The 56081-nt window shown below is 61.5% G+C and carries 56 protein-coding genes and 2 pseudogenes (2 of these 58 cut by a window edge); 22 read left to right on the top strand and 36 right to left on the bottom strand.

The genetic code is table 11. The annotated features are described in order from the left end of the window. Together U5A08_RS05380 and rlmF are read left to right on the top strand one after the other, a co-directional pair. Nucleotides 1–845: the 3' end of a valine--tRNA ligase gene (locus tag U5A08_RS05380; RefSeq protein WP_321850650.1), read on the top strand. 2002 nt of this gene lie to the left of the window's left edge; 845 of the gene's 2847 nt are visible here — the last part of the coding sequence; its start codon lies off the left edge, out of view; it ends in the stop codon at nucleotides 843–845. 218 nt (nucleotides 846–1063) lie between these two features. Next, nucleotides 1064–2086 (top strand): 23S rRNA (adenine(1618)-N(6))-methyltransferase RlmF, encoded by a 1023-nt coding sequence (gene rlmF, locus U5A08_RS05375; protein WP_321850649.1) that lies wholly within the window; start codon nucleotides 1064–1066, stop codon nucleotides 2084–2086. Nucleotides 2087–2153: 67 nt separating this feature from the next. On the opposite strand, the gene U5A08_RS05370 is transcribed toward rlmF, so the two are convergent. Next, the gene (locus U5A08_RS05370; protein WP_253393520.1) at nucleotides 2154–2435 is read right to left on the bottom strand and encodes an HU family DNA-binding protein; all 282 of its coding nucleotides are present in this window, start codon (nucleotides 2433–2435) and stop codon (nucleotides 2154–2156) included. 397 nt (nucleotides 2436–2832) lie between these two features. Here U5A08_RS05370 and yejK point away from each other — a divergent pair, with 397 nt between their 5' ends. Continuing rightward, nucleotides 2833–3837, top strand: a complete 1005-nt coding sequence (gene yejK, locus U5A08_RS05365; protein ID WP_321850648.1) for a nucleoid-associated protein YejK — start codon at nucleotides 2833–2835, stop codon at nucleotides 3835–3837. Further along, on the top strand, nucleotides 3837–4187 hold the full coding sequence (locus U5A08_RS05360; protein ID WP_321850647.1) for a glutaredoxin family protein: 351 nt from the start codon (nucleotides 3837–3839) through the stop codon (nucleotides 4185–4187). The genes yejK and U5A08_RS05360 overlap by 1 nt, the downstream gene beginning before the upstream one ends. On the opposite strand, the gene U5A08_RS05355 is transcribed toward U5A08_RS05360, so the two are convergent. The 6 genes from U5A08_RS05355 to U5A08_RS05330 form a co-directional block, all read right to left on the bottom strand. Continuing rightward, a complete protein-coding gene (locus U5A08_RS05355; RefSeq protein WP_321850646.1) occupies nucleotides 4188–5165 on the bottom strand; it encodes a FecR family protein in 978 nt (325 codons plus the stop codon). It lies immediately after the preceding gene. Further along, a complete protein-coding gene (locus U5A08_RS05350) occupies nucleotides 5162–5740 on the bottom strand; it encodes an RNA polymerase sigma factor (protein WP_253393517.1) in 579 nt (192 codons plus the stop codon). Before U5A08_RS05350 ends, U5A08_RS05355 begins: the two co-directional genes overlap by 4 nt. A gap of 7 nt (nucleotides 5741–5747) precedes the next feature. Continuing rightward, a complete protein-coding gene (locus U5A08_RS05345) occupies nucleotides 5748–6074 on the bottom strand; it encodes a DUF3325 domain-containing protein (RefSeq protein ID WP_321850642.1) in 327 nt (108 codons plus the stop codon). Continuing rightward, nucleotides 6075–7649 carry a PepSY domain-containing protein gene (locus U5A08_RS05340; RefSeq protein ID WP_321850640.1) on the bottom strand — a complete coding sequence of 525 codons (1575 nt, stop codon included), beginning with the start codon at nucleotides 7647–7649 and terminating at the stop codon, nucleotides 6075–6077. Then, entirely contained in the window at nucleotides 7646–7948 is a 303-nt protein-coding gene (locus tag U5A08_RS05335) for a DUF3649 domain-containing protein (RefSeq protein ID WP_321850639.1), read from the bottom strand. The genes U5A08_RS05340 and U5A08_RS05335 overlap by 4 nt, the downstream gene beginning before the upstream one ends. A 94-nt stretch (nucleotides 7949–8042) precedes the next feature. Next, nucleotides 8043–8954, bottom strand: a complete 912-nt coding sequence (locus U5A08_RS05330; RefSeq protein ID WP_253393513.1) for a LysR family transcriptional regulator — start codon at nucleotides 8952–8954, stop codon at nucleotides 8043–8045. Between the two features lie 106 nt (nucleotides 8955–9060). Between U5A08_RS05330 and U5A08_RS05325 the strand changes: the two genes are divergently transcribed. Beyond that, nucleotides 9061–10581 (top strand): MFS transporter, encoded by a 1521-nt coding sequence (locus tag U5A08_RS05325; RefSeq protein WP_321850638.1) that lies wholly within the window; start codon nucleotides 9061–9063, stop codon nucleotides 10579–10581. A gap of 54 nt (nucleotides 10582–10635) precedes the next feature. Here U5A08_RS05325 and U5A08_RS05320 read toward each other — a convergent pair whose 3' ends face one another. Further along, nucleotides 10636–11046: an HPF/RaiA family ribosome-associated protein gene (locus U5A08_RS05320; protein WP_247405840.1), complete on the bottom strand. Its 411-nt coding sequence runs from the start codon at nucleotides 11044–11046 to the stop codon at nucleotides 10636–10638. Between the two features lie 591 nt (nucleotides 11047–11637). Here U5A08_RS05320 and U5A08_RS05315 point away from each other — a divergent pair. Then, nucleotides 11638–11955 (top strand): DUF3509 domain-containing protein, encoded by a 318-nt coding sequence (locus tag U5A08_RS05315; protein WP_253393511.1) that lies wholly within the window; start codon nucleotides 11638–11640, stop codon nucleotides 11953–11955. Here U5A08_RS05315 and U5A08_RS05310 read toward each other — a convergent pair. Continuing rightward, nucleotides 11952–12437, bottom strand: a complete 486-nt coding sequence (locus U5A08_RS05310) for a phosphate-starvation-inducible protein PsiE (protein ID WP_253393510.1) — start codon at nucleotides 12435–12437, stop codon at nucleotides 11952–11954. The two genes, U5A08_RS05315 and U5A08_RS05310, sit on opposite strands and share 4 nt — an antisense overlap. A 248-nt stretch (nucleotides 12438–12685) precedes the next feature. Between U5A08_RS05310 and U5A08_RS05305 the strand changes: the two genes are divergently transcribed. Further along, the gene (locus U5A08_RS05305) at nucleotides 12686–12946 is read left to right on the top strand and encodes a YebG family protein (RefSeq protein WP_010564043.1); all 261 of its coding nucleotides are present in this window, start codon (nucleotides 12686–12688) and stop codon (nucleotides 12944–12946) included. A 464-nt stretch (nucleotides 12947–13410) separates the two neighbouring features. Here U5A08_RS05305 and U5A08_RS05300 read toward each other — a convergent pair. From U5A08_RS05300 to U5A08_RS05270, 7 genes and pseudogenes are all read right to left on the bottom strand, one after another. Further along, a pseudogene (locus U5A08_RS05300) lies at nucleotides 13411–13829 on the bottom strand (RHS repeat-associated core domain-containing protein); the annotation flags it as partial. 3 nt (nucleotides 13830–13832) lie between these two features. Next, nucleotides 13833–14492 (bottom strand): hypothetical protein, encoded by a 660-nt coding sequence (locus U5A08_RS05295; protein ID WP_321850633.1) that lies wholly within the window; start codon nucleotides 14490–14492, stop codon nucleotides 13833–13835. A gap of 127 nt (nucleotides 14493–14619) precedes the next feature. Beyond that, a complete protein-coding gene (locus U5A08_RS05290; RefSeq protein WP_321850632.1) occupies nucleotides 14620–15387 on the bottom strand; it encodes a pentapeptide repeat-containing protein in 768 nt (255 codons plus the stop codon). Further along, a pseudogene (locus tag U5A08_RS05285) lies at nucleotides 15384–17282 on the bottom strand (RHS repeat-associated core domain-containing protein); the annotation flags it as partial. The pseudogene U5A08_RS05285 and the gene U5A08_RS05290, both read right to left, overlap by 4 nt. Then, nucleotides 17279–17653 (bottom strand): hypothetical protein, encoded by a 375-nt coding sequence (locus tag U5A08_RS05280; RefSeq protein WP_321850630.1) that lies wholly within the window; start codon nucleotides 17651–17653, stop codon nucleotides 17279–17281. The gene U5A08_RS05280 and the pseudogene U5A08_RS05285, both read right to left, overlap by 4 nt. An 11-nt stretch (nucleotides 17654–17664) precedes the next feature. Continuing rightward, on the bottom strand, nucleotides 17665–22035 hold the full coding sequence (locus U5A08_RS05275; RefSeq protein WP_321850629.1) for an RHS repeat-associated core domain-containing protein: 4371 nt from the start codon (nucleotides 22033–22035) through the stop codon (nucleotides 17665–17667). A 160-nt stretch (nucleotides 22036–22195) separates the two neighbouring features. Next, entirely contained in the window at nucleotides 22196–23215 is a 1020-nt protein-coding gene (locus U5A08_RS05270) for a Glu/Leu/Phe/Val dehydrogenase family protein (protein ID WP_321850627.1), read from the bottom strand. A 185-nt stretch (nucleotides 23216–23400) separates the two neighbouring features. On the opposite strand from U5A08_RS05270, the gene U5A08_RS05265 reads away from it, so the two are divergent. Next, entirely contained in the window at nucleotides 23401–24204 is an 804-nt protein-coding gene (locus U5A08_RS05265) for a SirB1 family protein (protein WP_321850625.1), read from the top strand. Here the strand turns inward: U5A08_RS05265 and maiA are convergent. Genes maiA through hmgA form a run of 3 tightly spaced genes read right to left on the bottom strand, consistent with a single transcriptional unit; the run spans nucleotide 24201 to nucleotide 27431 of the window. Next, complete coding sequence (gene maiA, locus U5A08_RS05260; RefSeq protein WP_253393507.1) at nucleotides 24201–24845, bottom strand: maleylacetoacetate isomerase; 645 nt, start codon at nucleotides 24843–24845, stop codon at nucleotides 24201–24203. The two genes, U5A08_RS05265 and maiA, sit on opposite strands and share 4 nt — an antisense overlap. A 12-nt stretch (nucleotides 24846–24857) precedes the next feature. Further along, a complete protein-coding gene (gene fahA / locus U5A08_RS05255) occupies nucleotides 24858–26144 on the bottom strand; it encodes a fumarylacetoacetase (protein WP_321850622.1) in 1287 nt (428 codons plus the stop codon). A gap of 3 nt (nucleotides 26145–26147) precedes the next feature. Then, nucleotides 26148–27431 (bottom strand): homogentisate 1,2-dioxygenase, encoded by a 1284-nt coding sequence (gene hmgA / locus U5A08_RS05250; RefSeq protein WP_321850620.1) that lies wholly within the window; start codon nucleotides 27429–27431, stop codon nucleotides 26148–26150. 119 nt (nucleotides 27432–27550) lie between these two features. Between hmgA and U5A08_RS05245 the strand changes: the two genes are divergently transcribed. After that, entirely contained in the window at nucleotides 27551–28330 is a 780-nt protein-coding gene (locus tag U5A08_RS05245) for an IclR family transcriptional regulator (protein WP_321850618.1), read from the top strand. Between the two features lies 1 nt (nucleotide 28331). On the opposite strand, the gene dacB is transcribed toward U5A08_RS05245, so the two are convergent. From dacB to U5A08_RS05210, 7 genes are all read right to left on the bottom strand, one after another. Further along, nucleotides 28332–29789 carry a D-alanyl-D-alanine carboxypeptidase/D-alanyl-D-alanine endopeptidase gene (dacB, locus tag U5A08_RS05240; RefSeq protein ID WP_253393503.1) on the bottom strand — a complete coding sequence of 486 codons (1458 nt, stop codon included), beginning with the start codon at nucleotides 29787–29789 and terminating at the stop codon, nucleotides 28332–28334. A gap of 87 nt (nucleotides 29790–29876) precedes the next feature. Next, on the bottom strand, nucleotides 29877–32291 hold the full coding sequence (locus U5A08_RS05235) for a TonB-dependent siderophore receptor (RefSeq protein ID WP_321850617.1): 2415 nt from the start codon (nucleotides 32289–32291) through the stop codon (nucleotides 29877–29879). A gap of 110 nt (nucleotides 32292–32401) precedes the next feature. Continuing rightward, entirely contained in the window at nucleotides 32402–33337 is a 936-nt protein-coding gene (locus U5A08_RS05230; protein WP_321850616.1) for a glutathione S-transferase family protein, read from the bottom strand. A 76-nt stretch (nucleotides 33338–33413) separates the two neighbouring features. Next, nucleotides 33414–33689, bottom strand: a complete 276-nt coding sequence (locus tag U5A08_RS05225; protein WP_247407777.1) for a GIY-YIG nuclease family protein — start codon at nucleotides 33687–33689, stop codon at nucleotides 33414–33416. Nucleotides 33690–33725: 36 nt separating this feature from the next. Continuing rightward, nucleotides 33726–34196, bottom strand: a complete 471-nt coding sequence (locus U5A08_RS05220) for a nuclear transport factor 2 family protein (protein ID WP_253393500.1) — start codon at nucleotides 34194–34196, stop codon at nucleotides 33726–33728. Nucleotides 34197–34299: 103 nt separating this feature from the next. Continuing rightward, nucleotides 34300–34935: a response regulator gene (locus U5A08_RS05215; protein ID WP_253393499.1), complete on the bottom strand. Its 636-nt coding sequence runs from the start codon at nucleotides 34933–34935 to the stop codon at nucleotides 34300–34302. Nucleotides 34936–35116: 181 nt separating this feature from the next. Further along, nucleotides 35117–35944 (bottom strand): response regulator, encoded by an 828-nt coding sequence (locus U5A08_RS05210; protein WP_321850613.1) that lies wholly within the window; start codon nucleotides 35942–35944, stop codon nucleotides 35117–35119. Nucleotides 35945–36359: 415 nt separating this feature from the next. Between U5A08_RS05210 and U5A08_RS05205 the strand changes: the two genes are divergently transcribed. The 9 genes from U5A08_RS05205 to U5A08_RS05165 all read left to right on the top strand — a co-directional run bounded on the left by U5A08_RS05205 (nucleotide 36360) and on the right by U5A08_RS05165 (nucleotide 44866). Next, on the top strand, nucleotides 36360–36989 hold the full coding sequence (locus U5A08_RS05205; RefSeq protein WP_253393497.1) for a DUF1120 domain-containing protein: 630 nt from the start codon (nucleotides 36360–36362) through the stop codon (nucleotides 36987–36989). A 44-nt stretch (nucleotides 36990–37033) separates the two neighbouring features. Then, entirely contained in the window at nucleotides 37034–37654 is a 621-nt protein-coding gene (locus U5A08_RS05200) for a DUF1120 domain-containing protein (RefSeq protein WP_253393496.1), read from the top strand. A 47-nt stretch (nucleotides 37655–37701) separates the two neighbouring features. After that, complete coding sequence (locus U5A08_RS05195; RefSeq protein WP_321850611.1) at nucleotides 37702–38328, top strand: DUF1120 domain-containing protein; 627 nt, start codon at nucleotides 37702–37704, stop codon at nucleotides 38326–38328. Between the two features lie 82 nt (nucleotides 38329–38410). Then, entirely contained in the window at nucleotides 38411–39034 is a 624-nt protein-coding gene (locus U5A08_RS05190) for a DUF1120 domain-containing protein (RefSeq protein WP_253393494.1), read from the top strand. A 52-nt stretch (nucleotides 39035–39086) separates the two neighbouring features. After that, entirely contained in the window at nucleotides 39087–39713 is a 627-nt protein-coding gene (locus U5A08_RS05185) for a DUF1120 domain-containing protein (RefSeq protein WP_253393493.1), read from the top strand. A 109-nt stretch (nucleotides 39714–39822) separates the two neighbouring features. Next, complete coding sequence (locus U5A08_RS05180; RefSeq protein ID WP_253400345.1) at nucleotides 39823–40509, top strand: fimbria/pilus chaperone family protein; 687 nt, start codon at nucleotides 39823–39825, stop codon at nucleotides 40507–40509. A gap of 124 nt (nucleotides 40510–40633) precedes the next feature. Beyond that, complete coding sequence (locus tag U5A08_RS05175; RefSeq protein ID WP_321850610.1) at nucleotides 40634–43075, top strand: fimbria/pilus outer membrane usher protein; 2442 nt, start codon at nucleotides 40634–40636, stop codon at nucleotides 43073–43075. Nucleotides 43076–43085: 10 nt separating this feature from the next. Beyond that, nucleotides 43086–44210, top strand: a complete 1125-nt coding sequence (locus tag U5A08_RS05170) for a DUF1120 domain-containing protein (protein WP_321850608.1) — start codon at nucleotides 43086–43088, stop codon at nucleotides 44208–44210. A gap of 17 nt (nucleotides 44211–44227) precedes the next feature. Then, nucleotides 44228–44866 carry a DUF1120 domain-containing protein gene (locus U5A08_RS05165; RefSeq protein ID WP_321850607.1) on the top strand — a complete coding sequence of 213 codons (639 nt, stop codon included), beginning with the start codon at nucleotides 44228–44230 and terminating at the stop codon, nucleotides 44864–44866. On the opposite strand, the gene U5A08_RS05160 is transcribed toward U5A08_RS05165, so the two are convergent. After that, nucleotides 44863–46128, bottom strand: coding sequence for a CynX/NimT family MFS transporter (locus tag U5A08_RS05160; RefSeq protein WP_321850606.1), 1266 nt, complete (start codon nucleotides 46126–46128; stop codon nucleotides 44863–44865). The genes U5A08_RS05165 and U5A08_RS05160 overlap by 4 nt on opposite strands. Next, a complete protein-coding gene (locus tag U5A08_RS05155; protein ID WP_321850604.1) occupies nucleotides 46118–46777 on the bottom strand; it encodes a FadR/GntR family transcriptional regulator in 660 nt (219 codons plus the stop codon). The genes U5A08_RS05160 and U5A08_RS05155 overlap by 11 nt, the downstream gene beginning before the upstream one ends. Nucleotides 46778–46936: 159 nt before the next feature. On the opposite strand from U5A08_RS05155, the gene U5A08_RS05150 reads away from it, so the two are divergent. Both U5A08_RS05150 and U5A08_RS05145 read left to right on the top strand, forming a co-directional pair. After that, nucleotides 46937–47248, top strand: coding sequence for a type II toxin-antitoxin system MqsR family toxin (locus U5A08_RS05150; protein WP_321850602.1), 312 nt, complete (start codon nucleotides 46937–46939; stop codon nucleotides 47246–47248). After that, a complete protein-coding gene (locus U5A08_RS05145; RefSeq protein ID WP_321850600.1) occupies nucleotides 47245–47733 on the top strand; it encodes a type II toxin-antitoxin system MqsA family antitoxin in 489 nt (162 codons plus the stop codon). Before U5A08_RS05150 ends, U5A08_RS05145 begins: the two co-directional genes overlap by 4 nt. 64 nt (nucleotides 47734–47797) lie before the next feature. Here the strand turns inward: U5A08_RS05145 and U5A08_RS05140 are convergent, their stop codons facing one another. The 4 genes from U5A08_RS05140 to U5A08_RS05125 form a co-directional block, all read right to left on the bottom strand. After that, nucleotides 47798–48562 carry an amino acid ABC transporter ATP-binding protein gene (locus tag U5A08_RS05140; protein ID WP_003171943.1) on the bottom strand — a complete coding sequence of 255 codons (765 nt, stop codon included), beginning with the start codon at nucleotides 48560–48562 and terminating at the stop codon, nucleotides 47798–47800. Nucleotides 48563–48573: 11 nt separating this feature from the next. Further along, nucleotides 48574–49671, bottom strand: a complete 1098-nt coding sequence (locus U5A08_RS05135) for an amino acid ABC transporter permease (protein ID WP_321850598.1) — start codon at nucleotides 49669–49671, stop codon at nucleotides 48574–48576. A gap of 10 nt (nucleotides 49672–49681) precedes the next feature. Continuing rightward, nucleotides 49682–50863, bottom strand: a complete 1182-nt coding sequence (locus U5A08_RS05130) for an amino acid ABC transporter permease (protein WP_253393485.1) — start codon at nucleotides 50861–50863, stop codon at nucleotides 49682–49684. Nucleotides 50864–50935: 72 nt separating this feature from the next. Further along, on the bottom strand, nucleotides 50936–51967 hold the full coding sequence (locus U5A08_RS05125) for an amino acid ABC transporter substrate-binding protein (protein ID WP_253393484.1): 1032 nt from the start codon (nucleotides 51965–51967) through the stop codon (nucleotides 50936–50938). 345 nt (nucleotides 51968–52312) lie between these two features. Here U5A08_RS05125 and U5A08_RS05120 point away from each other — a divergent pair, with 345 nt between their 5' ends. Both U5A08_RS05120 and rhlB read left to right on the top strand, forming a co-directional pair. Then, nucleotides 52313–52969: an alpha/beta hydrolase gene (locus U5A08_RS05120; protein ID WP_321850594.1), complete on the top strand. Its 657-nt coding sequence runs from the start codon at nucleotides 52313–52315 to the stop codon at nucleotides 52967–52969. 96 nt (nucleotides 52970–53065) lie between these two features. Next, a complete protein-coding gene (gene rhlB, locus U5A08_RS05115) occupies nucleotides 53066–54535 on the top strand; it encodes an ATP-dependent RNA helicase RhlB (protein ID WP_253400344.1) in 1470 nt (489 codons plus the stop codon). A 130-nt stretch (nucleotides 54536–54665) separates the two neighbouring features. Here the strand turns inward: rhlB and moaE are convergent, their stop codons facing one another. The 4 genes from moaE to U5A08_RS05095 form a co-directional block, all read right to left on the bottom strand. After that, nucleotides 54666–55115, bottom strand: a complete 450-nt coding sequence (gene moaE, locus U5A08_RS05110; protein ID WP_253393482.1) for a molybdopterin synthase catalytic subunit MoaE — start codon at nucleotides 55113–55115, stop codon at nucleotides 54666–54668. Between the two features lie 2 nt (nucleotides 55116–55117). Further along, complete coding sequence (moaD, locus tag U5A08_RS05105; protein WP_321850593.1) at nucleotides 55118–55360, bottom strand: molybdopterin converting factor subunit 1; 243 nt, start codon at nucleotides 55358–55360, stop codon at nucleotides 55118–55120. After that, nucleotides 55357–55830: a cyclic pyranopterin monophosphate synthase MoaC gene (gene moaC / locus U5A08_RS05100; RefSeq protein WP_253393480.1), complete on the bottom strand. Its 474-nt coding sequence runs from the start codon at nucleotides 55828–55830 to the stop codon at nucleotides 55357–55359. Before moaC ends, moaD begins: the two co-directional genes overlap by 4 nt. 87 nt (nucleotides 55831–55917) lie before the next feature. After that, nucleotides 55918–56081 carry the 3' portion of a PhoH family protein gene (locus U5A08_RS05095; RefSeq protein ID WP_247399072.1) on the bottom strand. It continues 1231 nt past the right edge of the window, so only the last 164 of its 1395 coding nucleotides appear in the window; its start codon lies beyond the right edge, outside the window — the gene reads right to left on this strand; it ends in the stop codon at nucleotides 55918–55920.

Genomic DNA, 56081 nt, shown 5'->3' with positions numbered 1-56081 from the left:
CCGACCGCTGGATCATCTCGCAGTTGCAGCGCACCGAAGCCGAAGTGACCCGCCAACTCGATCAGTTCCGTTTCGACCTGGCCGCGCAGGTCTTGTACGAGTTCATCTGGAACCAGTATTGCGACTGGTACCTGGAACTGTCCAAGCCAGTGCTGTGGGACGAAAACGCGCCAGTCGAACGCCAGCGCGGCACCCGTCGCACCCTGGTGCGCGTGCTTGAAGTGGCGCTGCGCCTGGCGCACCCATTCATGCCGTTCATCACCGAAGAAATCTGGCAGCGCCTCGCGCCGCTGGCCGGTGTCCAAGGCAAGACCATCATGCTGCAACCTTGGCCGGTGGCCAACGAAACCCGCATCGATGAGGCTGCCGAAAGCGATATCGAATGGCTCAAGAGCCTGATGCTCGGCACGCGCAACATCCGCGCCGAGATGAACATCGGCCCGGGCAAGCCACTGGCGGTATTCGTGAAGAACGCCAGCGCCGAGGACCAGCGTCGCCTCACCGAGAACGATGCGCTGCTCAAGAAGCTGGCCAAACTGGAGTCGATCACCGTGTTGGCGGCTGGCGCCGAAGCGCCACTGTCGGCGACCGCGCTGGTCGGCGACATGGAAGTGCTGGTGCCGATGGCCGGCCTGATCGACAAGGACGCGGAACTGGCCCGTCTCGACAAGGAAATCCTGCGCCTGCAAGGCGAAGTGCAGCGGGTCGGCGGCAAGCTGTCCAACGCGGCATTCGTCGACAAGGCACCGGCTGAAGTGATCGACAAGGAACGCGCCAAACTGGCCGAGGCTGAACAGGCCCTGGGCAAGCTGGCGGAGCAACATGCGCGGATTTCCAGCCTGTAAGGGCTAGCCGTGTAAAAAAAAGAGACCTTCGGGTCTCTTTTTTTTACTTTGCAAACCCGATCAATGTGGGAGGGGGCTTGCCCCCGATAGCGGCGTATCAGTCTCAACTCTTTTGACTGCCACACCGCTATCGGGGGCAAGCCCCTTCCCACATTTGATCGAGTTGACCTCAGGATGTGTGACAATGCCCACCACTTTGAGCCAACACCAGAATCATCATGACCGCCCCCAGCACACCGAAACCTTCGCGCAAGAAGCCTAAAACCGCCGCCACGGCCAAACCCGTCGTGCCGCGTAAAGAGGCCAGCCTGCACCCACGCAACCGCCACCAGGGCCGTTACGACTTCCCGGCGCTGATCAAGACCACGCCGGAACTGGCGCAATTCGTGATCATCAACCCTTACGGCAAGGAAAGCATCGACTTCGCCAGCCCGGACGCCGTGCGCGTGTTCAACCGGGCGCTGTTGAAGTCCTTCTATGGCGTGCAGCATTGGGACATCCCGGCGGATTACCTGTGCCCGCCGGTGCCGGGGCGTGCCGACTATGTACACTTCCTCGCCGACCTGCTGGCCAGCGTCAATGACGGCGAAATCCCCCGTGGCGCGCCGGTCAAGGTGCTGGACATCGGCATGGGCGCCAACTGCGTCTACCCGCTGATCGGCTACAGCGAATACCGCTGGCACTTCCTCGGTTCGGAAGTCGACCCCACCGCAGTCGCCGCCGCCAAGGCCATCGTGCAGTCCAACGGCCTGAACAAGGCGATCCAACTGCGTCAGCAGAGCAATCCCAAGCACATTCTGCTGGGCCTGCTGGAACCCGGCGAGCGCTTTGACCTGACCATGTGCAACCCGCCGTTCCACGCGTCCATGGACGAAGCCACCAAGGGCAGCGAACGCAAATGGCGCGCCTTGGGCAAGGCCGATCCGAAACGCAAGTTGCCGGTGCTGAACTTCGGCGGCCAATCGGCCGAACTGTGGTGTGAAGGCGGTGAAGCGCGCTTCGTAACGCAATTGATCGCCGAGAGCGCGCACTTTGCCCACAAGGTGCTGTGGTTCAGCACCCTGGTGTCGAAAGCCTCGAACCTGCTGGCGATCCAGACTGCGCTGAAAAAGGCCGGTGTACTGGAGAGCCAGGTGGTGGAAATGTCCCAAGGGCAGAAGCAGAGCCGGTTTGTCGCCTGGACCTTCCAGACCCCCTCCGAGCAGCAGGTGTGGCGCCAACGCTGGGCACGTAAAGACTGAGCCCAAATCCCGGGCAACAAAAAACCGTGCCCGGATCGCTCCGGCGCACGGTTTTTTTTGCTGCGTCTTACTTGTTAACAGCGTCGGTCAGGCCTTTGGCCACAACCAGCTTGATAACTTTCTTGGCAGCGATTTCGATGGCAGCGCCAGTCGAAGGGTTACGGCCAGTACGGGCAGGGCGCTCGGTCACTTTCAGTTTGCCAACGCCTGGCAGAGTGATTTCGCCGCCGTTTTCCAGCTGATCAGCAACAATTTGAGCCAGCTGGTCCAGCAGAGCGCGCACGGTGGTTTTCGGTGCGTCTACTGCTTCAGCCAGGTCAGCGATCAGTTGGTCTTTAGTAATAGCCATTGTGGTGTTCCTTCCCTATCAAATTCATATGGATTGCAGAGTGCAGTGTCAGCCGTCGAGCCCGACCGTCAAGGCCTGGCATCCCCGGCTATAACCACGGAGATCGGGGTTATAGATGCTTGAAACGGGGATTGGTTCGACCTGACAAGTGCTGAATGCACGCTTAACGCCGAGTCTTGGGCGTAAGACCGGGCAAAACTAGCACAGAGACGGGGAAATATCCGCTTCTACCTACCCATTTGGTCAGCTTTATCGCTCTAAACCGTGAAAAAAAGGCATATGGCCCGTCGGAGGCCTTCCAAAACACCTTCAAAGCACGTCTTGGCCAACGGGTGCGGTACACTGGGCGACTTTTCGGGGAGGCCAACCGCTCCCCTATCAACCAGCCGAGAAGCCTATGCCGATCCGTCATTGCATCGTCCACCTGATCGACAAAAAACCCGACGGCACACCCGCAGTTCTCCACGCCCGCGGCTCCGAGCTTGCCGAGTCGGCCGCGATCGAGAACATGCTTGCCGACCTCAACGAGAGCTACAACGCCAAACAAGGCAAGGCCTGGGGTTTCTTCCATGCCGAGTCGGGCGCGCACCCGTTCAGCGGCTGGTTGAAGGAATATTTCGAGGGTGGCCAGGATTTCACCACGTTCAGCCGCACCGCCGTCGAACACCTGCAGAAGCTGATGGAAGAGTCCAACCTGTCCACCGGCGGCCACGTGCTGTTTGCCCACTACCAGCAAGGCATGACCGACTACCTGGCCATCGCCCTGCTGCACCACAGCGAAGGCGTGGCGGTCACCGACGAACTGGACGTGACCCCATCGCGCCACCTCGACCTGGGCCAATTGCACCTGGCGGCGCGGATCAACGTGTCCGAGTGGCAGAACAACAAGCAGTCCAAGCAGTACATCTCGTTTATCAAAGGCAAGAATGGCAAGAAAGTCTCGGAATACTTCCGCGATTTCATCGGTTGCCAGGAAGGCGTCGACGGCCCAGGCGAAACCCGCACCCTGCTCAAGGCGTTCAGCGACTTCGTTGAAAGCGAGGACCTGCCCGACGAAACTGCCCGCGAAAAAACCAAGACCCTGGTGGACTACGCCAGCAGCCAGGCCAAGCTCGGCGAGCCGATGGGCCTGGAAGAATTGTCGGGTTTGATCGATGAAGATCGGCCTAAGGCGTTCTACGACCATATCCGTAACAAAGACTACGGCCTGTCGCCGGAGATCCCGGCCGACAAACGCACCCTCAACCAGTTTCGCCGCTTCACCGGGCGCGCCGAGGGGCTGTCGATCAGTTTTGAAGCACACCTTCTGGGCGACAAGATCGAGTACGACGAAGCCGCCGGCACCCTGATCATCAAGGGCCTGCCGACCCAACTGACCGACCAGCTCAAGCGCCGAAACTGATGCTCGGCGGGGTCTTTAAAAAAGTCCTGCTGGTGTTGCTGGTGGTGGTAGTGATCCAGAACTGGGGCAAGGTCGAACGGCTGTTCAACCCGTCCCAGGTGGTCGCCGAGCAGACGCGGGCCTCGGCGCGCGTGGTGCTCTATTCGACCGAGTGGTGTGGCTACTGCAAACAGATCCGCCGCTTCCTCGACCAGAAAGGTATTCCATACCAGGCGTTCGATATCGACAAAGACGCCACAGCGCGCAAGGCCTATGAGGCATTGGGCGGTGGTGGGATTCCGTTTGTGGACGTGAATGGCACGTTGATTCGCGATTACAGCCCCGAAGCGATCATGGCGGCGCTGAAGTAATCAGCGCACCACAATCATCCGTCCCAACACCGTGTGCTGCTCGAACCCCAGCACCGCCTGCAACGCATTCAGTACGGCGTGCGGATCGTTACTCGGGAAGCTGCCACTGACACGCCGGGCGCCCAGTTCGTCGTTGAGCAGCAGGATGCGCCCAGGGTAGTAACGGCGCAAATCCTCGATCACCTCGGCCAGCGGCGCCTTGTAGTAGTTGAGCCAGCCGTCGCGCCAGGCCAGGCGTGCTTCGCTGTTGACCGCGTGCCAGGGTTCGGCGACGCCATCGGCGTAGGCCACTTGCTGACCCGCCGTAAGAATTTGCTGCTGCCCCTGCTTGGCCGGTGTGACGCCGACCCGCCCCGACAACACCGTCACCTGCGCGCCCGCCGGTTGCAGGCGCACTTCGAACTGCGTGCCCAGCACCCGCGTTTCACCGCTGCCCGCTTCCACCACAAATGCCGCGCCGGTGTGAGTCACGCTGAAAAAGCCCGCACCGCGACGCAGTTGGACATGCCGCTCACCCTGGCTGAAATCCACAGCAATGGCGCTGTCGGCATCCAGGGTGACGTGGGATTGATCGGCCAGGGTCACGGTTTTCACCTCGCCCGGCGCCGTGACGTAATCCGCGCCGAAGTCCTCGACCCAACGCGACGGTTGCCAGCCGGCGCCCATCGACAGCATCACCAGCAGGCACGCGGCCATCGCCAGCGCGCCGGCCCCGCGCATGACCCGCGAGCGTTTCGAGGTGTGCATCGCATTCAGGTAGCCCTGCAAGGCCAGCGCGTCTTCATCCGCCAGTTTGCGCGCCGGTACTTCGCTTAACTCCCAGAGCAATTGGGCCTGGGAATAGGCCTGGACATGCGCCGGGTCGGCCTGCAGCCAACGGCTGAAGGTGGCCTGGTCGCCGCTGCTGGGCTGGTCATGCAACAGGCTCAGCCAAGCCAGTGCGGCCTGTTGCTGGTCGGGCGTCGGGGTGACGTTCACGGTGCTTTCCCTGGCGAGCGTGGAGGCGATGGCTCACGAAGGCTGGCTTTGCAGGCTTCGAGGGCACGCATCATATGTTTTTCCACGGCACTTTGGGACAGCCCCATGGCCTTGGCGATTTGCGCGTACTTGCGGCCGTGGATGCGGTTGAGCAGGAAGATCTGGCGGGTACGCTCGGGCAAGCTGCGCAAGGCGGCTTCGACGTGACGCAGGTCGTTGCCGGCCTCCAGCGCAGCCTGGGGCTCGGAGCCCTGATTGTCCTGCTGCTCGGGCAACCAGCCTTCGTTGCTGCGCACCCGCGCGCTTTCGCTGCGCAGGTGGTCGATGGCGATATTGCCGGCGCAGCGCAGCAGGTACGTGCTGAGTTCTTCGACCTGCACCAGCGGCCGCCGCCAGAAGCGCAGGAACAAGTCCTGCACCAGGTCGGCCGCCGTGGCGCGACAGCCCACGCGCCGGCTGACCAGCGCTTCCATTTGCGAGCGCTGGGACAAAAACACCTGCAGGAAATGCGCACGCCCACCCGCCGCGTCAGCGGGCTGGCTGTCCTGGGGTTCCGGTGGCGTACTGATCATCATGCGCGGCTCACAGGGTGGCGAAGGCCGCGACGGGGCTGGCCAGCAGGCCAACGCCCGCCAAGCTCAAGGCCAACCTCGGCCGATACGGCAACAGCAGCACCAGCAGCAGCGCGCTGAGCATCAACACCGCGCACCACTCCACCAGCCCCTGGGCCAAGCCCGTGGCGGCCACCGCCGGCCAGATCGATAGCGTCAGCAGCCACCCGCCAGCCACGCGCAACCCCAAGCGACGACGCGGCGACGGCTTGCTGCGCAGCAATTCGCCATGGTGACGGTCGGTGGACAGGCACAGTGCGGTAAACCCGGCGTAGCACATCAACCATGCAAGCAACATTCAGTGCGCCTCCGATTTGAGATTGAGCGGGCGTGCCCTTTCGACCTTGGGTTGGGGCGCCGTGCGACGGTGCATTTTCCAGGCGGCCCAGGCGAGAAACACACCGCTGCCCAGGCACGTCAGGTCGAAGCCGGCCATGGCCCAGTCGCCCGTCGCCAGCGACACGCCCAGGTGGTTCGAGGTGGTCAGCGCGTTGAGCAGAGGGATCGCGCTAAACAACAGTGCGCCAACGCTCAGTTGCTCGACCCAGGCCTGGCGCCCTCGACGCAGCACGGCGTGCAACAGGCTCAGGCCCCAGACGATAAAGAAGACCTGCACTTCCCAGTCGGAACGCTCGGCAACGCTCACCGGCAGCAAACGGTTGGCCCAGAAGAACGCCGCAATGGCGAGCAACAACCCGGACATGCTGGCGATATTCAGCACTTGCACCAGACGCAGCTCAAACGGCATACCCCCGGTTTTGGCGTGCTTGAGCTGGCGCTTGCCGAGCCAGATCACCAGCCCGGTGCCAATCATCGCCGTGCCCGCCAGCCCGCAGATAAAGTACAGCCAGCGCAACACCGGACCGGCGAAATGGCCCATGTGCAGGCCATAAAAACTGCCGCCGATCGCCGCCGGCAGCGATTGCTCGGCGCTGACCCGCAGCAGTTCGCCGGTGCTGCCGTTGAACGACACGGTGCTGCCGAAATCATGCACCACGCGGTCGCCGCCGGCGCGGAACACATTGACCGAGGCGTTCACGTCACTTGGGTTATTCACCGCCAGCCGCCCCACATGCCCACCCGCCCACTGCGCCCGCGCCTGCTCGTACATCGGCAGCAACGGCAACAAGGTGCCGGGCTGGCCGAGCGCTGGCGCGTTGTCGGTGGAGGGAAACACATCGTTGAAGAAGGCCCGGCTGTCGTTGCCGTAAGAGGCCACGATGGGGGCCGGCATGACCAAGCTCATGAAGATCACCAGGCTGCTGTAGGTGATCATCAAATGAAACGGCAGCACCAGCACGCCCACTGCGTTATGCCCGTCGAGCCAGGAGCGCTGACCCTTGCGAGGGCGGAAGGTGAAGAAGTCCTTGAAGATTTTTTTGTGGGTGATGATGCCGGTGATCAATGCGACAAACATCACCATCGCGGCAAGGGTGGATAACCAGCGGCCCCAGGGATGCGGCATTTGCAACTGGAAGTGGAAGCGATAGAAGAACTCGCCGCCCTTGCTTTCACGGACCTGCACGGCTTGGCCGCTGACCGGGTCGAGGACTTTCTGGATGAAGTCGCCGCGTTTGCCGGGGTCGACCTTGTCTTGCCACATCACCGACAGGCCAGGGTCGCGGCTGTCCGGCAAGGTGATAAACCAGCGTGCAGCGTTGGGCGCCTGCTGTTGCAAGTAGGCTTGGGCCACCGCAAGGCTGCGCCCATCGTCCAACGGGTGGGCCTGCACTTCGGGCTGGGTCCAATGGCTGATTTCATCTTTGAAATACGACAAGGTGCCCGTCAGAAAAATCGCAAACAGCAGCCAGCCAAAGATCAGTCCGGCCCAGGTGTGCAACCAGGCCATCGCCTGGCGAAAACCTTCTTTCATGTGCGTGCCATCCATACACCCACACCCGCCAGGGTCGCGAACAACGCGCTCGGCAACATCACGCCACACCACGCACGCCAAGCCGTGCGGCAGGCAAAGCACCACAGCACCGCCAACAGGTAGAACACAAACGAACTCATCATCCCGGTGATCACCGCATCGGCGCGGGACGTGGGCAGCCACAGCGCCAGGCAGATGGCGGTCAGGGACGCCATCAGATAGCCACCGAGCACAGCGGCCAATGCGCGTGACGTGACAGCGAGGCGGTAAGCGGCGGGAAGCGAGGTTTTGCTTTTCATGCAGGAAGCGCCAGGTTCATCAGAGCGCAATATTAATGATAAATATTCTCATAAGCAAAAGAGAACGGATGAATCACCTGCCTGAAGGCAAAACCTAACTGCCCGCCAGGCAACTCGGGGTGCCCGCGACCAAGGCGTCGATGGCGCAGCGCGTCTTGGCCGGCATGTGCGCCGCCGTGGGCCAGATCACATGGATCGGCGCGGGCTGCTCGCGGTAGCTCGGCAGTACCGCTTCCAGTTGCCCGCGCAGCACATAGTGCGCAATCAGCCAACTCGGCAACCAGGCCAGGCCCACGCCGGCGATGGCGGCATCGGCCACGGCCTGGAGGTCGTCCATCATCAGCGGCGACGCGACCTGCACACGGTGCGGGCGGCCCTGGGCATCGTTGAGCTGCCACTCCAGGCGCGGCGCAGTGCAGCGGTAGGCAATGCCGCGGTGTCCGGCCAAATCCTCAAGACGCTCGATTCGCCCGACACGCTGCAAATACGCCGGGGCTGCCGCCAGGCCGATGGCCTGCTCGCCCAGGCGCCGCGCGCTCAGGCGGTCGGTGTCGGGTAACGCGCCGATGCGCACCGCCAGGTCGAAGCCTTCCTGGGCCACGTCGATCAGCCGGTCAGAAAACGAAATATCAATCTCCAACTGCGCAAACCGATCCAGCAGGCCCCACAACGCCGGCGCCGCGTAGTGATGCCCGAAAGCCAGCGGCAAGCTCGCCCTCAAGCGCCCGCGAGGCTGCTGCCGACCGCTTTCCAGCACCGATTCGGCCGCTTCCAGCTCGGCCAGCGCGCGCAGGCAATGCTCGTAATAGGCCTGCCCGTCCTCGGTCAACCGCTGGCGGCGGGTGGAGCGCTGCAACAGGCACGTGCCCAGGCGTGCCTCGAGTCGCGCCAAGCCTTTGCCCACGGCCGAACGGGTGAGGTTCAGCCGTTCGGCGGCTTCGGTCAGGTTGCCGCTCTCGACGATCTGCAGAAAGAGTTCAACGCCATCAAAACGTGGGGTGGCCATGCTGTAATTGTCGCCTGCAATTCCCTGATTGAATGAAAACTTGTCACGAATAAAGAATCCGCTTCCCGCGAGAATGGCACGCTCCCCCTCTCGAAAGGAAGACCCCATGCCTCCCGCCGTCGCTGTATCGACTATCAGCGCATCAAGCACCGCCAGAAACGCGCTCGCCCTCACCGCCGTGTGCCTCGTGGCGCTGATGTTCGGCCTGGAAATCTCCAGCGTGCCGGTGATCCTGCCCACGCTGGAACAGCAGCTGGGCACCGGTTTCCAGGATGCTCAATGGATCATGAACGCCTACACCCTGGCCTGCACCAGCGTGCTGATGGCTGCCGGTACGTTGGCCGACCGCTTTGGCCGACGACGCATGCTGGTGCTGTGCCTGTGGCTGTTTGGCTTGGCCTCGCTGGCCTGTGGGCTGGCCGAAGACGCGTCCCTGCTGATCGGGGCGCGTTTCGTCCAGGGCGTGGGCGCCGGGGCGATGATGATCTGCCAGTTCGCGATTCTGTCGCACCAGTTCCGTGAGCCGGCGGCGCGGGCGCGGGCATTCGCAGTGTGGGGCGTGATCGCGGGCCTGGGCCTGGGCTTCGGGCCGATGGTTGGGGCGTTGATCCTGGCGGTGGCGGACTGGCGCTGGGTGTTTCTCGTGCATGTGCCGCTCACGTTGCTGACATTGGTGCTGCTGCATGTCAGCGTGCAGGAGTCGCGCGATCCGGCCGGCAATCGCCTCGACATCGCGGGCATGCTCACCTTGACGCTGTCGGTGTTTGCGCTGGTTTACTTCATCACCCAAGGCACCGAGAACGGCTTTGGCGCACCGGCCATGCTGGGTTGGGCTGGCTTGTCGCTGGCCGCGCTGCTGCTGTTCATCTTCATTGAGCGGCGCAGCGCCCATCCGATGTTCGACTTCTCGGTGTTTCGCCTCCAACGCTTCAACGGCGCGTTGATGGGGTCGATCGGCATGAACTTCAGCTTCTGGCCGTTCATGATCTACCTGCCGTTGTATTTCCAGGCGGGTCTGGGCTACGACACCCTGACCACCGGCGGCGCCCTGCTCGCCTATACCCTGCCCACCTTGCTGGTGCCGCCGCTGGCCGAACGCCTGGCCCTGCGCTACGGCGCCGAACGCATCATCCCTTTGGGTCTGGGCGTGATGGGCACGGGCTTTATGGCCATGGCCGCCGCCAATGGCGCCGCGCATCCAAGCATCGTGCTGGTGCTGTTCAGTTGCGCGATGGCCGGCGTGGGCTTGGCGCTGACCAACTCACCGACCACCAACACCACCACCGGTTCGGTGTCGGCGGATCGTGCGGGCATGGCCTCGGGGATCGACCTCAGTGCGCGGCTGATCACCCTGGCGGTCAATATCGCGCTGATGGGCCTGGTGCTCTTGCTGGGGATCAGCCATCAACTGGCCGAAGTGTTGCCGGCCACCACCGCACTGGATTGGCCCGCCATCAGTCAGAACATTGCAGCGGGCAAGCTGGAGGGGCTGACATCAATGGGCCTGGCGCGTCCGGATGCCCAGGCGGCGCTACGCCATGGCGCCGGTTGGGCGATGCTGTTTGCGGGCGTGGGGGCTTGCGGGCTGGCGCTGTTGAGCCGGTATTTCTTCCGACGCGGCAGATAAACAAAAACGGGCCTGCATCTGCAGGCCCGTTCTCAGTAGGGAATGAAAAAACTGTCAGCTGTTAATTGCAGCGTTTTCGTTTTCCAGGAATTCCTCTTCAAGCGCGTCATCATTCACTTTGTTGGCCGGCACATTTTTCGCAGCAGCGCGTGGCTTGCCTTGCAGTTTGCCGAACAGATGTTCCAACGCATGGTCCAGCTTGATCGCTGCACCGTCGATCGCCTGTTCCAGGGTATCGGCTTTATGCAGCACCGAAAGCGGTTGATGGCCCTTTGGCCGTGCTTCCAGGCGGCAGCTTAAATCGTGGGGACCGGGCTTGTCGCCGTTCTCATCCCGCAGGTAGACCTCAACGCGGGTCAGGTCTTCGTCATAACGTTCGAGCGTGCTTTCAATGGTATTACGTACCCACTCCTCCAGTCGGATGCTGCTTTCAATATGGTTATCGCTATTGACTTGGATTTGCATAGTTCTTCCCTTATTTCAGCTAGCTCGCGAGAGGTCACAAACTGCAACACCGGGGTGGTGAAACCATGACCTCTTGATTACACAATTGAGCAGTCAGAGAAACAATTCAACCCCTTTGCAAAGATAAATCCCACATTACAAATTAACCCTGACTACAAGCAAAAACGCTGGTAGGGTGGGGAGTTAGTTACATCTTCTTATGCCCCGCCATCTTCGTCATTACCGCTGTGCCCACGGGTGCAACCCGCGGAAAATCCCCACTTCCCCGCCAGCCCATCGTGCACCGCTTTCTCGTGACTGCCCTGAAACAAAGCACGACGCCACCCCATATGGGAGGGGGCTTGCCCGCGATTGCGCTCGCCCAGCCACGAATTCATCAACTGATCCACCGCAATCGCGGGCAAGCCCCCCTCCACAGGTGCATTCCAGCGTCAGACAGGTCGCTGTACGGCACGCCCCTTGCTGTACAGCTCATGAGGCAAACGGACGTTGTGAACCCTCAGCGACGGAGTGGCCGGTGGTCAGGCAACGCGAACTAATCCAGACGCCGGTCGTCAATGACTGCATGTTCTTATCAGGCGGTAACGCACCATGGACAATCCTTTTCAGATCATCACCGACACCTTCACCCCACAATACAGAGTCAACCTGAGCATCCAGCGGCTGGATGGCAGCATCATGCTGACCCTCTCGAATGAGCAGGGCGTGGTGGCCAAGCGCATGATCAGCGCCGAACAACGCAACGACCCGCAACGGCTCAAGCGCCTGGTGCAAAGCATCCAGTTCGGGATTGCCATCGAACAGGGCCACAGCGCCATGGAAATCCTGACGGTGATGACGGACGGGGACAGTCACAAACTGTTGCAGCGACCGCCCGCCCGCGCCCTACCCTTCAGCGTCAGGCTTTAAAGCTCACCTTTCTCTGATTCAAGGCTCTCGCCCTTGCGGTGCGGGCCTTGCACCTTCACCGACGGAAACGCCGACGACGCATAGCGCACCACCAGAATCGAGAACGCCAACAACAGAATCCCGCCGCACAGGTAGATGATGCCGATGTCCGGCGGGTTGTGGTGGGACACGTTGGAGATCAGCAGACGCGTCAGCGCGGTGATCGCCACGTAGATCAGGAAGCGCACCGGCATGTGGTTGGTCTTGAAGTAAATCCCGACCATGGCGCCCAATTCCAGGTAGATGAACAACAGCAAGATGTCATCGATCTTGATGTGCCCGTTCTCCAGCATCCCCAGAAACTCCATCACCGCCGCCCAGGCAGTCACCGCGCCGATGGCGAACAACGCCAGGTAGTGGAACGTCTCGACAAACAGATTGCCCAGAGATTCGGCCAGCCCGTGGACATTCTGACGCAGCTTTTCGGCCCAATTGATTTTCACGATGATGCTTCCTTAGGTCGGCTCGACCGGATAATGCGGGTTGGACGTGACGGTTGTTCTGCATGCAGAAAAAAGGCCAGCGGCAGGTATAAGATGATGGCGGGGTGACATGAGGCACTCCAAACCTGTATTTCCGGGCTACATTAAAAAACTGCTACCCAAACCCCACGGTTTGGCTTACCCTTTTAGCTGTATATAAATACAGTAGTCGTAAAAGACAACTATCGTGAAGGCATGTGAGGTGGTGAATGGCCGTCGAAGTGGTATACCGCAGCAGCCGAGATCTGGAGCGTTTGTTCATGGATAAAGCCGAAGCTGACCGTCATGACAAGATGCTTGAACTCGCTGAGTTGCTCGCAGAAGTGTTGCAAAAAGCCGTGCCGTCGTTGAGCGAGCAGCAGGTTGAAGAGGCCGGGATCTACATGGCGAAAAACCGCGATGTCTTTGCCAAGGCATTCAAGAGCCAACCGGACGCGCTGTCCGAGTTGCTGAACCCGCCGGCGGAATAAAGCCCGAATTGAACAGGCCCTAAATCGTTGATTCAGGGCCTTTTTAAAACGGATTTTCATCGGTTCGATGAATACTAAATAAATCTGTCCCGTTTGGCTCTGTGTGATTCATTGACCTTTTTAGGATCTGTTGAGAGTTTCTCAATGCTTGAAATTATGTCTTTCATAGCTAATTGACCTTATTGATATGTTCAGCAATGACTCTGTCGATTTCCATGGCCCTCTTCACGATTTGAGCACGGCTTAGGGTTGTTTTTACGGAAACTTACCCACATCGGGCTTACTATTTTTCTATGAATATTTCGTGGCAAACCTTGCAGGTTTGACAGGGAAACTCGCATGGATTCTGGGAAGAGCCTCTTGATACCGATATACATCTGAGGTATTCGGTGATGCACTTCCATTTTCAATTGCCCTCTAAATTTTTTCATCCGAGCGTGTGCTTTGAAATAAGGGGTAAGGTGACATTTGAGGCCGTATGGGTCTACCCAGGCAATAGGGTTTGGAGCATACGCGTATAGATTATGTCCCCCCCTTAAGCTCACGGGATCCGGCGTCGTAAACCTCCCCACATCCGGATCATAAAACCTAAACGTATTAAAATGCAGCCCCGTCTCCCGATCCAGATACTGCCCCTGAAACCGCAAATTCTGCTCTTCAATGAAGTAAGGCTCGCGCACCTCCTCCCGCGTATTGCCCCACACCCGATAAGTCGCTCGCCAGATGTCGTGGCCGTCGACCTCGGTCAGTTGTTCACACAGCCCGTTGAGATCGGTGGGTAGTAGCGGATTTTCTGCAGCCCCCCGCTACCGTCGACGCGAGCCAGGAGGACATGGCCTTCGTCTTCGTAAATATTGAGGCTGGTCTGGCTGTGCTTGTGTTGCATTTAAACTAAATATCGATAAAAAAGCTCGACCTCATGCGGATCTTCAAGCGATTTTAACGCCGCCTTATAGCGCTCCTCAACTCTCTGCTTGAGCCCCTCAGTAGCGAGCAAGTATAGAGCAGGGTAAACGGTATTGGAGCGAATCCATTCATTTGAATCTACCTCATCAAACCATTTGAGTGCTAACTCAACGCTGATCAATAATTGCTCTTTCCAGCCAGGCTTTTCATCCGGAGTTTCGAATGAATATAGCCATATCGAAAACCTCTCATTGAAGTGCTGAAGTGATTCGCTGGATTCCTTCAGTATCCGCCAATCGGTCAGTTCGGCGACAACCTGATTGGATGTGCGAGTTTTTATAGATTTCTCTATAATTGATTTTGACCAACTTTCCGGATACTCGAACTTTTCATCTCTCAGTGCCTTTTCAAGGACTGTATTCACATGCACCATCAGTGTCGGATCGAGAAGCTGCAGCGTCAAGTGGAGAGAAAACCATCCTTTTTGCTTGGAAAGCCCCATTGAGTAGCGCCTGATTCGACCCTCATTGTCGGTTTTTTCAAAAAAACGGTCTTTTTTTTGCGTGAACCCATGGTTTTCAAACGTCTCAGCTATACCTGAGATTAGTAATCTCAACATATTCTCGACACTTTCAATCATTACGGCAACCTCCATGAATGTTTTTGTTTTGTTGTTTTTTATTCTTCGCCTCTGAGCACCTGTTGGCTGATAGGTCTCCGACAAATTGAAAAAAAGCCCACTCGCCATTATTGTTGACAGTTAAGGTTTAGCTACCCGACTGCATAAGGAGGTCTATCAGTTGCTCTGCAAATTCTTTTCCTTCTGCTTCCGCTAGATTTTTTAGGTTGAATACTCCACCACGCTGCATTGCGTAGTTTTTTAGGCGACGTTTAAGTAACTTCGTTGTCGGCGACTCAGGTTGGGCAAGGACGATGGTGAGTGCCTTTCTTGATCTTTCGGCTAAGTCTTTAAAATAAATATGTTGATCATCGGCTGGCGGGGCGATTTGTTCGATATTGCAATTTTTGAATAAAACGAAGTCAAAGACGCATTTTTCGAAGTCGGCTCGCAACATGGTATTGGGTTGCTCTGCAACAAAATTTACGTCTTGCAACTTTCCGGAAAACTTACAGTCTCGAACGTTTGCAACATTAAAGGTGTTGTCAATGATTTTGCAGCGTTCAAAAGCACAGTTAATGAAGCTGCAGTCATTGAAATAACTTTTTCGGAAGTCACACTTTATGAACGTGCAGTTGTTGAAAATGCTGTCATTCAAGCCACTGCCGCGAAAATCAGCACTTTGAAAGTGACAGTTTCTGAGCGTGGACTTATGGAAAAAACGGACTTCGCGGAAGTCTGTTTTTTCGAAAGAGCAGTCTTCCAAGAGACAATCATCAAAGATAGATGCAGAAAGTGTTGCGTCTTTGAGACGACAGGAACGGATTAGCTCACCTTTAAACCGGGTTTTCTCCTGCAGCACTAACCCTTCCTGGCTCAATCCGCCAAGCACTATAGACTCAATATGTTCACTCACCATGTTACTCCTTCATATCCATTACCCCAGTCGCCATACCTGCGCTGATGCGTACCTCTTGCCCAGTCGGCTTTGGTTGTTAGATCCCACCAAGTTGTTTTGTTCGCATCGTATACATCAGGTAGTCGCTGCCCTGATTTGGACACTCTGAGATGTGACAGCGAAGGATCGGCGTCAACCCTACGCTTGAATTCTGCATCAATTCGCTGTCCGACATAACGACGATAGCGAGAGCGTGCCTGACCATAATCACCTCTGTCATAAGCTCGTTGCACAGCCGCTCGTTGACGAGTGGTCAGTGACCGCTGCGGATTTTTATACACTGCCTTGCGTGCTGCATCAGCATGGGCTTGCAACTTGCGGGTCGTCGCAGTGCATGGCGCCCAACCCCAAGGGTCTACCCAATCGATAGGGTTCGGGGCATATTGATAGAGGTTGAATCCGCCCAGCAGTCCCATGGGATCTGGTGTGATAAAGCGTCCGACATCGGGATCATAGAAGCGGAAAGTGTTGAAGTGCAGCCCCGTCTCCCGATCCAGATACTGCCCCTGAAACCGCAAATTCTGCTCTTCAATGAAGTAAGGTTCCCGCACCTCCTCCCGCGTATTGCCCCACACCCGATAAGTCGCTCGCCAGACATTATGGCCGTCGGCCTCGGTGAGTTGCTCCGGCAAGCCGTTCAGGTCGTTGTGGTAATACCGCACGCGTTGGTATTCACCTTCGCCGTCGACTCTGGCGAGGGGTTCGTAACTGTCGCCGTCGTAGAGATAAAGGCTGGTCTGACTGTGACGATGTTCCTGCAATAAACGCAGTCCATCCCAGTCGAAACGGCTTTCTCCCAGGCAAACGCCATTCTTGTCGTGTTCAGTTTTACCGATGCGCCGACCCAGCGGGTCGTAGGCCATCCTGACCACGCTGCCGTTGTCATTGCGTACTTCAACCAACCGGCTTTCGGCGTCGTAGGCAAAGCGCTGCAAACCACGCACAGCGCTACGCTTTTCAACCATTCGCCCAAACGCGTCGTAGGTATAGCGCTTGTCTTGATATGTCAGCAGCCGGTTATGCCGTACCAGGCCGCCTTGTTGTGGCCCGTCGAGCAGGTTGGCCGCCGCATCGTAGGCGTAGGTTTCGATCCGACCTATCTGTTGGCTGACGAGGATACGTCCGCTACTGTCGTAGGTCAGGTGCTCTTGGCAGTCGCTACGGCGGCGTCCGATCAGGTTGTCGCTGGGGTCGTAGCTGTAGTGGGTTTCGACCAAGGGCGGCAACTGCCACGGTTGGTCGATGCTGCGACGCTGGCGTGAGCGGACCCGGCCACTGCGGTCATAGTCGGTATTTGTTCTGAGTTGACCCTGAGTGCGTTGCAGTTCGCGGTGCAGGCGGTCGCGTTCGAAGTCGCTGATGACGTGGCCGTCGAGATTCAGCTGATGCAGGTGGCCGCTGCCGTAGTACAGGCGATTGAGCCAGCGTCCGTCAGGCAAGTGGGTTTGAGTCAGGTCGCCCAATGCGTCGTAATGGTGTTGCAGACACCCCGCCGCGCTGTGTTCTTCGAGCAGTTGCCCCAGCGCGTCATAGCTAAAGCCAAGTGCTTGCTCGCGCCCGTCGAGGGCGGTGAAGGTGACCGCGACCAGTTGGTCGTTCAGGTCGTGCTTATAAACGGTGGTGCCGTCGGCGGTGACTTTGCTGACCAAGCGCCCGAGCGGGTCGCGTTGGAACTGGTGTGTCAGCGCGTCTACCGCCTCGCCTTCGCTTCCCGGCAGGTAAGCGACGGCGACGACGTTATCCAGCGGGTCATAGGTATAGCAGCGCCGACTGTGGTCGAGGTCTTGTTGCCGCACCAGACGGTCGGCCGCGTCCCACTCAAAGCGATAGCTTTCGCCGTTTTCATTGGTCAGGCCAACTCACTTAGACAAATTTTCAATGCGTAAATTTGTTCTTCAACCGCTGCAATTACATCTGGACTATTCCCCCACATGTCGAGAAATCCCCAATCAGCGCTAGGGGGCGTAATCATTTTGGTCAATATTGAAAGTGCTTTCTCAATGAGTGGCTTTAGCTCTTCCAAGTATGTAGTCGGCCATATATAGGCGTTGCCTAGAGTTTGCAGTAAGTAACAGGCAGCCCTAAAAGCATCGTAGCGCTCTTCTAAAGGGTCAAACTGATAGATTTCGTTGATCAGCACACTGAAGTCCTGCTGCTTCCAAAACTGTTGAAACCAATCGGCGGCTTCATCGTTTTCCCACGGTTTAAAATTCCAAGCACCCATATTTTCGCTCCTTAGCTACATCGTCCTAATCTGGATTTTTTGGATTTCTCACTCGCGACCCAAGTCGGGTCTTTAAACATTTCACGCGTACCTGCCGGCGCTCGAAGGTTGGAGGTTGCCCCACCGTCAACGCTTCTTCCACCATTTCTGACAATTTCACTGGCCTCGACTTTATAGATATCCATGGCGGGCACCCCATTCATGGTATGTACCTGCACCGAGCTGATTTTGTCAGCCGGTAGTTTGCCGGAAGCGACATGCTGGCCTAGCCTTGAGCCAAAGTCCTGATCAGTCGTGGAACCGATATAGAGCTTGCCACTTTTGTCAATAAAGCGATAAACACCGATTGATTTTGTGTCAATGCCGAGCGCCTCCAGCAGTGCTGGATTCAATCCGAGAGGATCAATCCAGCCGAACGGATTCGGCGTGTAGGCGTAAAAATTCAGCCCACCCCGCAGGCCTATCGGGTCAGGCGTGGTATAGCGTCCAATGTCCGGGTCGTAGAATCTGAAGGTGTTGTAGTGCAGCCCCGTCTCCCGATCCAGATACTGCCCCTGAAACCGCAAATTCTGCTCTTCAATGAAGTAAGGCTCGCGCACCTCCTCCCGCGTATTGCCCCACACCCGATAAGTCGCTCGCCAGACATCATGGCCGTCGGCCTCGGTGAGTTGCTCCGGCAAGCCGTTCAGGTCGTTGTGGTAATACCGCACGCGTTGGTGTTCACCTTCGCCGTCGACTCTGGCGAGGGGTTCGTAGCTGTCGCCATCGTAGAGATAAAGGCTGGTCTGACTGTGACGATGTTCCCGCAATAAACGCAGTCCATCCCAGTCGAAACGGCTTTCTCCCAGACAAACGCCATTCTTGTCGTGTTCAGTTTTACCGATGCGCCGACCCAGCGGGTCGTAGGCCATCCTGACCACGCTGCCGTTGTCATTGCGTACTTCAACCAACCGGTTTTCGGCGTCGTAGGCAAAACGCTGCAAACCACGCACAGCGCTACGCTTTTCAACCATTCGCCCAAACGCGTCGTAGGTATAGCGCTTGTCTTGATACGTCAGCAGCCGGTTATGCCGTACCAGGCCGCCTTGTTGTGGCCCGTCGAGCAGGTTGGCTGCGGCATCGTAGGCGTAGGTTTCGATCCGGCCTATCTGTTGGCTGACGAGGATACGTCCGCTGCTGTCGTAGGCCAGGTGCTCTTGGCAGTCGGTACGGCGGCGTCCGATCAGGTTGTCGCTGGGGTCGTAGCTGTAGTGGGTTTCGACCAAGGGCGGCAACTGCCACGGTTGGTCGATGCTGCGACGCTGGCGTGAGCGGACCCGGCCACTGCGGTCATAGTCGGTATTTGTTCTGAGTTGACCCTGGGTGCGTTGCAGTTCGCGGTGCAGGCGGTCGCGTTCGAAGTCGCTGATGACGTGGCCGTCGAGATTCAGCTGATGCAGGTGGCCGCTGCCGTAGTACAGGCGATTGAGCCAGCGTCCGTCAGGCAAGTGGGTTTGAGTCAGGTTGCCCAATGCGTCGTAATGGTGTTGCAGACACCCCGCCGCGCTGTGTTCTTCGAGCAGTTGCCCCAGCGCGTCATAGCTAAAGCCAAGTGCTTGCTCGCGCCCGTCGAGGGCGGTGAAGGTGACCGCGACCAGTTGGTCGTTCAGGTCGTGCTTATAAACGGTGGTGCCGTCGGCGGTGACTTTGCTGACCAGGCGCCCGAGCGGGTCGCGTTGGAACTGGTGTGTCAGCGCGTCTACCGCCTCGCCTTCGCTTCCCGGCAGGTAAGCGACGGCGACGACGTTATCCAGCGGGTCATAGGCATAGCAGCGCCGACTGTGGTCGAGGTCTTGTTGCTGCACCAGGCGGTCGGCCGCGTCCCACTCAAAGCGATAGCTTTCGCCGTTTTCATTGGTCAGTTTCAGCAGTCGCCCGTAGGCGTCGTGGTCGAAGGTGACGCAACGGTTGTGCGCGTCCCAGCGTTGCTTGACCTGGCCGCGCCGGTCGTAGGCATAGCGGGAGGTGTTGCCGGCGGGGTCGACATAGCCCGTCAGATAACCACTGGCGTTGCGCTGGAAATGCTCAAGGCGGCCGTCCGAAAGTCGGCATTCCAGCAACAACCCTTGCCGGTTGTACTGATAGCGCACCGACTCACCTTCAGCATTGGTGTGCACCACCACATTGCCGAACGCATCGTACTGGTAGCCGGTGGCATAGCCCGAGCAGTCCACTTCTTCGATCAGTTGGCTCCACTCGTCCCAGTGCAGCTTCCGGATTTTGTCGGTGGCATCGATGATCTGCACCGGCTGGCCGAAATCGTCGTAGACGTAGCGGGTGCGGTTGCCCAGCGGGTCGATCTCTTCGATGCAGTTGCCATGCCGGTCGTAGCGGTAATGCCAACGGTTACCCGCCGGGTCGGTTTCCACTTCGGGCAATGCCCAATGCGCCAGCCACTGTGTGTTGCTGATCCTGGCCAGAGGATCGGTCACTGCGCTGAGGTTGCCGGAGTCGTCGTAACTGAAGCGCCACTGGCCGTTTTGCGGATCAATCGCGCCGAGCAATTGGCGATCTTCGCTCCATTCGAACTGCCACGTATGGCCCAGGTTATCGACGTAGCGGGTGATCTGGTACTGCGGGTTCCAATAGCGCGTGCTGACCCGCTGCAGGCCATCGGTGACGCGCGTGATACCGGCATCGAGGTCGTAGTCGAAGGTGAATGCATCGCCGGCATCGCTCCAGTGCCGGCTGACCCGCCACTCTTCACCCTGCGGGCCGGGCACTGCGCGCCATTGGTAGAAGCAACGCAAGCCACTCGGCAATTGATGTTCGACCATGCGTTGCGCGTTGTCGTAAGCAAAACGTCGTTGCCGCGTGCCTTGTGCGTCGAGGACTTCGGCCAGGTTGCCGTGGGTGTCGTAGCGATAGCTGACCAGCACGTCGCTGCGCCCAGCAAAATGTTGCCGATGCAGGTAACGGCGCTCGATATGGCTCACGCGCCGCGGATGCTCGGCGGTGTAGCTCACGTCGACGTGCATCAGCTCGTGGCTGTCGCGCAGGCGACACAGGCGCCCCTGGACGTCGTAATCCAGAAAGATGCGCCCTTCGTTACGATCGCCCAACAGGTGCAGGCGCATCCGCGAGGGGTTCAAAGGGTCGGGCTCGAAGAGCCGATACAGGCCGTCGATACTTTCGATCAGGATGGCGCCGTCGGCGCTGCGCCTGACCGCAAGGCCTTCGCCGGGGCTGAAGGCGCCGCCTGACAACGGGAGGTAGCCGATGTCTATGCGGCGCCCCTGTTCGTCGATGTAGGTGAGGTGGTCATCTTGATCGATCTCGACGGCGACCTCATAGGCAACGCTCCAGCCGGCGCCGAAAAGGCCGTCGTGGCGTTGATCGAGGCTGCTGTAGAAGCGCTGCCAGTCGATGGGGAGCAGGCCTGGCAGGACGAAGTCCAGTTCTTCTTCGGCACCGAGGATTTTGGCCCCGGTCGGGCTATGCACCGGGTTGGGCGAGCCGTTGACCGCGCTGTTGAGTGCCGAGGTGAGCTTGCCGGTTCCATACGCCACCGCCCCGCCCGCCAGCGCGCCGCCGACCAGGCATGGCAATGCGCTCCTAAAGCCCCGCACATTGCCGCGTAGGGCGAGCAGCGCGGTAATCGCCAAACCGACGCCCGGTGTCTTGCCACTGCGAATTTCGCGCACCACGACGGGGTCGCCGCCGATACGCACATCGGCAGAAATCAGCCCTTCGACGCTGCCGATCTTGGCGTCACACGTGCTGCGGTCACCGCTGCGTGCGGCCGGTTGCCCGTTGATGAAGACCGAACTGGAACCCTCGGCAATAAATTGCTCGGGCATGGGTGGGTGCTTGCTGCAGGCGACCGTGTCCAGCGCACACGGCACGGTACCGGCTGCGGGCGTGGCTACCGTCGGGCGCCACAGTTGTGAGAAAAATCCCTGTGCCATGTCCAGAAAACTGGGGGCCGGGGGCTCACTGGGCGCGACCGGCACCGCCATCATCTTTCCGGCGGCCCGGGCGGCCGGTTTGCCATTGATGAAAACGTCGTCTGAGCCGCTGGTGATAAAGGCCTCGATCACCGGCGGAAAAACCCAGTTGGCGGCGGTTTCGCACCAACTGGAGATCTTCACGTCGGCCCCCGAGAGCCCGGCGGTGACCCCCACCACCGCGCCGACCGCCAGCCCCAGGGCGACGCAGCCAACGCCGCCAGTGGCGATGGTCACGCCGGTCGCTGCGGCAATCAGCGCGCCAGCGGCCAGGCAGCCCACGGACGTGATGGCGGCATAGGCGGCGACTTCCAGCACACCGCCGAGGACATCGGCCATCATTGAGGTGTGCAGCAGCGCGTCGCCCTCGCGGGCGGCCCAAAACGCGTCAGTCATGCCCGCAATCCCTGCCTGAAAAGGCCGGAATCAAATCACGCGACTAATGTGTTGCTCAGGTGAGACTTTCCGAGAGCGGCGTAAGAATTTTCCCAAAGCTCACGGAGCGGAGGTGCTTCCGCTCCCGATTTACCAGTGCCCCTCGTTTTTAATGCGTGGCCTATCGGTAAAGCAAACGCTCAGCCAGTTCATCGGCCACCCGTGCAGGTGAACGCTTTTCGGCCTGGGCGTGGGCGAAGATTTCGGTCAGGCGCGTGCCGATGTTCGACAGGTGCGCGGTGATGGTCGGCAGCTCGGCGCCGCTGTGTTTGAGGGCGCCGTAGATCAGGCCGCCGGAGTTGATCACGTAGTCCGGGGCGTAGAGAATGCCACGCCCTTCCAGTTGGTCGGCGACTTGCAGGTTGGTCAGTTGCGCACTGGCGGAACCGGCCACGGCGGCGCAGCGCAGTTGGCCGACGCTGTTGCGATTGAACACCGCGCCGAGGCCGCAGGGCGCGAGGATGTCGCAGGGGGTGCTGAGCAAGGCCTCGTCGGCGATCGGGTGCGCTCCAAGCTGTTCCATGGCCAGTTGCACCTTGCCGTGGTCGATGTCGCTGACCAGCAGTTCGGCGCCGGCGGCGTGCAGTTGTTCGGCGAGGGCGTAACCGACGTTGCCCAGGCCCTGGATCGCCACGCGCAGGCCTTCGAGGTTGTCGCTGCCCAGGCGCGCCATGGCGGTGGTGCGGATGCCGGCGAATACGCCCATGGCGGCATGGGGGGCGGGGTCGCCGGCAGCGGTGGTACTGGTGACGAAGCGGGTGTACTGGGCAATGCAATCCATGTCGGCCACCGAGGTGCCGCTGTCGATGGCGGTGATGTAGCGGCCTTCGAGTTGCTCGACACACCGCCCAAAGGCTTCAAACAAGGCCGCGCGGCTTTCCACATGGGCCGGGCGCAGGATCACGGCGCAACCGCCGCCCACCGGCAAACCGGCCAGGGCGGCCTTGTAGCTCATACCTTGGGCCAGGCGCGCAGCATCCGCCACCGCGCTTTCGTCATCGGGATACGCGAGGTAACGACAACCGCCCAAGGCCGGCCCAAGGCGGCTGTTGTGGATGGCTATTACCGCCTTCAACCCGGTCATCGGGTCGATGCTCAGGTGCAGCGATTCAAGGCGGGTGCTGTGCATGAGAGCAAACATCGTCAAGCTCCCGAATCACTTCTGGTGTCGCCAAGTATAGGCCTGCGGCAGAAAACTGCCGAAGTACGCGGGAATAAGCCACCCGATTTTGCGGGACCTGCGACATAAGCAAGTAGGATATATCTCAAGCTACTGGACGAAAATTCTCAGCAAGGCTAAAACGGGAGCATCCGCCGGAGAATGCAATGAACCCCCGCCACGCCTTTTTCGCCTGTCTGGAACGTTCACCCCCTGCGCTGTTTGAAGCCGCGCTGTGGATTGCGGCCGAGCATGACGCGGCGGTGCAACCGCTGTTGATCCTGCAGGAGCTCAACGCACTGCAACAGCAGGTCAGCCTGGGCATGCCCATGTTGCCGGCGGACGAGCTCGGCCAACCGTTGTTGCGTCGCCTGAATGACCTGGGGTTCGCCCAGGATGACTTCACCCCGCTACGCCCCGCCGCCGCGCTGCTGGACAAGGTGTTGCAGCGCAAGCGCGGACAACCCCTGGCCATGGGGCTGATCGCGATGGAATTGGCGCGACGCCTGAATATCCCGATGGTCGGCGTCAACTTCCCCGGCCACTTCCTGCTACGGGTAGACGGCGCCGATCACCTGCTCGACCCCTGCGGCGGCCGACGCCTGTACCCCAACGATTGCCGCGACCTGTTGCAACGCCAATACGGCCCCCACCTCAAGTTGCAGGCCGACCACCTGCGCACCGCCAGCCCACGCTCGATCCTCCAACGGCTGTCGCGCAACCTGCGCCAGTTGTACCTCTCCAATGACGACCCGCTGGCCGCCCTGATCGACGCCGAGCGCGTGCTGGAACTGGGCCATGCCAGCGCCGCCGATTACCTGGCGCGGGCCAGCCTGTATCAACGCCTGGATTGCCCAAGCGCCGAGCGTTTCGACCTGGAGCACGCGCTACTGCTCAGCGAAGACCCGATCCAGCGCCTGCGCCTGACCGAACGGCTGGGGCATCTGCCGCCCAATTCAGTGGTGCACTAAGGCGCCTTAGGCGTGTCGGGCTGGTTCGCGGGGTGCGCCTGGATAAACGCCGGCTGCTGCGCCGCCAACGCCGCCACCCGCCCGATGCGCGGATACGCCGCCAACGACACCTGGAAGCGCTCGGCCGCGTACAACTGCGGAATCAGAAACGCATCCGCCAGCCCCGGCCGCTCGCCAAAACAAAAGCCGTGATCGCCAATCAACTGCTCGACCGCGCCCAAGCCCTGGCTGATCCAATGACCGATCCAGGCCAGCACTTGGGTTTCATCATGGCCCCACTGCCGCAGCAGGTTCTGGGTGCTGGAATTGTGCAGCGGGTGAATGTCGCAGGCGATGATCGACGCCACTGCGCGCTCGCGGGCACGGGTCGCCAGGTCCTGGGACAGCAACGGCACCTGTGGATAACGTTCCTCCAGGTACTCGATGATCGCCGACGACTGGATCAACCGTTCGCCGTCATCGGTGCGCAGCGCCGGGACGCGACCTTGCGGGTTGATCGCCAGGTACTCCGGCTGGCGGTGGGCGCCGCCCGCAGGCGCCACTAGGTTGACCGGTACGGCGGTGAAATCCAGGCCCTTGAGCGCCAGCGCGATCCGCACCCGGTACGACGCGGTGGACCGATAGTAAGTGTAAAGCTCCATCACCCCGCCTCCTCAGCGCGCCGCGACCACCGTGCCACGGCATTCGCCGAAGCCGATGGAGGCAAAACCGTCACGGCTGCAACGGCCGCGCAGGATGATTTCATCACCGTCTTCGAGGAATTTACGCACCTCGCCCGACGCCAGCTCAATCGGCTTCTTGCCGCCTTCGGTGATCTCCAGCAGGCTGCCGAACTGCCCCGGCAGCGGCCCGGACAAGGTGCCCGAACCGAACAGATCACCGGCCTGCAATTGGCACCCGTTGACGCTGTGGTGCGCAACCATTTGCGCCACGGTCCAGTACATGTGCCGGGTGTTGCTCAGGGTCAGGCGCTGGGCCGGCAGGTTCTGTTCGCGCATCGACGCCGTGGTCAACAGCACTTCCAGTTCGATATCGAAGCCGCCCGCGGCCTGATCGCGTTGATCCAGCAGGTACGGCAGCGGTTGCGGGTCGCCTTCGGGGCGCGTCGGTTGGGCCTGGCGGAACGGCGCCAGTGCTTCGGCCGTCACTACCCACGGCGAGATGCTGGTGATGAAACTCTTCGACAGGAACGGCCCCAACGGCTGGTATTCCCAGGCCTGGATATCCCGCGCCGACCAATCGTTGAGCAGGCAGAAACCGGCGATGTGCTCGGCCGCATCGCCAATCGCAATCGAGTCGCCCATGGCGTTGCCCTGGCCGATCCAGATGCCCAGCTCCAGCTCATAGTCCAGGCGGGCGCAGGGGCCGAATGTCGGCTCGGTCTGGCCGGCCGGCAGGGTCTGGCCTTTGGGACGGCGCACCTCGGTGCCGGACGGGCGGATGGTCGAGGCACGGCCGTGATAACCGATCGGCACGTACTTGTAGTTGGGCAGCAGCGGGTTGTCGGGGCGGAACAGTTTGCCGACGTTCTGCGCGTGTTCGATGCCGACGTAGAAGTCGGTGTAGTCATTGATCTTGGCGGGCAGGTGCATCTGGCAATCGGCGGCGCGGTGCAGCACGTCGGCCTCACGCGCCTGCAGCGGGCTGCCCTCCCCCAGCAGTTCCAGCAGACGCTCGCGCAGGGCCACGCGCGGGCCACGGCCCAATTCGAAGAACGCGTTCAACTGCCCGCCGGCGCTGGCGTCGACGGCGCGCAGCGCTTCACCGTCAAACGCATCGCGGGCGGCCAGCAGGTCGAGAATGCAGTCGCCGATCGCCACACCGCTGCGCGGCGCCGAGCCGTTGATACTGAACACTCCCAGCGGCAGGTTTTGCAGGGGAAAATCGCCGTGACCGTTGGCGGAAGATACCCAGCTGCGGGCAAGCGTTGGTTGAGTCATGGGTTATCTCCGGTTCGGGTCGAAGGTGACGGGCAGCGCGGCCCAGCACGCGTCATACGCAGGTTGCAGTTGCGGGCAGTCCAGGGCGAAGCGGGTCGGGCGCAGCACTTGGCTGGTCTCGAACATGAACGCCATGGTGTCATCGATCTTGTGCGGGGCCAGCTCGACATTGATCGCCTTGGTGCAGGTCTCGCCATCCGGTCCGTGGGCGCTCATGCAGCTGTGCAGCGACGCGCCGCCGGGCAGGAAGCCTTCGGCCTTGGCGTCGTAGGCGCCGTGGATCAGGCCCATGTATTCGTTCATCAGGTTACGGTGGAACCACGGCGGCCGGAAGGTGTTCTCGGCCACCATCCAGCGCGGCGGGAAGATCACGAAATCGAGGTTGGCCAGGCCGTGTACGCTGGTCGGCGAGGTCAATACGGTGAAGATCGACGGGTCGGGGTGATCGAAGCTCACGGTGCCAATCGTATTGAACCGACGCAGGTCGTATTTGTACGGCACGTTGTTGCCATGCCAGGCGACGACGTTGAGGGGCGAATGGTCGAGCTCGCAGGCCCACAGTTCGCCGAGAAATTTCTGCACCAGCGTCGTCGGCTGCTTGCGGTCTTCGTAGTGGGCAACCGGCGTGAGAAAATCACGCGGATTGGCCAGGCCGTTGCTGCCGATCGGGCCGAGGTCCGGCAGGCGCAACGGGGCGCCGTGGTTTTCCGCGACATACCCGCGCGCCTGCGCATCCAACAGTTCGACGCGAAATTTCAGGCCGCGTGGCAGCACGACGATTTCCAGCGGCTCGACTTCCAGCACGCCGAGTTCGCTGGCGATGCGCAAACGGCCCTGCTCAGGGACGATCAACAACTCGCCATCGGCGTTGAAGAACACGCGTTCCATCGAACGGTTGGCACAGTAATGGTAAATGCTGATGCCCGACGGTTGGTCCGCCCCGGCATTGGCCGCCATGGCGACCAGGCCATCGATGAAGTCGGTCGGTTCGCTCGGCAACGCCAACGGGTTCCAGCGCAGCCGATTCGGCGTCACCGCGCCCAGCGGTCCACCCGCCAGTTGCCGCTCCAGTTTGACGAACGCCGGATGATTGGCCGACGGCTGGATGCGGTACAGCCAGGTGCGACGCGCTTCGCTGCGCACCATGGTGAAAGCCGTGCCGGAGAACAGTTCGGTGTACAGGCCGTAAGGGGCTTTTTGCGGGGAATTCTGGCCGACCGGCAGCGCGCCGGGCAGGGCTTCGCTGGCGAATTCATTGCCGAAGCCCGACAGGTATTCGAGGTTCATGGATCATCCTCTGACGGAAGTTGTTTTTATCGTAATCCAGTTACGCATAACGTAATTTGATCACTGTCGACCGTCAAGCTATAAAGACGCCCACTCATCTCTCGGATTCCCGTTGCCCCATGGAAAAGCCCCGCGACACCGGTAAACAGAAAGTCCGCTCGGCAGAAGTGGGCACCGACATCCTCAAGGCCCTGGCCGAACTGTCGCCCTCCACGTCGCTGTCGCGCCTGGCCGAGCATGTGCAGATGCCCGCGAGCAAGGTTCACCGCTATCTCCAGGCCCTGATCGCCTCGGGCTTTGCCGAGCAAAACAGCACCACCAACCATTACGGCCTGGGCCGCGAAGCATTGCGCGTGGGCCTCGCCGCGCTGGGCAGCATGGACGTGCTCAAAGTCGGCGCCCTGCCCCTGGCCGAGCTGCGTGATGAGTTGAACGAGACCTGCTTCCTGGCGGTGTGGGGCAACCAGGGCGCGACCGTGGTGCAGATCGAACCGGCGGTGCGCGCGGTAACGGTGGTGACGCAACTGGGCTCGGTGTTGCCGCTGCTCAGTTCATCCACCGGGCTGGTGTTCAGCGCCTTTTTGCCGTCGCGAGAAACCGTCGAATTGCGCGAGCGCGAGATCCAGGCGGGCATCGCCCACGCCCTGGCGGACGACCAGGCCTACGCCAGCGCCTGCGAACAGATCCGCGCACGTGGCTTGCACTTTGTGCATGGCCTGCTGATGCCCGGTGTGGATGCGTTGTCGGCGCCGGTGTTCAACGCAGTCGGCCAGGTGGCGGCGGTGATGACCGTGGTCGGCCCCACCTCGCTGTTCCATGCCGATGAAGACGGCCCGGCGGCGCAGCGCTTGCTGGCGGCGACCCGGGCGGTGAGTTGGCGGATGGGCTACCAGGCCTGAATCAGTCGTGCCATTGCGTCAGGGCGACGGCCAGACGGTTCTCCAGGGCGCGGATCGGTGCCGCGTCGCTCAGGTAGTTGTTGCTGATCATCGAAAACACCAGGCGCCGCCCGTGGGCATCGGTGATGTAACCGCTCAATGACGACACGCCACCCATGGAACCGGTCTTGGCGTGCAGGTTGTTTTGCGCCGGCGTGCCGCGCAGGCGATAACGCAGGCTGCCGCCGCTCATGCGCTCGGGGTTGCCGGCAATCGGCAAGGCGTTGTACCAAGCCTCGAACCACGGCTGTTTGGATGTCGCCAACAACAGGTCGGTGAGTGCCTGGGAAGACACCAGATTGCGCCGCGACAACCCCGAACCGTCCACCTGATTCAGGCTCGCCGGGTCCAACCCCTGGCGCCGCATGAAGGCCGCCACCGCCGCCACGCCCGCCTGCGCGGTTCCGGCGTTCGCGGTCTGGCGGCCCATGGCCTTGAGCAAGGCTTCGGACATGTTGTTGTTCGAAAGTTTGAGCAGCGGCGTGATCAGTTCCTGCAACGGGGCCGATTGATGCTCCGCCAGCAGTCTGGCCGTCGCAGGGCTTGCCCCCCCGATCACGCGCCGGCCCAGCACCTGGATGCCCTGTTGCGCCAATGCCTGTTCAAACAGATTGGCCACCAGTTGCGTCGGCTCCCACACACTCACCCATTGCCGGCTGTGCTTGCCCGGCGCCAGCGCGCCCGTGAGTTGCAGCAGGTTGGTGCCGTGCTGGCGCGTAATCCCATAGCTGTTGCCAGAGCCGCTCACCGCACGGTTGCTCAGTTGCACGTAATCGGTGGCCGGGCTGATCGCCACACTGACCGGCTGGCCGGGGCTCATGGGCGCCGTGGCCGTGACGATCAATGTGCCCGCATCAAAATCAGAATTTGGCGACACGGTCAGCGCCGAAATCTGCGCGCCGTAGTAGGTGCTTTCATCGTCTTGAGCCCAATCCACGCCCAGGCGCTGCGCATCGAACCAGCTGTCGTCGAACACCAGGTCGCCCTGCACCTGACGCACGCCCTGGCTGGCCAGTTGCGCGGCGAGTGCCTGGTAATCGGCGAACTGCGTGGTCGGGTCGCCCAGGCCGCGCAGGTACAGGTTGCCGCTCAGGCGCTCGCCTTGCTGCGTGCCGTCGCTCAGCAGTTGGGTGGAAAACCGATACTGCGGGCCTAGTACATCCATCGCCGCCGCGGTGGTCAGCAGTTTGAGGTTGGAGGCCGGCACCAACCGCGTGCGCGGGTTGTGTTGATAGAGCGTGTCGCCGCTGCGGGCGTCGCGCACCATGAGCGAAACCGTGGCGCCATTCAGGGCCGGGTCGGCCAACAGGTGGTCCAGGGTTGAAGGGCTGGAGGTCGGCGCAACGCTGGCGCAGCCTCCGAGTAAAACGCTCAAGCCGACCAGCATCGCGCTGGTGTGTAACCTTCGTGCAAACCGCATCAATACCGTTTTCCGCAAAACTGTCAGGGGCGGCAACGCTAACAGCTCCGGGGGTTTGTGGCGAGGGCACCGGCCCCCGCCGCCGGCTCAAAACTCCAGCGTGCTGGACACCGACACCTGCCGCGCATCCCCCATCGACACAAATACCCGGCTGGCCGCCGAGGTGTAGTAGGTGCGATCGAACAGGTTCTTCACGTTGAGCTGGAACTTGACCTTCTGCCCTTCGATTTTAGTGTTGTAGGAGGCAAACACATCGGCCACGGTATACCCCGGCAGATTGAAGCTGTTATTGGCATCGCCTTCGCGCTGGCCGACGTAACGCGCACCGGCACCGACGCGCAGATCATCGCCGCCGAGCAGGCTGCCGACGTCGTACACCGCCGACAACGAACCGGTGTGTTTGGCCACGTTCTGCAGGCGCTTGCCTTGCAGCGCCGGGTCTTGGGTGACTTCGGCATCGGTATAGGCATAGCTGCCGATCAGGCTCCAGCGCTCGCTGAGCTGGCCGCTGGCGTCCAGTTCCAGGCCACGGGAGCGCACTTCGCCCGCCACGCTGTAGACCGTTTCCCCACTGGAGCTGTCGGACACCAGCACATTGCGCTTGGTGATATCGAACAATGCCGCACTGGCGGTGATACGCCCCGGCATGTCGAGCTTGGTTCCCAACTCCCAGGCCTTGGACTCTTCCGGCTGCAGGTTGCCCTGGAGCACGCTGCCATCGTTCAAGGCGGCAATGGTGGAGTTGGGTTTGAACGATTCGGTGTAGCTGCCGTAAAACGACAGTTCGTCGGTGTAGCGATACACCAGGCCAGCACGCGGCACCCATTTCTGGCCATTGCCGTCGGTATTGGCCTTGAATGGCACGCCTTTGCCGGCGTATTGGTCGTACATCTGATAGCGCGCGCCGGCCACCAGGATCCACTGGTCGGTCAGGTGAATCGCGTCCTGCAAGAACAGCGAATCACTGCGCAGCAAGTCGGTCTGCGCGCTGTCCTTGGCGCTCACCGTGGTGCCTTGCACATCGTTGCCATACACCGGGTTGACGTAGCTGAAGGCACTGCGCTGCGCCTGACGGATCAGTTCGGCGCGATAGATCTTGCGGTATTCATCGTCGAGGCCGAACACCAGATCATGCTGCATGCCGCCAAGCTTGACCTTGCCTTCCAGGCTGGCCGTGGCGAAGCGGTCGGTGGTCAGTGCGCCACGCGTGCCGTCCATGCTGCGGGTCAAGGTGCCGTTGGTATTGACCGAGGTGACGCGGACCTGGCTGGCGTCATAGGTCTCGCGATTCCAGCTATAGCCGACGTGCGCCGTCCAGTCGTCGTTCAGTTCGTGATCGGCCTCGAAGCGATACAGGTCGGAGCGGCCTTCCATGTTGTTGAACGGCTCATCCAGGCGCCGGGTGGCGGGGATGTCCAACGGGTGGTTGGTCTTGGGGTCGATGGCGGTGCCACGGTCGAACGGCGAGAGAAACTCGCGGTGCTCGTAGGCGAACACCACCTTGGTGGTATCGCCATACCAGGCCAGGGACGGCGCGATCATGCTCTCGCGGTGCGTGCCGTAGTTGCGCCAGTAATCTTCGTCCTCGTGGTCGACGATCAAGCGGTACGCCAAGCCGCTGTCACCGATAGGCCCCGTGGTGTCGAGGTTGCCACCGCTGCCGTTCTTGCCGTTGCCGAAGGTGGAGCCACGGACGGTCAAGGAGGTGGACTGCACCAACTGCGGCTTTTTGCTGACGATATTGACCACGCCTCCCGGGTCCTGGATGCCATACAGCAGCGACGACGGGCCCTTGAGCACTTCAACCCGTTCGGCCGTGGCGTTCAGCGCACGGCCCTGCACAAGCGGCATGCCGTCGCGCATGATCGAGCCGTTACGGTTGTCGCCAAAGCCGCGCAGCATCACCGCATCCTGGGTGCTGCCGAGGGTGTTGGCCTGGGTGATGCCGCTGACATTGGCCAGGGCGTCATCCAGGTTGCGCGGTTGTTGATCGCGCAACACTTGGGCGGGCACTACGTTGACGGTTTGCGGAGTCTCCAGCAGCAGGCCACGGGAACGCATCACCGAGCTGGTGGGCGGCGGCTGGTAGCTGGTGCTGTCGGCGGGCTCGGCGACTGCGCTGATGGTGGTGGCGCCCAGGTTCAGCGCGCCGTCGCTGGGCACGGGCTCCAGGGCCAGGGTGCGGGCGTCGATCTGGCGGAAGGTAAAACCGGAACCGCCCAACAGGCGTTGCAGGGCCTGGGTCGCGCTCATCTGGCCGCTGACGGCCGGGGCGTTGAGACCGTAAGGGGCTTCGTCGGTATAGATCACGCTGAGCCCGGTGACCCGGCTGAAATCGCTGAGCGCCTGGGGCAGCGGCTTGGCCGCCAGGGCAAAGTTGAACTGGGCGCTTTGTTGTTCCTGCGCCTGCGCCACACTCAGAGGCAGCAGCGCCAGCCCCGATACCGTCAAGACCGAGGCTCCCAGCCACTGTTTAACCCAACCGCCCGCCGTCGATTTCATGCTGTGAGAATCCGTGTAGAAAACGCTGTTAATGCGAATTAATCGCAGTTTCAAGCACTACACGGATGGGCGCTGGGTTTACCTCACCTCAGGTTGAAAATAATCTGGATTTATTGCGCCTGAATGCAAAAACCCAAGCGCGGGAAGTGAACATGCACGGTGCCGCCGCGTTCGTCGGTACGGCGCAGGATCAGTTCTTCGCGGCCGGCAAACAGCAACTCACCGGCCACCGGGTCGGTGCCGTAGTCGGTGGCCGCAATGGTCACCGGCTGGCCGGCCGTGAAGCCATTCAAATCCTCGAACACTTCATCGGGCAACGCCGCCGGGGTGGCGTGACGCGACACGTCCAGGGCTTGCTCGGTGCTCATCTCGGTGGCGGTGCCATGGCCAAAGCTCAGTACCCGGTCGAGCCAGGTGGCGACGGCGGGATACGCGTCGACCAACGGCGCGGTCACCGCCGAGCCTTTGAGGAACCACAGCGGATGGGCCAGGGCAAAGTCGGCTATCGACGGCTCACCGAACAGAAAATCCCCCGCCTGGTGCTGCAATTGTTGGTCGATGCGGCTGATGATCGCCGGCCATTGATGCTTGGCTTGCTCCACATGCAGGCGGGCAGCGGTGCCGCCGCTGAACAGCTTGGCGCGGTCGGCCACCAGCACTTTGAGCATTTCGGGCGGGACTTTGGCGAACTTGGCCGCCAGGGATTCAGGCTGGAACACCAACGCCACGGCATGGGCGAACACCACCGAATCGGCCCAGGCGGCGAAACCCTGGGTGACCAGTTCCAGGCCTTGGGGAAACAGCGCCGGCCCGGCTTTTTCCTGCTCCAGGCGGTGGGCGATCAGTGCCGTGTCACAGTAGATATCGGCGCCGACCTGCAGCACCGGGGTCTTGCGGTAGCCGCCGGTGAGAGCCATCAGGTCCGGCTTGGGCATCACCGGCGAGATCAGCACCGAGCGCCAGGACAAGCCCTTGAAGCCCAGGAGCAGACGGGCTTTTTCAGCGAAAGGGGACTGCGGGTAGTGATGGAGGATCAACTCTGACATGCCAGGCTCCGCGCAATGAAATGAGCGGTTAGCTTAGCCTGCAAAATCGTGCAGGGGTGAGATAGGCGCCCATCAATCAGATCAATGCGCCACTCGCCGCCAGGCACTCCTTGGCGCTCTTCTTCAATTTTTTGATCAGGCGCTCCTGGCGCAGCGCCTCGCCTTTGCTGGCGCACTGCTCGGTGTACACCAGCGCGACGGCCGGGCTGGAGAGGAAAAACCGCGCGCCCTTGCCGCTTTGATGGGAGGCAAACCGGCGCACCGGATCATTGCTGATGCCGCAATACAGCGAACCGTTGGCGGCACGCACCAGGTACACGAACCAGGGTTTGGCTTCAGAAAGATCAGTCACGGGTCGATTCGGCAAACCAGAGGAGCGCCAATCTTATCAACGACTGGCCTGAAATGCCCTCAGGCCTTTGAGCGCCTGGGCGCGCACGGCGTTTTTCAGCGCGGGCGACCAGCCCAGCAGCAGCCCCTTGAGGCCCAGGGCCTGGCGCGACCAGCGCCACAGGTCGAAGTGGTCGTGGTGTTCGCAGATCTTGCCGTCGCGAAACACGAAGCGTGCGCCGATGTCGTTGACCACCGTATTGCCGGTCGCGCTGAACAGGTACGTCGCCACCCAATGCGCGCTGCCAGTACTGTCGTCACTGCGCACGTGGTCGAAGGTCAGGGAAAAGTCCTTGGCCCGCGTGGTGAGCATGCGCCACATGTCCCCGGCATCGCGCCCGCGCAGCTCGCCGAATGCCGGGTCGCTGAACACCACGTCGTCGGTATAGCAGGCGGCCATGGCTTGCGCATCGAGGCGCTGGAACGCGCGGTAGAACTCGCTGATCAGGGCGTTATGGGCATCACTCATGGGCAGGCTCCGCTGGCGTTGAAAAGATAGCGCACGATAAGCCGCCCGCAGCGCCAAGGCTACCAACATTCGCCGCGTAAATAAGCCGCTGACCGCTGCGGGCTCAGGGCACCATGCCGCTGCTGCGGGCGTAGGCGAACAGATCCACATCGGTGGAAATGCACAGCCGGGTCATCGCCGTGCTTTTCTGCTTGCTGATGGTCGAAATGCTGCGGTTGACCCGCGCGGCGATCTGGCTGACGGTCATGCCGCTGGCGAGCATACGCACCACTTCACGCTCCTTGCCGGACAACTGCGGCACGGCTTGCTGATTGCCCGTCCCGGCCTCCGCCAGTTGCGCGCGCAAACATTCGCTGACGAAGGTGCGCCCTTCACTGACGGCGGCAATCGCCAGGGGCAGTTCGCGGGCCGACGCGCTCTTGGCCAGGACCGCCCGCGCGCCCTGGGCAAACGATTCGCGCAGGGTGGCGACGCTGGCAAACATGGTCACCAGAATCACCGGCAAGTCCGGGTGCCGGCGCCGCATCAGGCCGAGCAAGCCATAACCGTCGGCTTGCTGGTTACCCGGCATGGCGAAGTCCGTGACCAGGATGTCGCACGGCGTGCTGTCCACCAGCGCCAGCAACTGATCCGGACCGTCGGCCTCGGCGACGACTTTGCACCGGCCATTGGCTTCTATCACCACTTTCTGCCCGATACGCACAATGGGATGATCGTCAGCAATAATTACACGAAGCATGAGCACCACCATGACGGCAACTTGAATCCGCGCAAAGTACTCCCGGATCGGATCAGCAACAACCGCCCCCAAAAGCCGTAATGGCAGATAGCCCAGCAATCCCTGGGATCAGGATCTTACCCTACAAAAAAAAAGGAAATTGCCCACTCTAAAGGCCTACAACAAGAATCAGCATTAGCTGTCATCCATTTCCTAACGTCGATAAATAGTTCAAATACCCGATCAAGTCGCTGCGCAATGCGAGCAAGCGCTGAAGGTGCATGGCCACACCGTCGCGATTGATCGCTTCGATCAGCAGGTGACCGCGCTTTTCCAGCGGTGTGGCACCGAAGAACGCCACGCTGCCGATCAAACGGTGCAAGTGCTCGACCGTTGCCTGCGCGTGCAAGCCGTCGGTGGCCTGGGCCAGCGCATGCAGATCGATCTCGGCTTCGTACACCAGGCTCGCCAGGATGCCGGGCAACGCCTCCGGGCATCCGAACAGTTGCCCCAGCCGTGCGCGACTCGGCCAGCGGCCTTCGACCGCCAACATCGGCTGCGCGGCCTCGCTGATACGCGGGCCGGGCAGCCAGTCGCCGAGCACCTGGCGCAGTTGTTGGAAGGTCACCGGTTTGTCCAGCCAGGCATCCATACCGGCGGCCTGGCACTGCTGGATTTCACGCGCGCCCAGTTTGCCGGTGAAAGCGATGACCGGCACGCCCTGCGTCCCGGCGCGCTGTTCGCGGCGGCGCAGTTCGCGAGTCATGGCATAGCCGTCCATCACCGGCATTTGGCAGTCGCTGAAAATCAGGTCGACACAGGTAACGTCCAGAATCGCCAGCGCGGCCTGCCCGTGTGCGCACACTTCAAAAGCCAGCCCCAGCCGCTCGAGCATGGCGCTCATCAGCAGGCAATACGCGGGATGATCGTCCACCAACAACACCTTGAGCTCACGCCAATGCAAGGTCGACGGGGGCTGCGCGACCCGGTCATCCCCTGCTCGGTCGCCTGGGATAGGGCCTGATGACATGACTACCTCAACTTCAAAAAGCGCGCGGCGCCGGACTCGGCAACCTCAACGGCTGACACACCATCCGCCGACGCAGAGGCCGCAGTTCAAACGCTGACGCTCAGACCTGTTCGAATGTGCTGTGAAGAACTATCGGCCGGAACGCTATTTGAATGAGCGCGTTGAAGCGATACAACAACTACGAAATCCTTATATTTCCTACAAACACTAAAACGAGTTCCGACAAGTCGATTCGGCGTGTGCGACATCCGCCCATTGTCGTATTTGTTGTATTTGCCCGACGCCTTCCCCCCGATAAATTGCCCGGCATCCCCAGAGCGGGACGCGACCGGCCACTCCAGGCGGTCGCCACCTCGTTGCCGACGAGTCCCCCTTGACCCGTCGGCGATCAGTTTTGCACCGGAAGCGCGATCACATGAAAAAGCCCTTAGCCGCCCTCACCGCCGCCATCGCCCTTGTCGGCAGCGGCATGACATTTGCCGCCAGCACCGTGGAGCTGGCGGTCACTGGCGTGATTACCCCGAGCGCCTGCACACCAACGTTGTCCGGCAATGGCCTGGTGGATCACGGCAAGCTCTCGGCCAAAGACCTGAACCTCACCACGGCGACCAACCTGCCCACCGCCCGGCTGCAATTCAACGTCGACTGCGAAGCCCAGACCCTGTTTGCGCTGCACACCACCGACAACCGCGCCGGGTCGTCGACCAGCAGCTACGGTTACGGCCTGGGCTTGATCAACAACCTGCAAAAAATCGGCACGTTCTGGATTTCCCTCAGGAGCCCGGTGGCCGACAACGTCGCCGCCGAGCCCATCGAGTCATTGGACGGCGTGAGCTGGCGCCCCATCGACGATGTGATGTGGCAGAGCCAGTACCTGGCGGCGTTCGGCGACGGTTCGACGGGACAGAACCGTAAGCCGATCCCGCTCAAGAACGTGATCGTCGAGCTGTTGGTCGACACCCAGATCGCCGCCGCCAACAGCCTGGACCTGAGCAATGAAGTGCTGATCGACGGCTCCACCACGATCGAAGTCAAGTACCTGTGACCCATCATCCACCCAGGACATTGCCCAGAGAGGTTGTTCGTTCCATGGATAAATATTTCCCCGCGTTGCTGGCGAGCCTGTTGCTGGCCAATGTGCCCAGTGCCTTGGCCGGCAGCCAAGCCGACCTGCAGGTGACCGGCGTGATCACGCCCAAAGCCTGCATCATGGGCTTCTCGAATGACGGCGTGATCGACCATGGCAAAGTCACCGTGCGCGACCTCAACCAAGACAGATACACGCTGCTGCCCCTCAACACCCTGCACCTGAGCGTGCAATGCGAGGGCTCGACGCTCTTTGCCTTGACCACCATCGACAACCGTCACGGCACCGCCGTGATTCCCAACCATCACGGCCTGGGCACGACGCCCCACGACGAGAAGCTGGGCAGCGTGTCCCTGGCTTTGAGCAACCCGGTGGCGGATGAGGCTGTCGCGCGCACCATCGTGTCACTGGATGGCGGCACCAGTTGGGCCGCCGGAACCCAGTTGGGCCACCTCAACCTGCTCGCGGCCGCCTCGACCGACAACACCACCCGGCCCATGGCGGTGACGCGTTTCGATGCGGACGTTGCGCTCTACACCCGGATCGCCCGCGCCGACGGCCTGACCCTGACCGACGAAGTCCCCCTCGACGGGCACGTGACCGTCGAGGTGCGTTACCTGTAACGCCCTGTAACCCCTGTATGCCTATCCTTCCCTGGAGCTTTACCCGCATGAAAAAGTTACTCCACACCAGCGTTGCCGGTCTGTTGATCGCCAGCGCATTCCCGGCATTCGCCGCGTCCACCGTGGACCTGACTGTCAAGGGCCTGATCGTGCCCTCGGCGTGTACGCCAAGCCTGTCGGCCAACACCGTCGACGTGGGCCGGATATCGGTCAAGGACCTTAATCAGGAAAGCCGCACCCTGCTGACCCCGAGCACCTTGACGCTGAGCGTCGACTGCGAGGCCGCGACGCTGTTCGCCATGAAGACCACCGACAACCGCACCGATTCCAGTGCCAACCCCGGCGAGTTTGGTATCGGCAAGACCGCCGCCGGCGAACCGATCGGCGGCTACGGTCTGTTTCTCGACAACGCCGTGGCCGACGCGGTCGCCGTCCAAACCATTGTTTCTTACAACGGCGGCACCACCTGGTTCACTCATTATGAGGACGACCTTTGGCAAACCACGAGTCTGATCTCGATCAAGGCAATCGGTACGGCGTCGGCACCGATCCCGGCCAAGAACACGCTGATGGCGCTTTCCGTCAACCCGTTCATCCACCCGGCAAAGAACGTGACCATCAGCGAAGACACCGCGATCGATGGTTTGGCCACCATCGAAGTCAAGTACCTGTAACGCCACTGCCCTTCCCGAAGCCCGTACCGCCGTTCACCTGTATGGGCTGGGCATGCCCCCTTTCCCTGGAGCTTTACCCGTGATGAAAAAACTACTCAGCACCAGCGTTGCCGGCCTGTTGATCGCCAGCGCATTCCCGGCATTCGCCGCATCCACCGTCGACCTGAGCGTCAAGGGCCTGATCGTACCCTCGGCGTGTACGCCAAGCCTGTCGGCCAGCACCGTCGACGTCGGCCGGATTTCGGTCAAAGACCTGAACCCGGACGCGTCAACCTGGCTGACCCCGGCCACCCTGCAATTGGGCATCGACTGCGAGGCACCGACACTGTTTGCCATGCAGACCACCGACAACCGGGCAGACTCCGGTGACATCGGCCGATATGGCATCGGCAAGACGCTCGCGGGTGAGCGCATCGGTGGTTACAGCATGCGCCTTGACAAAGGGGTCGCCGACGGGGCTGCCGTCACACATATCTTCTCGATGGACAACGGCGCCAGTTGGGGCACCCATGATCCGGACACTAGCTGGTCAACAAACCTCATTATTTCAATCCGCGACCCCAACGCAGGGCGCATCCCTGTCGCGGCCAAGAACACCACGATGGAACTCGCGGTAAGGCCGTTCATCCTTGCGGCAAAGAACCTGACGCTCACAGAAGATACCCCGATTGACGGTTTGACCACGATCGAAGTCAAGTACCTGTAACACCGCCTGAGCCGATGCCCGTACCACCGTTCAACACCAGGTAACTCACGCCATGACCCTGCTTATTCGCTTGCCGGCCCTCGCCTCGCTGTTGCTGACGACGCCCTTGGCCTTCGCCCTCTCGACTGTGGAGCTGGACGTCAACGGGCGAATAACCCCCAGCGCCTGCACCGTATCGTTGTCGGACAACGGCCTTGTCGACCACGGCAGAATCCTCGCGACGACGCTGCACCCCGGTGAGTACACCGTGCTACCGAATCAGCAAATGGGCTTGAGCATCAGTTGCGAAGGCCCGGTGTTGTTCGCCCTGGTGGGCATCGACAACAAGCGCGAGTCATCGCTGGCGCCGGATTATTTCTATGGGCTGGGCATGAACCCCCACGCCCCCGACGAACGCCTCGGCTCGGTCAGCCTGTCGCTGCGCGGGCCGGTTGGCGATTCGCAGTCGATGCAAACCCTGACCTCATCCGACCAGGGCGTCACCTGGAAACCCGAGCCTTACGTGTACCCCGGCCTGTTCATGGGCTTCGCCCGCGCTGGCAATACGTTGCCCGCGCCGATCCGGCTACTGGTGGCCTCCCTGCGGGTCGACACCTCGATCAGCCCGGCCAACACCTTGACGCTCCACGAAGAGGTGCCCCTCGATGGCTCGATCACACTGGACCTGCGTTACCTCTGACCCTGCGTCGTCAGCGCCCCGGTCACGCGCCGGGCACATGGCGGCCCCCTTGAAGCGCCCCGTATTGAAGAGCCCTGTTATGAACCTGTTTCTTTCCGTTTGGCGTGCAATGCCGCGCCTCTGCTGCGTGGCACTGGCCGTATTTGGCGCAACCGTCGCGCATGCCGACGGCATGGTCCCGGACACCTCGGTGGTGATCGTCAACGAGGCCGACGGCGAGGCCACGGTCTCGGTCACCAACACCGACAACAAGATGGCCTTGCTGCACGTCACCCTCGAAAACATCCCCGAGGACAGCGACACGCTGCTGTTCGTGACCCCGCCCCTGACCCGCGTCGAAGCGTCCAAGAGCCAACTGGTGCGCTTCATCCTGCAAACCCAGACGCCGCTGCAAACCCAGCGCCTCAAGCGCGCGATTTTCGAAGGCATGCCCGCCCAGCGCGACCCGGCCCAGGCCGGGCGCGCACAAGTGGGCGTGACCGTGCGCCAGAACCTGCCGGTGATCATTCATCCCAAGGGGCTGGCGCCGAATCGCACGCCGTGGCTGGGCCTGAGCTGGACCTTGAAGGCCGACCAGCTCAGCGTCCACAACCCTACCCCGTATGTGGTGCGCCTGGCCCAGGAGCTGCAACTGCTGCCCGGCAACGCGTCGGCGATGCTGCCGCGCACCTATGTGCTGCCCGGCGAAACACTGACCGTGACCGCCAGCGGCACCGGCGCCACCCGCGTGCGCCTGCAACCGGCCACGGTGTATGGCTTTGCCGTCGCGCCCCACGACGCGCCCATAACCCTGTGATGCAACGGCGCCCAGGGATGCAACGGCGCCACGATAACGAAGTGGCCACCCACTGAAGGCCACCGGGAAGACCTGACGCGATAGGGAATCACGCCGGGTACTTCCATCATTCGAGTGCATTTGTGTGAACACAGTCATCCATTACCGTGACGGCAAAGCCGTGCCCGGCGTTTCACCGCGCCTGGCCTTGCTGGTGCTGACGCTCAGTCAGGGGTTGCTGACAAACCTGGCCTGGGCACAGACGCCGTCGTCGAGCGGTTCCTTCGACTCACAGACCCTGCTCCAGCGCGGCATCGACCCTGAACTCGCGAGCCTGCTGATGCAGGCCCCGCGGTTTACCCAAGGCCGCCACGCGCTCAACCTGACGGTCAACGGCCAGCGCCGCGGGCGCGTCGATGTCAGCATCGATCAGCACGGCGCAACCTGCTTCGACCCGCCGCTGCTAAACGCCGCGCAGTTGGTGACGCCGTCTTCGGGCCAGGCGGAGGAAAGCAGTTGCTACGACTTTCTCCAGCAATACCCGCAAACCCTGATCGAGCATGACCCGGCCAACCTGAGCCTGAACCTGGTAGTACCGACCCAGGCGCTGCGCCCGGTCACCCAGGACATTTCCGGCTATCAGACCGGCGGGTTTGCCGCACTGCTCAACTACGACGTCACCGGCCTGTACAACCACTACGGCGACGACGCCAGCCGCTTCGGCTCGGCCAATACCGAGGTCGGCTTCAATGCTGGCGACTGGATCGTGCGCAGCCGCCAGGTGCAGACCTGGCAAGACAGCACCTCAAGCACCACCCACCTGGACGCCTACGCCCAGCGCACCTTCGCCAGCCACCAGGCGGTGTTGCAGGCCGGGCAGATCAACCTCTACAACCCGGTGCTCGCCGGGGCACAAATCACCGGCGTGCAAGTGCTCACCGAACAGGCCCTGCAAGACCAGAACCAGGGCGCGACCATCGATGGCATCGCCAATGGCCCGGCCCAGGTGGAAGTGCGCCAGAACGGCACATTGATTCACTCCACGGTGGTGCCCGCCGGCCCGTTCAGTTTGAGCAATGTGCCGCGCCTGAATGGGCGCTCCGACGTCGAAGTCACGATCAAGGAAACCACCGGCGAAGAACGCCGTTTCACCGTGCCCGCCGCCATGCTCGGCCTGGGCCTGCCCGCGCCCGGTTACTCGGTGGCGGCCGGGCGGGTGCGCAATATCGGCGACGGCCCGGGTGCCGAACCCTGGGTAGTGAGTGCCGGCTGGAGCGCCGTGCCGCATCCGCAGGTCAGCTTCGGCAGCGGGCTGTTGGCGGCCGAGGATTATCGCTCGGCGGGCCTGAGCCTGGGGCTGTTGCCTTGGCAGGACAGCCAGGTGCAAGTCGCCGTGGTCGCCTCCGAAGCCTCGCGGCGCACCCAGGAGCGCGGTGTGCAGACCGACCTGTCGTGGTCGCAGAAACTGAGCGAGCGCTGGGCCTTCACGGCGGCCAATTCCTGGCGCACCTTGGGCTACCGCGACCTCAGCGAGTCGACCTACATCGTCGATACCCGCGAGCAGCAACGCACGCGCTACCGCGACCAGCAGAGCGCCACGACCTCGTGGTCGCATTCGTGGCTGGGCGCCTTCAGCGCGGGGTTTTCGCGTTCGTCCTCGTTCCAGGGCGACAGCAGCAGCCGCGCCCTGGCGTCCTGGGGCACGCAAGTCGCCGGGATGTCGGTGTCCGCCACCGCCGAATGGCATATGGGCGGGCGCCGCTATAACGACGACAGCCTGTACCTGACGGTCAGCCTGCCCCTGGGCGAAAGCCGCCGTGGCCGCGCGTGGGTGCGCAATTCCGGTGGCGAGCACCGCACCGGGCTGGGGCTCAACGAACAGATCAACGACCATTTGGCGTATCGGGTCGGCGTCGAACATGACAGCCGCGACCGCGAGGTCGAGTCGTCCCTGGGCGTTTCGGCCCTGCCGTTCTACAGCCAGTTGGACTTCAACTACACCCGCTCCGACGCCGAACGCTCCAGCTACCAGGGCGGCGCACGCGGCGCGGTGGTGCTGCACGGCGACGGGTTGACGTTCTCGCCCTACCCGGTGCGCGACACCTTTGCCGTGCTCTCGGTAGGCGACATGGCCGGGATCAAGGTCAACACCCCCAGCGGCCCGGTGTGGACCGACTGGCAAGGCCAGGCCGTGGCGCCCCAGCTCAGCGCCTATGGGCGCAGCCCGCTGGAAGTGCAAACCCGCTCGCTGCCGCGCAATGCCGACATCCACAACGGGCTCGCGGTGGTCTCGGCAGGGCGTGGCGCGGTGGACCGTATCGAGTTCGGCGTGTCGCTCACCCGCCGTGCGCTGCTGACCCTGGACACCCCGATGCCACGCGGCTCGACCGTGACCACCGAGGACGGCGAGTTCATCACTCTGGTCCAGGAAGGCAACCAAGTGTTCTTGCCCGACGTGCTCGACACCCGTTCGCTATGGATCAAGGCCGCTGACCAGCCGCGCTGCCACTTGCGCTTTGAACTGCCGGCCAAGGCCGACCCCCACGTGTATTTCGAAACCGCCCCGGCCCGCTGCCAGCGACCTTGAGGAACGCCCTATGAAACGTCAACACTGCCTGGCAGCCCTGCTGCTGTGTACCGGCACCGCCCTGGCCCAGGACGACTGCCGCCTGGACCTGAGCGAATCACGCCTGGATTTCGGCCTGATGAACCGCGCCATCGCGTCAACACCGACCGCCGAGCGACTGCTCGGCGAACGGCGCCTGTCCTTGACCCTCAACTGCCCGGAAACCGGCGACATGAGCCTGTTCTACCGCGCCCTCGCCGCCGGCACCGAGCGTTTGCGCTTCACCGACGGCGGCAGTTACCGCGTGCAAGTACATGACGCGGTGCTCGATGGCCGCGCGGTGCAACTGGGCCTGCTCGCCGGCCCCGGCCAGGCGCCCGCCCAGGTCGGCGCGAGCCTGACCTGGCGCGCCGACCATGGCATCGTCCCGCTGCACGACGGCCAGCCTGCCACCGGGCGCAGTTTTTCCGCGCAACTGCAGGTCAATGCCTGGGCGCGGGACGACGCGATTCGGGTACGCGATGCTGAAACCTGGGACGCCTCGGCGCTGGTCGATGCCCCCGCTTCCGGGCGCTCGCGCGAGCTGCATCTGCAAGCGCGCTTCGCGCCAGCGGCCTGCACGCCGACCCTGGCCAACAACGGCACGGTGGACTTCGGCAAGTTGTCGGTCAGCGATTTGCGCCGCGACAAAGACACTGCCCTGCCCGCCCGCGCGTTGGGTCTCACGGTCAGCTGTGACGGCCCGACCCCGTTTGCCCTGGTCATGCACGACAACCGCGCCGGCTCGGCCACCGGCGGCATCGATGAAACCGCCTACGGCCTGGGCCTGGACGCACGCGGGCAGAAAATCGGCCGCTATTACCTGCTGGTCGACCCCGCCCAGGCCAGCGCCGACAACCTGCCCCAGCTGTATCGCACCGACTCGACCACCGGCGGCGCCGCCTGGAGCAGCGCCAGCGCCAGCGTGATTCCCCTGGGCGCACGCAGCCTCCTCGGGTTTACCGCCACGACCGGCAGCACCGAAGGCCCGAATGCCCTGCAAAACCTCAGCGCGTTACTCAGCCTGAAAGCCTTTGTCGCGCCGCTCGACAGCCTGGACCTGAGCAGTGAAGTGCGGCTCGACGGTTCGGCGACCCTGGAAATCACCTACTTCTAAGCCCCTCGGAGGCTCCCATGATTGCTCGCTACCTGATCCTCATGCCCCTGCTGTTCAGCCAACCGGCGCAGGCCGCCGCCGTCGACCTGAACGTCAACGGCAGAATCACCCCGGCGTCCTGCGTGCCGAGCCTGTCGGCCAACGGGCTGGTGGACTTCGGCAAGATCGCCCAGCAAGACCTCAACCTCACGACAGGCACGCGGCTGCCGCTCAAGTCCCTGGGCCTGACAGTGATCTGCAACGGCCCGGTGCGTTACGCATTGCGCATGCGCGACAACCGCGACGGCTCGGCCCACGTCAACAGCGAGATTTACTATGGATTGGGCCTGGATAACAGCGCGAACAAGATCGGCGTGTACTCGCTGACGTTCGATCCAACGCAGACCGTGGTGGACGCCGTGACCGAGATCTATGGCACCGAATCCACCACCGGTGGCCTGGCCTGGCGCACGGCCAACCGCAACCCGATCGACGTCGGCGCCAAAAGCCTGCTGGGCTTCACCGACACCGCGGGCAGCACCGCCGGCCCCATGGCGATCCAGAACCTGACCAGCACGCTGACCCTGGAGACGGTGATCAACGCCAAACAGAACCTGGACCTGAGCACCGATATCGTCATGGACGGTTCGGCGACCCTGGAAGTGCTGTACCTCTAGACTTTCTCGCTGCGCACATCGACGTACTTCGCCCGCCCCGCACCGAGGCCGGCGACGATGGCGCCCAGGCCGATCACCGCGAAGACCCAGCCCGTGGCGGCCCAGCCGCCGGTCCAATCGTGAATCAGGCCCACCGCGAGCGGGCCGAGGGACGCCAGGGTGTAACCGAAGCCCTGGGCCATGCTCGACAGGTTGGCGGCCACGTGAGCATCCCGCGAGCGCAGCACGATCAACGTCAGCGCCAGGCTGAACGTGCCGCCCTGCCCCAGGCCCAGCAGGATCGCCCAGCCCCACAGCCCGTCGAGCGGCGCATACAGGCAGCCCATCAGCCCACCGAGGGTCAGCAGCATCACCACCACAATGGCCAGGCGCTGGTCCTTGCCGCGTGTGGCCAGCCACGGCGCGGTGAGGGCGCTGAGCAGTTGCACGATGATCGAACCGGACAGCGCCAGCCCGGCGTCGGTGGCACTCAGGCCGCGGTCGATGAGGATCGATGGCACCCAGCCAAACACGATGTAGGCCAGGGACGATTGCAGGCCCATGTACAAGGTCACTTGCCAGGCCAGCGGATCACGCAGCAAGCCCTGCACCCGGTAGGCGACGCGATGCGCGCCGTGCTTGTGCCCGACTTGCGGCAACCAGCACAGCGCGGCCAGCAACGCCGGCAGCATCCAGAAGCCCAGCCCGATGCTCCAGCGGTTGCCGAAGTAGTCACTCAAGGGCACCGAGGCCCCCGCCGCCAACGCCGCACCCAGGCACAGCGCCATGGTGTAGACCCCGGTCATGGCGCCCGCCTGTTTGGCGAAGTCGCGCTTGACGATACCGGGCAACAACACGCCAATGATGCCGATGCTGGCCCCGGCGATCAGGCTGCCGGCAAACAGTCCGACTTCACCGAACGCACTGCGCAGCAGAATACCGGCGGCCAACGTCAGCAAAATCCCCAGCACCACCCGCTCGGCGCCGAAACGCCGGGCGAGGATCGGCGCCAGCGGTGCGAACAGGCCCAGGCACAACACCGGCAACGTGGTCAGCAAACCGGCCCCGGCCGCCGACAACCCCAGGCTGCTGGAGACCTCACTGAGCAGCGGCGACAGGCTCGACAGCGCCGGACGCAGGTTCAGCGCCACCAGCACCAGGCCCAGCAGCAACAGCCACGGCCGGCTCACCAGCGGGTGGCTGCGCTGGAGCTCATCGTCGTCGGCCTCCGCATCGATCAGCAGTTGTTCCAACTCGGGCGTGCGTTTGGCTTCAGGGTTCATTGATCAACTGCCGGCAAAGGGATTTGGCGCGCTCCGGGTCTTGCTGCGCGACGGCATCAAGCAGGGCGGTGTGCAGGTCGAACACCGCCTGGCGGCGCGGCGAGAGGTTCAGGGTCTGGCGCAATTGCGCGCCGATGATGCTGGAAAAGTACCGGTACAACTCGCTCAACGCCGGGTTGTGCGCCGCGTCCACCAGCCGTTGGTGGAATACCAGATCGGCGCTGATGTAGGCCTCCAGTTCACCGTGATACAGCGCGGCGCTGGCATCGAGCGCCGCGCGCAGCCGGTGCAGGTCTTGCTCGGTGCGACGCAGGGCGGCCAGGCCGATGGCCTCCACTTCCAGGATCTGCCGCGTCTCCTGCGCCTGTTCCAGGCTGCAATGGGACAACGCGCGCATGGCGCCCAGCGGGTCCGTCATCGACCGCAGGTAACTGCCGTCGCCCTGGCGGATCTCGATCAACCCGGAAAACGCCAGCACGCGCATGGCCTCGCGCACGGTATTGCGGCTGATACCCAGTTCCGCCGCCAGCTCAGGCTCGGTGGGCAGGCGCTCACCGATGGCCCATACGCCTTGGGTGATGCGCTGGCGCAGCTGCTCGAGGGCTTGGTCGACCAGGGAGCGTTTGATCAGCGGGGCGATGTCTGTCATAGGGTTTGCGCTTTCGTCCAATCATAGGATGAATTTACCTACAGCCTATTCGGACTGGCCTACAAAGGCAACGCACTAGGGTTCTTAGGCAGGAAAAAGGAGCAGTATTTTCGATTGTTAAAATTACCCTTAAAGGGTAATTTCAGCCTTAGGTGTCTTATGGAAAAGTGCACACCTCATTACGATTTGGCGGTGATCAAGGCGGATGTCATCAGGTTGGGTAGCAGAGCATTCACCGCAAGCGCGCGGGAGGGGGCTCGACAACTTGAGTTGAACATCGGCCAGATGCGACTCGCGGTCTGCGCCCTTGAGAATCGAATGTTGTACAAGTCAATGACGACCTATTCAGACCACCGTGTGTGGCAGGACGTCTATCTGATCAAGATTTACGCTACGGAGATTTACATCAAAGTGACTTACCGCCCAGGCGGTGGTCCTCCCGTAATCTCCTTCAAGGAGAAAACCTTATGAAAACCCAACAATGCATGAGCTGCGGAACCCATGACGCAATGCAGCATTTCGAAGGTCGTAACTTCACGATCAACACACGCGGCATGATCCGGGATATCCCTGATATTGCAGGCTGGGAATGCCAGGTCTGTCACGAGGTCGAATTCGATTCGGACACCGATAGCGCAGAGCGTTATTCCGATGCCAGCGATAAGTTGTTAATGGATGCCAGGACAATCATCGCCGCCGAAATGAAACGAATTCGCCGCAAATTGCATCTGACGCAGAAAGACGCGGTAAGGCTATTGACCGGCCGCGGCCATAACGCATTTTCCCGCTATGAAAGAGCTGAGATCTTTCCGCCTGCGCCACTGCTCACATTGATGCGTCTATTGGATAAACATCCGCATCTACTGGCTGAAATAGAGGTGCTCAATCTCGGCGAAGACCTGAACCATCTGCTGATCGCAAAAGATGCGCAGCTTGCAACTCAAGCGTCCGCGTAAAAACAGCAGGCAAAAATAAACCCGGCCAGGTGCCGGGTTTATCGCGTCAAGCATCAACCATCGATCAATGCAGAATCTGGCTCAAGAACAACTTGGTCCGGTCATTCTGCGGGTTGTCGAAGAAGTCATTCGGCGCCGCCTGTTCGACGATCTCGCCCTTGTCCATGAAGATCACACGGTTGGCCACGGTGCGGGCAAAACCCATTTCGTGGGTCACGCACAACATGGTCATGCCGTCTTCGGCCAGGCCAATCATGGTGTCGAGCACTTCCTTGACCATTTCCGGGTCGAGGGCCGAGGTCGGTTCGTCGAACAGCATGATTTTCGGCTTCATGCACAGCGCCCGGGCGATGGCCACGCGCTGTTGCTGACCGCCCGAGAGTTGCCCCGGAAACTTGTGGGCCTGCTCCGGAATGCGCACGCGCTCCAGGTAGTGCATGGCAATTTCTTCGGCCTTGCGCTTGGGCATCTTGCGCACCCACATCGGCGCCAGCGTGCAGTTCTGCAGGATGGTCAGGTGCGGGAACAGGTTGAAGTGCTGGAACACCATGCCGACTTCGCGGCGGATCGCTTCGATCTGCTTGAGGTCGTTGGTCAGCTCCACGCCATCGACCACGATGCGGCCCTGCTGGTGTTCTTCCAGGCGGTTGAGGCAGCGGATGGTGGTGGACTTGCCCGAACCCGACGGGCCGCACAGCACGATACGCTCGCCCTGCTTGACGTTGAGGTTGATGTCTTTCAGTACGTGGAACTGGCCGTACCACTTGTTCACGCCCTGCATCTGGATAATGCCTTCAGGGCTCACAGGCTGTTTGATCGCTTCGCTCATAACAACAACTCCTAACGCTTGTGGCCTGTGTCGAGCTTGTGTTCCAAATGAATGGAATAGCGCGACATACCAAAACAGAAAATCCAGAACACCAGGGCGGCGAACACGTAGCCTTCAGTGGCCATGCCCAACCATTTCGGGTCGGCGGCGGCTTGCTTGACGCTGTTGAGCAGGTCGAACAAACCGATGATGATCACCAGGCTGGTGTCCTTGAACAGCGCAATAAACGTGTTGACGATGCCGGGGATCACCATCTTCAGGGCTTGCGGCAGAATCACCAGGCCCATGCTGCGCCAGTAACCCAGGCCCATCGCCGCGGCCGCTTCGTACTGACCTTTGGGAATCGCCTGCAAGCCACCGCGCACCACTTCCGCCACGTAGGCCGACTGGAACAGGATCACGCCGATCAATGCCCGCAGCAGCTTGTCGATGCCCATGCCTTCGGGCAGGAACAACGGCAGCATCACCGAGGACATGAACAGCACCGTGATCAACGGCACGCCGCGCCAGAACTCGATGAAGGTCACGCAGACCACACGAATCGCCGGCATGTTCGAGCGCCGCCCCAAGGCCAGCACAATCCCCAGCGGCAAGGCGCCGGCGATGCCGACGGTGGCGATGACCAGGGTCAGCATCAGGCCGCCCCATTGGCTGGTGGCCACGTTGGTCAGGCCGAAGACGCCGCCGTGCAACAGGCAGAAGGCAATGATTGGGTACAACACCAGAAAGCCCAGGCCGTAGATCGCCTTGCGTGGAAAACGCGAGATGAACAACGGCGCCACGCCCACGATCGCCAGCCACACGGTCAGGTCTACGCGCCAGCGCAGGTCGCCGGGGTAGTAGCCGTACATGAACTGCCCGAAGCGCTGCTGGATAAACACCCAGCAGGCGCCTTCTTTGGTGCAGTCGGCGCGAGTGGTCCCGACCCAGTTGGCGTCGAGGATGGCCCAATGCAGGATGGGCGGCACGACCAGGTAGATCAGGTAAAACGCCAACAAGGTCAGCAGGGTATTGAGCCAGCTGGAAAACAGGTTGGCGCGCATCCATGCCATCGGCCCGAAGACTTTGCTCGGCGGTGGCATATCAGGTTTGAACGTATGCGAACTCATGCTCGTTTCCTCACCGCTCGATCAGCGCAATGCGCTTGTTGTACCAGTTCATCAGCAGGGAAATGCTGATGCTGATCGCCAGGTACACGCTCATGGTGATGGCAATGACTTCGATGGCCTGGCCGGTCTGGTTGAGCACCGTGCCGGCAAACAGCGAAACCATTTCCGGGTAACCGATACCGGCGGCCAACGACGAGTTTTTCGCCAGGTTCAGGTATTGGCTGGTCAGCGGCGGAATGATCACCCGCAGGGCTTGCGGGATGATGACCTTGCGCAGCGTCGGCCCGGGGCGCAGGCCCAGGGAGCGCGCGGCTTCGGTCTGGCCGTGGCTGACGGACTTGATGCCCGAGCGCACGATCTCGGCGATAAACGCCGCGGTGTACACGGTCAGCGCCAGGGTCAGCGCCAGCAGTTCAGGGATCAGCACCCAGCCGCCGACGAAGTTGAAGCCTTGCAGCTTGGGCATTTCCCAGTGCAGCGGCGCGCCGAAGACCAAGGCGCACAATGCCGGGATCACGATGAATAGCGCCAGGCCCGCCCAGAACTTGTGGAACGGTACGCCGGTGGCTTCAAAGCGCTTGTTGGCCCAGCGGGTCATCAGCACGATCGCCACGACGGCCACGACCACGCTGGCAACGAACGGCCAGAACCCGTCGGCGGCCAGTGCTGCCGGCATGTTCAGGCCACGGCTGCTGACGAAGAACGTGTCGCCGAAGTTATGGCTGTTGCGCGGCCCCGGCATGGTCAGGAACACCGCGAAGTACCAGAACAGGATTTGCAGCAGCGGCGGGATGTTGCGGAACACTTCCACGTACACCGTCGCCAGCTTGTTGATCATCCAGTTGGGCGACAAGCGGGCCACGCCGATGATGAACCCGAGCAGGGTCGCCAGAACCACGCCGATCACGGTCACCAGCAAGGTATTGAGCAGACCGATTACAAACACCCGGGCATAGCTGTCCGATTCGGTGTAGTCGATCAAGTGCTGCGCGATGCCGAAGCCGGCACTGCGCTCAAGAAAGTCGAAACCCGAGGTAATGCCCCGGTGTTGAAGGTTGGTCTGGGTATTGTTGAAGAGGTACCAGCCCAGCGAGACCACCGCCACAATCGTGATGATCTGGAAGAGCCACGCACGCACTTTGGGATCGCTGAAGCTGAGCTTCTGCTTTGGTGCGCCGATTTGATTTTGCATGGAGTGCCCCGAAAATAATGGAACAGAACATCACCCGGCGGTTGGCCCACCGGGTGATAGAACCATCAGCGATCAGCGCACAGGGGGTGCGTATTGAATGCCGCCGTTGTTCCACAGCGCGTTCAGGCCACGGTCGATTTCCAGCGGCGTGCTTTTACCGAGGTTTTTCTCGAACACTTCGCCGTAGTTACCGACTTGCTTGACGATCTGCACGACCCAGTCTTTCTTCACTTTCAGGTCTTTGCCGTATTCGCCGTCAGCACCCAGCAGACGTGCGACGTCCGGGTTCTTGGTGGACTTGGCTTCAGCTTCGACGTTTTTGGAAGTGATACCGGCTTCTTCCGCGTTGAGCATGGCGTAGCCCACCCAGCGCACGATGGCCAGCCACTCGTCGTCGCCATTACGCACGACCGGGCCCAGCGGTTCCTTGGAAATGGTTTCCGGCAGAACCACGTAGTCTTTCGGCGAGGCCAACTTGCTGCGCTGGGCGAACAGTTGGGACTTGTCGGAGGTCAGCACGTCGCAACGCCCGGATTCCAGCGACTTGGCGCTTTCGTCGGAGGTGTCGAAGGTGATCGGGGTGTATTTCAGACCGTTGCCACGGAAGTAGTCGGAAACGTTCAGTTCAGTGGTGGTACCGGCCTGGATGCAGATGGTTGCACCGTCCAGTTCCTTGGCACTTTTAACGCCCAGCTTGTTGTTTACCAGAAAGCCGATGCCGTCGTAGTAAGTGATAAAACCAGGGAATTTCAGGCCCATGCCGGCATCGCGGGAGCTGGTCATGGTGGTGTTACGCGACAGGATGTCGACTTCACCGGACTGCAGCGCGGTGAAACGCTCCTTGGCGTTCAACTGGCTGAATTTGACTTTGGTCGCGTCGCCGAACACGGCAGCGGCTACCGCGCGGCAATAATCAGCGTCGATCCCGAGGATCTTGCCGCTGGCATCCGGTACCGAGAAACCCGGCAGGCCGTCACTCACGCCACATTGCACAAAGCCTTTCTTCTGCACGGCGTCCAGGGTGGCGCCGGCGTGGGCGAAACCACTGACACCCAGTACAGCAGCCGCGGAAACGATGGCCAGGGTGGATTTCAATACCTTCATTCAAACCTCCAGTTGCTCTTGTTGTGTCGGAGCTAGAACCTCAGCGCACCCTTATGAGGCGATATCGACCCGTGTTGGCTTTTATTAGGGTCAAGCAGCATGAGGCAGTCGCAGTAATTCCAGTTGCTATCCCACAAACGGCAGTCACTGATAGTGTTACCGTCCCAGGAAAGATCTGACATCGACCTACACATAGCAAAGCGCGTACCAGAGTGGCTGCTGAGTCGATTCAGCCCAAGGTCAATGGGAAAAGATTCAACCTTGCGACATTCTCGTAACAGATCAAACTATTGCGCACCGTTCCGTCGCACTTAATCGGAGCGCACGCACATCTATGGAGCAGACATGACCGAAGCCTTGATTCTTCAGCCCCGCAACACCGCAGACGCCTGCGTCATCTGGCTGCATGGCCTGGGGGCCGATCGCTACGACTTCAAATCGGTGGCCGAAGCGCTGCAGGAAAACTTGCTGACCACGCGCTTCGTCTTGCCTCAGGCGCCCACCCGCCCGGTGACCATCAACGGCGGCTACGAGATGCCCAGTTGGTACGACATCAAGGCCATGAGCCCGGCCCGCTCCATCAGCCTGGAACAGTTGAAAGACTCGGCCAAAATGGTCACGGATTTGATCAGGAAGCAAAAAAGCAGCGGAATAGACGCCTCGCGGATTTTCCTGGCGGGTTTTTCCCAGGGCGGCGCCGTGGTGTTCCACACCGCGTTCCATAAATGGCAAGGCGCCTTGGGTGGCGTGATTGCCCTCTCCACTTACGCGCCGACCTTCGACAACGAGCTCGAGTTGTCCGCCAGTCAACAGCGCATTCCGGTGCTGTGCCTGCATGGCCAGTACGACGAGGTGGTACAGAACGCCATGGGGCGCAGCGCTTATGAGCACTTGAAGACCCGTGGTGTCACCGTGACATGGCAGGAATACCCAATGGGTCACGAAGTGTTACCTGAGGAGATCAGCGATATCGGTACGTGGCTGGCCGAACGTCTGCGCTGAACACCCCGGTTTATTTAGCCACATGACAGACGCACTACGCCGCGCCCGATTCTTGCATTACACTGGCCGGCGTATATTCCTTAACCAATTAATGAGATCACCGTGCTCAAAGCACTTAAGAAGATGTTCGGCAAAAGCGAGGCTGAGCCGCTCGCGCCAGTTCCCAGTGCTCCTGTCCCGACAACCGGCAGCCGCCACGAAGGCAAACAGCCGGGCCAGGCCACCGCTGTGGCCGCGCCGAAACCGCTCGAGGTGACACCCGCCGAACCGCCGAAACCGGCCGAAGTCGCTGCGGCACCTGCGCCAAAAGCCGCACGGCGTGAACGCGCGCCCAAGCCGCCCGTCACACCGTGGAAGCTCGAAGATTTCGTCGTTGAACCCCAGGAAGGCAAAACCCGCTTCCACGATTTCAAGCTCGCACCGGAACTGATGCACGCCATCCAGGACCTGGGCTTCCCTTACTGCACACCGATCCAGGCGCAGGTGCTCGGGTTCACCCTGGCCGGCAAAGACGCCATCGGCCGCGCCCAGACCGGCACCGGCAAGACCGCCGCGTTCCTGATCTCGATCATCACCCAGCTACTGCAAACGCCGCCGCCGAAAGAACGCTACATGGGTGAGCCACGCGCGCTGATCATCGCTCCGACCCGCGAACTGGTGGTGCAGATCGCCAAGGACGCCGCCGACCTGACCAAGTACACCGGCCTCAACGTCATGACGTTCGTCGGTGGCATGGACTTCGACAAGCAGCTCAAGCACCTCGAAGCCCGTCATTGCGACATCCTGGTTGCCACCCCGGGCCGCCTGCTCGATTTCAACCAGCGCGGCGACGTCCACCTGGACATGGTCGAAGTGATGGTGCTGGACGAAGCCGACCGCATGCTCGACATGGGCTTTATCCCGCAAGTACGCCAGATCATTCGCCAGACCCCGCCGAAAAACGAACGCCAGACCCTGCTGTTCTCCGCGACCTTCACCGAAGACGTGATGAACCTCGCCAAGCAGTGGACCACCGAGCCGTCCATCGTCGAGATCGAGGCGCTGAACGTCGCCAGCGAAAACGTCGAGCAACACATCTTTGCCGTGGCCGGCGCCGACAAGTACAAGCTGCTCTACAACCTGATCAACGACAACGGTTGGGAGCGCGTGATGGTGTTTGCCAACCGCAAAGACGAAGTGCGCCGTATCGAAGAGCGCCTGGTGCGCGATGGCGTCAACGCTGCGCAACTGTCGGGCGACGTGCCGCAGCACAAGCGCATCAAGACCCTCGAAGGCTTTCGCGAAGGCAAGATCCGCGTGTTGGTGGCCACCGACGTGGCCGGTCGCGGGATTCACATCGACGGCATCAGCCACGTGATCAACTTCACCCTGCCGGAAGTGCCGGACGACTACGTACACCGCATTGGCCGTACCGGCCGTGCCGGGGCGGCGGGGGTGTCGATCAGTTTTGCCGGGGAAGATGACTCGTATCAGTTGCCGTCGATCGAGACGTTGCTGGGCCGCAAGATCAGTTGCGAGACGCCGTCGACGCACTTGCTCCGGGCTGTAGAACGCAAACGACCTTAGGCTGAAATGCGGTCAAAAATGTGGGAGGGGGCTTGCCCCCGATAGCAGTGGGTCAGTCGATACATAAATTGACTGACACACCGCTATCGGGGGCAAGCCCCCTCCCACATTTGCATCTATGTTCGGCTGACTATTTCCAGCGATCCGCTGCTGCGTGATCGCTGTCGCGCCCTTCGACCCAGTGCGCGCCCTCAGGGGTATTTTCCTTCTTCCAGAACGGCGCACGGGTCTTCAGGTAGTCCATCACAAACGCACAGGCCTCAAACGCAGCCTGACGATGCGCGCTGGCCGCCGCGACGAACACAATCGGCTCGCCCGGTTCCAGCGCGCCGATGCGGTGCAGCACTTCCAGCTTGAGCAGCGGCCAGCGCTGTTCGGCTTCCACGGCGATCTTGGCCAGGGCTTTTTCGGTCATGCCGGGGTAATGCTCCAGGAACATCCCCGCCACGTCGTGACCGTCGTTGAAGTCGCGCACATAGCCGACAAAACTCACCACCGCGCCGACGCCGACATTGGCGGCGTGCATCGCGTTGACTTCGGCACCGGGGTCAAAGGGCTCGGGCTGTACACGAATGGCCACGTTCAGCCCCCGGTCACAGGCGGGAAAAACGCAACTTCATCACCGGCCTGCAGCGGTTCGTCGAGGCTGCACAGTTCCTGATTACGCGCACACATCAAGCTGGTTTCGTTGAGCACGTCAAAGCCCGGGTCGCCGGCCAATGCCTGGCGCACAGCGTCGACGGTCGCGAAGTCGCCTTCCACCTCCAGCGAATCCAGGCCCACCGCTTCGCTGTAGCGGGCAAAAAACAATACGTTGATGCTCATGCTTGATCCGCCTTGAAATGCCCACTTTTACCGCCGAGCTTTTCCAGCAGGCGAATGCTTTCGATGGTCATGCCACGGTCCACGGCCTTGCACATGTCATAGATCGTCAATGCGGCAACACTGGCGGCCGTCAGCGCTTCCATCTCTACACCGGTCTGGCCGGAGAGTTTGCAGCGCGCGACGATATGCACCGCGTCCACACCCTCGGCGCTGAGTTCGACCTTGACGCCAGTGAGCATCAGCGGGTGGCACAGGGGGATCAGGTCGCTGGTTTTTTTCGCCGCCTGGATTCCGGCAATGCGGGCCACGGCAAACACGTCGCCCTTGGGATGGGCGCCGTCGACAATCATTTTCAGGGTCTCGGGCAGCATGCGCACGCGCGCTTCGGCCACCGCCTCACGGAACGTCACGGACTTGTCGGTGACGTCGACCATATGGGCGCGACCTTGGGAATCGAGATGAGTCAGCACAGGGATACTCCTGATCAGGAGCGTCGATTGTAAACCCAATGCAAAAGAAATGTGGGAGGGAGCAAGCCCCTCCCACACCGACTGCGTTTACAAGTGAGATTCGGCGTATTCGGCCAAGATCGAACGTGGGACCCCTTGCAGCGCGATATGCACGCCGTTCGGGAAGTCTTTGAAGCGTTCCGTCAGGTACGTCAGCCCGGAGCTGGTCGCGGACAGGTAAGGGGTGTCGATCTGCGCCAGGTTGCCCAGGC

It is taken from the genome of Pseudomonas paraveronii, assembly GCF_963681955.1.
Lineage (GTDB): Bacteria > Pseudomonadota > Gammaproteobacteria > Pseudomonadales > Pseudomonadaceae > Aquipseudomonas > Aquipseudomonas paraveronii.
The sequence above is the reverse complement of the archived record's forward strand: the minus strand, read 5'-3'. Positions and strand labels throughout refer to the sequence as shown.

Excerpts from the sequence above, each read along its gene's own strand:
- U5A08_RS05350 (WP_253393517.1), bottom strand. The coding sequence starts at position 5,740 with ATGATGATCAGTACGCCACCGGAACCCCAGGACAGCCAGCCCGCTGAC.
- U5A08_RS05330 (WP_253393513.1), bottom strand. The coding sequence starts at position 8,954 with ATGGCCACCCCACGTTTTGATGGCGTTGAACTCTTTCTGCAGATCGTC.
- rlmF (WP_321850649.1), top strand. The coding sequence starts at position 1,064 with ATGACCGCCCCCAGCACACCGAAACCTTCGCGCAAGAAGCCTAAAACC.
- dacB (WP_253393503.1), bottom strand. The coding sequence starts at position 29,789 with ATGCGGTTTGCACGAAGGTTACACACCAGCGCGATGCTGGTCGGCTTG.
- moaD (WP_321850593.1), bottom strand. The coding sequence starts at position 55,360 with ATGAGCATCAACGTATTGTTTTTTGCCCGCTACAGCGAAGCGGTGGGC.
- U5A08_RS05245 (WP_321850618.1), top strand. The coding sequence starts at position 27,551 with ATGGAAAAGCCCCGCGACACCGGTAAACAGAAAGTCCGCTCGGCAGAA.
- U5A08_RS05180 (WP_253400345.1), top strand. The coding sequence starts at position 39,823 with ATGCCGCGCCTCTGCTGCGTGGCACTGGCCGTATTTGGCGCAACCGTC.
- U5A08_RS05280 (WP_321850630.1), bottom strand. The coding sequence starts at position 17,653 with ATGGGTGCTTGGAATTTTAAACCGTGGGAAAACGATGAAGCCGCCGAT.
- U5A08_RS05150 (WP_321850602.1), top strand. The coding sequence starts at position 46,937 with ATGGAAAAGTGCACACCTCATTACGATTTGGCGGTGATCAAGGCGGAT.
- U5A08_RS05305 (WP_010564043.1), top strand. The coding sequence starts at position 12,686 with ATGGCCGTCGAAGTGGTATACCGCAGCAGCCGAGATCTGGAGCGTTTG.
- U5A08_RS05335 (WP_321850639.1), bottom strand. The coding sequence starts at position 7,948 with ATGAAAAGCAAAACCTCGCTTCCCGCCGCTTACCGCCTCGCTGTCACG.
- U5A08_RS05370 (WP_253393520.1), bottom strand. The coding sequence starts at position 2,435 with ATGGCTATTACTAAAGACCAACTGATCGCTGACCTGGCTGAAGCAGTA.
- U5A08_RS05345 (WP_321850642.1), bottom strand. The coding sequence starts at position 6,074 with ATGTTGCTTGCATGGTTGATGTGCTACGCCGGGTTTACCGCACTGTGC.
- fahA (WP_321850622.1), bottom strand. The coding sequence starts at position 26,144 with ATGACTCAACCAACGCTTGCCCGCAGCTGGGTATCTTCCGCCAACGGT.
- U5A08_RS05125 (WP_253393484.1), bottom strand. The coding sequence starts at position 51,967 with ATGAAGGTATTGAAATCCACCCTGGCCATCGTTTCCGCGGCTGCTGTA.
- U5A08_RS05160 (WP_321850606.1), bottom strand. The coding sequence starts at position 46,128 with ATGAACCCTGAAGCCAAACGCACGCCCGAGTTGGAACAACTGCTGATC.
- U5A08_RS05295 (WP_321850633.1), bottom strand. The coding sequence starts at position 14,492 with ATGATTGAAAGTGTCGAGAATATGTTGAGATTACTAATCTCAGGTATA.
- U5A08_RS05165 (WP_321850607.1), top strand. The coding sequence starts at position 44,228 with ATGATTGCTCGCTACCTGATCCTCATGCCCCTGCTGTTCAGCCAACCG.
- U5A08_RS05215 (WP_253393499.1), bottom strand. The coding sequence starts at position 34,935 with ATGCTTCGTGTAATTATTGCTGACGATCATCCCATTGTGCGTATCGGG.
- U5A08_RS05140 (WP_003171943.1), bottom strand. The coding sequence starts at position 48,562 with ATGAGCGAAGCGATCAAACAGCCTGTGAGCCCTGAAGGCATTATCCAG.
- U5A08_RS05220 (WP_253393500.1), bottom strand. The coding sequence starts at position 34,196 with ATGAGTGATGCCCATAACGCCCTGATCAGCGAGTTCTACCGCGCGTTC.
- U5A08_RS05190 (WP_253393494.1), top strand. The coding sequence starts at position 38,411 with ATGAAAAAACTACTCAGCACCAGCGTTGCCGGCCTGTTGATCGCCAGC.
- U5A08_RS05275 (WP_321850629.1), bottom strand. The coding sequence starts at position 22,035 with ATGACTGACGCGTTTTGGGCCGCCCGCGAGGGCGACGCGCTGCTGCAC.
- U5A08_RS05155 (WP_321850604.1), bottom strand. The coding sequence starts at position 46,777 with ATGACAGACATCGCCCCGCTGATCAAACGCTCCCTGGTCGACCAAGCC.
- U5A08_RS05320 (WP_247405840.1), bottom strand. The coding sequence starts at position 11,046 with ATGCAAATCCAAGTCAATAGCGATAACCATATTGAAAGCAGCATCCGA.
- U5A08_RS05120 (WP_321850594.1), top strand. The coding sequence starts at position 52,313 with ATGACCGAAGCCTTGATTCTTCAGCCCCGCAACACCGCAGACGCCTGC.
- yejK (WP_321850648.1), top strand. The coding sequence starts at position 2,833 with ATGCCGATCCGTCATTGCATCGTCCACCTGATCGACAAAAAACCCGAC.
- U5A08_RS05325 (WP_321850638.1), top strand. The coding sequence starts at position 9,061 with ATGCCTCCCGCCGTCGCTGTATCGACTATCAGCGCATCAAGCACCGCC.
- U5A08_RS05185 (WP_253393493.1), top strand. The coding sequence starts at position 39,087 with ATGACCCTGCTTATTCGCTTGCCGGCCCTCGCCTCGCTGTTGCTGACG.
- U5A08_RS05265 (WP_321850625.1), top strand. The coding sequence starts at position 23,401 with ATGAACCCCCGCCACGCCTTTTTCGCCTGTCTGGAACGTTCACCCCCT.
- U5A08_RS05235 (WP_321850617.1), bottom strand. The coding sequence starts at position 32,291 with ATGAAATCGACGGCGGGCGGTTGGGTTAAACAGTGGCTGGGAGCCTCG.
- U5A08_RS05315 (WP_253393511.1), top strand. The coding sequence starts at position 11,638 with ATGGACAATCCTTTTCAGATCATCACCGACACCTTCACCCCACAATAC.
- U5A08_RS05270 (WP_321850627.1), bottom strand. The coding sequence starts at position 23,215 with ATGTTTGCTCTCATGCACAGCACCCGCCTTGAATCGCTGCACCTGAGC.
- maiA (WP_253393507.1), bottom strand. The coding sequence starts at position 24,845 with ATGGAGCTTTACACTTACTATCGGTCCACCGCGTCGTACCGGGTGCGG.
- U5A08_RS05195 (WP_321850611.1), top strand. The coding sequence starts at position 37,702 with ATGAAAAAGTTACTCCACACCAGCGTTGCCGGTCTGTTGATCGCCAGC.
- U5A08_RS05340 (WP_321850640.1), bottom strand. The coding sequence starts at position 7,649 with ATGAAAGAAGGTTTTCGCCAGGCGATGGCCTGGTTGCACACCTGGGCC.
- U5A08_RS05210 (WP_321850613.1), bottom strand. The coding sequence starts at position 35,944 with ATGTCATCAGGCCCTATCCCAGGCGACCGAGCAGGGGATGACCGGGTC.
- U5A08_RS05170 (WP_321850608.1), top strand. The coding sequence starts at position 43,086 with ATGAAACGTCAACACTGCCTGGCAGCCCTGCTGCTGTGTACCGGCACC.
- U5A08_RS05145 (WP_321850600.1), top strand. The coding sequence starts at position 47,245 with ATGAAAACCCAACAATGCATGAGCTGCGGAACCCATGACGCAATGCAG.
- U5A08_RS05135 (WP_321850598.1), bottom strand. The coding sequence starts at position 49,671 with ATGAGTTCGCATACGTTCAAACCTGATATGCCACCGCCGAGCAAAGTC.
- U5A08_RS05230 (WP_321850616.1), bottom strand. The coding sequence starts at position 33,337 with ATGTCAGAGTTGATCCTCCATCACTACCCGCAGTCCCCTTTCGCTGAA.
- U5A08_RS05360 (WP_321850647.1), top strand. The coding sequence starts at position 3,837 with ATGCTCGGCGGGGTCTTTAAAAAAGTCCTGCTGGTGTTGCTGGTGGTG.
- U5A08_RS05200 (WP_253393496.1), top strand. The coding sequence starts at position 37,034 with ATGGATAAATATTTCCCCGCGTTGCTGGCGAGCCTGTTGCTGGCCAAT.
- hmgA (WP_321850620.1), bottom strand. The coding sequence starts at position 27,431 with ATGAACCTCGAATACCTGTCGGGCTTCGGCAATGAATTCGCCAGCGAA.
- U5A08_RS05205 (WP_253393497.1), top strand. The coding sequence starts at position 36,360 with ATGAAAAAGCCCTTAGCCGCCCTCACCGCCGCCATCGCCCTTGTCGGC.
- U5A08_RS05130 (WP_253393485.1), bottom strand. The coding sequence starts at position 50,863 with ATGCAAAATCAAATCGGCGCACCAAAGCAGAAGCTCAGCTTCAGCGAT.